60 protein-coding genes (2 of these 60 only partly in view) are annotated in these 57,671 nt (G+C 46.3%); 48 read left to right on the forward strand and 12 right to left on the reverse strand.

Annotated features, from left to right (window positions below; translation table 11 throughout):
* The 5 genes from MKY42_RS08780 to MKY42_RS08800 form a co-directional block, all read left to right on the forward strand.
* Positions 1-716 carry the final stretch of a PH domain-containing protein gene (locus tag MKY42_RS08780; RefSeq protein WP_339850465.1) on the forward strand. It extends 820 nt beyond the left edge of the window, so 716 of the gene's 1,536 nt are visible here — the last part of the coding sequence; its start codon lies beyond the left edge, outside the window; the stop codon is at positions 714-716.
* A gap of 270 nt (positions 717-986) precedes the next feature.
* Positions 987-1,766: a Cof-type HAD-IIB family hydrolase gene (locus MKY42_RS08785; RefSeq protein WP_339850467.1), complete on the forward strand. Its 780-nt coding sequence runs from the start codon at positions 987-989 to the stop codon at positions 1,764-1,766.
* Between the two features lie 103 nt (positions 1,767-1,869).
* Positions 1,870-2,040: a YHYH domain-containing protein gene (locus MKY42_RS08790; protein WP_094030628.1), complete on the forward strand. Its 171-nt coding sequence runs from the start codon at positions 1,870-1,872 to the stop codon at positions 2,038-2,040.
* Between the two features lie 288 nt (positions 2,041-2,328).
* A complete protein-coding gene (locus MKY42_RS08795) occupies positions 2,329-2,991 on the forward strand; it encodes an HAD family hydrolase (protein ID WP_339850470.1) in 663 nt (220 codons plus the stop codon).
* A gap of 65 nt (positions 2,992-3,056) precedes the next feature.
* Positions 3,057-3,575 carry an NUDIX domain-containing protein gene (locus MKY42_RS08800; protein WP_339850473.1) on the forward strand — a complete coding sequence of 173 codons (519 nt, stop codon included), beginning with the start codon at positions 3,057-3,059 and terminating at the stop codon, positions 3,573-3,575.
* Positions 3,576-3,826: 251 nt separating this feature from the next.
* Here MKY42_RS08800 and MKY42_RS08805 read toward each other — a convergent pair whose 3' ends face one another.
* A complete protein-coding gene (locus MKY42_RS08805) occupies positions 3,827-4,984 on the reverse strand; it encodes a glycosyltransferase family 1 protein (RefSeq protein ID WP_339850475.1) in 1,158 nt (385 codons plus the stop codon).
* Between the two features lie 282 nt (positions 4,985-5,266).
* Between MKY42_RS08805 and MKY42_RS08810 the strand changes: the two genes are divergently transcribed.
* The 4 genes from MKY42_RS08810 to MKY42_RS08825 are packed head-to-tail and all read left to right on the forward strand — an operon-like array spanning position 5,267 to position 6,537.
* Positions 5,267-5,836 (forward strand): DUF4375 domain-containing protein, encoded by a 570-nt coding sequence (locus MKY42_RS08810; RefSeq protein WP_339850477.1) that lies wholly within the window; start codon positions 5,267-5,269, stop codon positions 5,834-5,836.
* A 25-nt stretch (positions 5,837-5,861) separates the two neighbouring features.
* Complete coding sequence (locus tag MKY42_RS08815) at positions 5,862-6,005, forward strand: hypothetical protein (RefSeq protein WP_256221947.1); 144 nt, start codon at positions 5,862-5,864, stop codon at positions 6,003-6,005.
* 44 nt (positions 6,006-6,049) lie between these two features.
* A complete protein-coding gene (locus MKY42_RS08820; protein WP_339850480.1) occupies positions 6,050-6,196 on the forward strand; it encodes a hypothetical protein in 147 nt (48 codons plus the stop codon).
* Between the two features lie 50 nt (positions 6,197-6,246).
* On the forward strand, positions 6,247-6,537 hold the full coding sequence (locus MKY42_RS08825; protein WP_090894933.1) for a hypothetical protein: 291 nt from the start codon (positions 6,247-6,249) through the stop codon (positions 6,535-6,537).
* 101 nt (positions 6,538-6,638) lie between these two features.
* Here MKY42_RS08825 and MKY42_RS08830 read toward each other — a convergent pair whose 3' ends face one another.
* A complete protein-coding gene (locus tag MKY42_RS08830; protein ID WP_179265380.1) occupies positions 6,639-7,412 on the reverse strand; it encodes a sporulation protein in 774 nt (257 codons plus the stop codon).
* Between the two features lie 225 nt (positions 7,413-7,637).
* On the opposite strand from MKY42_RS08830, the gene MKY42_RS08835 reads away from it, so the two are divergent.
* The 20 genes from MKY42_RS08835 (at position 7,638) to MKY42_RS08930 (ending at position 25,984) form a co-directional block, all read left to right on the forward strand.
* The gene (locus MKY42_RS08835; protein WP_256222194.1) at positions 7,638-8,309 is read left to right on the forward strand and encodes a class I SAM-dependent methyltransferase; all 672 of its coding nucleotides are present in this window, start codon (positions 7,638-7,640) and stop codon (positions 8,307-8,309) included.
* A gap of 58 nt (positions 8,310-8,367) precedes the next feature.
* On the forward strand, positions 8,368-8,808 hold the full coding sequence (locus MKY42_RS08840; RefSeq protein ID WP_090894939.1) for a hypothetical protein: 441 nt from the start codon (positions 8,368-8,370) through the stop codon (positions 8,806-8,808).
* 20 nt (positions 8,809-8,828) lie between these two features.
* Positions 8,829-9,371 (forward strand): hypothetical protein, encoded by a 543-nt coding sequence (locus tag MKY42_RS08845; protein ID WP_090894941.1) that lies wholly within the window; start codon positions 8,829-8,831, stop codon positions 9,369-9,371.
* Positions 9,368-9,910 (forward strand): GNAT family N-acetyltransferase, encoded by a 543-nt coding sequence (locus MKY42_RS08850; RefSeq protein WP_090894942.1) that lies wholly within the window; start codon positions 9,368-9,370, stop codon positions 9,908-9,910. The genes MKY42_RS08845 and MKY42_RS08850 overlap by 4 nt, the downstream gene beginning before the upstream one ends.
* Before the next feature lie 47 nt (positions 9,911-9,957).
* Positions 9,958-10,482: a YfiT family bacillithiol transferase gene (locus MKY42_RS08855; RefSeq protein WP_339850484.1), complete on the forward strand. Its 525-nt coding sequence runs from the start codon at positions 9,958-9,960 to the stop codon at positions 10,480-10,482.
* Between the two features lie 28 nt (positions 10,483-10,510).
* Positions 10,511-10,984 (forward strand): NUDIX domain-containing protein, encoded by a 474-nt coding sequence (locus MKY42_RS08860; protein WP_339850486.1) that lies wholly within the window; start codon positions 10,511-10,513, stop codon positions 10,982-10,984.
* Between the two features lie 30 nt (positions 10,985-11,014).
* On the forward strand, positions 11,015-11,503 hold the full coding sequence (locus MKY42_RS08865; RefSeq protein WP_339850488.1) for a GNAT family N-acetyltransferase: 489 nt from the start codon (positions 11,015-11,017) through the stop codon (positions 11,501-11,503).
* Between the two features lie 284 nt (positions 11,504-11,787).
* A complete protein-coding gene (locus MKY42_RS08870) occupies positions 11,788-12,510 on the forward strand; it encodes a class I SAM-dependent methyltransferase (RefSeq protein ID WP_339850490.1) in 723 nt (240 codons plus the stop codon).
* Positions 12,511-12,557: 47 nt separating this feature from the next.
* On the forward strand, positions 12,558-13,298 hold the full coding sequence (locus tag MKY42_RS08875; RefSeq protein ID WP_339850492.1) for an SDR family NAD(P)-dependent oxidoreductase: 741 nt from the start codon (positions 12,558-12,560) through the stop codon (positions 13,296-13,298).
* 301 nt (positions 13,299-13,599) lie between these two features.
* Positions 13,600-14,289 carry a response regulator transcription factor gene (locus MKY42_RS08880; RefSeq protein ID WP_063564131.1) on the forward strand — a complete coding sequence of 230 codons (690 nt, stop codon included), beginning with the start codon at positions 13,600-13,602 and terminating at the stop codon, positions 14,287-14,289.
* A complete protein-coding gene (locus MKY42_RS08885) occupies positions 14,286-15,290 on the forward strand; it encodes a sensor histidine kinase (protein ID WP_339850495.1) in 1,005 nt (334 codons plus the stop codon). Before MKY42_RS08880 ends, MKY42_RS08885 begins: the two co-directional genes overlap by 4 nt.
* Before the next feature lie 100 nt (positions 15,291-15,390).
* On the forward strand, positions 15,391-16,146 hold the full coding sequence (locus MKY42_RS08890; protein WP_076289998.1) for an ABC transporter ATP-binding protein: 756 nt from the start codon (positions 15,391-15,393) through the stop codon (positions 16,144-16,146).
* Positions 16,143-18,068 (forward strand): ABC transporter permease, encoded by a 1,926-nt coding sequence (locus MKY42_RS08895; RefSeq protein ID WP_339850498.1) that lies wholly within the window; start codon positions 16,143-16,145, stop codon positions 18,066-18,068. Before MKY42_RS08890 ends, MKY42_RS08895 begins: the two co-directional genes overlap by 4 nt.
* Before the next feature lie 158 nt (positions 18,069-18,226).
* Positions 18,227-18,814: a CDP-diacylglycerol--glycerol-3-phosphate 3-phosphatidyltransferase gene (gene pgsA, locus MKY42_RS08900; RefSeq protein WP_099854958.1), complete on the forward strand. Its 588-nt coding sequence runs from the start codon at positions 18,227-18,229 to the stop codon at positions 18,812-18,814.
* A gap of 144 nt (positions 18,815-18,958) precedes the next feature.
* Positions 18,959-21,661 carry a LuxR C-terminal-related transcriptional regulator gene (locus MKY42_RS08905; RefSeq protein ID WP_339850503.1) on the forward strand — a complete coding sequence of 901 codons (2,703 nt, stop codon included), beginning with the start codon at positions 18,959-18,961 and terminating at the stop codon, positions 21,659-21,661.
* Positions 21,662-21,795: 134 nt separating this feature from the next.
* Positions 21,796-23,868: an S-layer homology domain-containing protein gene (locus MKY42_RS08910; protein WP_339850505.1), complete on the forward strand. Its 2,073-nt coding sequence runs from the start codon at positions 21,796-21,798 to the stop codon at positions 23,866-23,868.
* A 150-nt stretch (positions 23,869-24,018) separates the two neighbouring features.
* Positions 24,019-24,531 carry a GNAT family N-acetyltransferase gene (locus tag MKY42_RS08915; RefSeq protein WP_339850507.1) on the forward strand — a complete coding sequence of 171 codons (513 nt, stop codon included), beginning with the start codon at positions 24,019-24,021 and terminating at the stop codon, positions 24,529-24,531.
* Between the two features lie 21 nt (positions 24,532-24,552).
* Positions 24,553-24,978: a GNAT family N-acetyltransferase gene (locus tag MKY42_RS08920; protein WP_339852821.1), complete on the forward strand. Its 426-nt coding sequence runs from the start codon at positions 24,553-24,555 to the stop codon at positions 24,976-24,978.
* A gap of 39 nt (positions 24,979-25,017) precedes the next feature.
* On the forward strand, positions 25,018-25,455 hold the full coding sequence (locus MKY42_RS08925; protein WP_076289992.1) for a GNAT family N-acetyltransferase: 438 nt from the start codon (positions 25,018-25,020) through the stop codon (positions 25,453-25,455).
* Positions 25,456-25,561: 106 nt separating this feature from the next.
* Positions 25,562-25,984 carry a hypothetical protein gene (locus MKY42_RS08930; protein WP_256221949.1) on the forward strand — a complete coding sequence of 141 codons (423 nt, stop codon included), beginning with the start codon at positions 25,562-25,564 and terminating at the stop codon, positions 25,982-25,984.
* Positions 25,985-26,032: 48 nt separating this feature from the next.
* On the opposite strand, the gene MKY42_RS08935 is transcribed toward MKY42_RS08930, so the two are convergent.
* The 3 genes from MKY42_RS08935 to MKY42_RS08945 all read right to left on the reverse strand — a co-directional run bounded on the left by MKY42_RS08935 (position 26,033) and on the right by MKY42_RS08945 (position 28,282).
* A complete protein-coding gene (locus tag MKY42_RS08935; RefSeq protein WP_257031500.1) occupies positions 26,033-27,490 on the reverse strand; it encodes an erythromycin esterase family protein in 1,458 nt (485 codons plus the stop codon).
* A gap of 63 nt (positions 27,491-27,553) precedes the next feature.
* Entirely contained in the window at positions 27,554-27,754 is a 201-nt protein-coding gene (locus tag MKY42_RS08940; RefSeq protein ID WP_179265369.1) for a helix-turn-helix transcriptional regulator, read from the reverse strand.
* A gap of 21 nt (positions 27,755-27,775) precedes the next feature.
* Positions 27,776-28,282, reverse strand: coding sequence for a DUF6773 family protein (locus MKY42_RS08945; RefSeq protein WP_179265368.1), 507 nt, complete (start codon positions 28,280-28,282; stop codon positions 27,776-27,778).
* 297 nt (positions 28,283-28,579) lie between these two features.
* On the opposite strand from MKY42_RS08945, the gene MKY42_RS08950 reads away from it, so the two are divergent.
* Positions 28,580-29,800: an RtcB family protein gene (locus MKY42_RS08950; protein WP_090894967.1), complete on the forward strand. Its 1,221-nt coding sequence runs from the start codon at positions 28,580-28,582 to the stop codon at positions 29,798-29,800.
* 253 nt (positions 29,801-30,053) lie between these two features.
* Positions 30,054-31,232 carry a DUF4272 domain-containing protein gene (locus tag MKY42_RS08955; RefSeq protein ID WP_339850513.1) on the forward strand — a complete coding sequence of 393 codons (1,179 nt, stop codon included), beginning with the start codon at positions 30,054-30,056 and terminating at the stop codon, positions 31,230-31,232.
* Positions 31,233-31,341: 109 nt separating this feature from the next.
* Here MKY42_RS08955 and MKY42_RS08960 read toward each other — a convergent pair whose 3' ends face one another.
* Positions 31,342-32,382, reverse strand: a complete 1,041-nt coding sequence (locus MKY42_RS08960; protein ID WP_257031499.1) for a LacI family DNA-binding transcriptional regulator — start codon at positions 32,380-32,382, stop codon at positions 31,342-31,344.
* A gap of 519 nt (positions 32,383-32,901) precedes the next feature.
* On the opposite strand from MKY42_RS08960, the gene MKY42_RS08965 reads away from it, so the two are divergent.
* The 10 genes from MKY42_RS08965 (at position 32,902) to MKY42_RS09010 (ending at position 46,844) form a co-directional block, all read left to right on the forward strand.
* Complete coding sequence (locus MKY42_RS08965; RefSeq protein ID WP_339850515.1) at positions 32,902-34,278, forward strand: extracellular solute-binding protein; 1,377 nt, start codon at positions 32,902-32,904, stop codon at positions 34,276-34,278.
* Between the two features lie 113 nt (positions 34,279-34,391).
* Positions 34,392-37,319 (forward strand): extracellular solute-binding protein, encoded by a 2,928-nt coding sequence (locus MKY42_RS08970; RefSeq protein WP_339850517.1) that lies wholly within the window; start codon positions 34,392-34,394, stop codon positions 37,317-37,319.
* Between the two features lie 75 nt (positions 37,320-37,394).
* A complete protein-coding gene (locus MKY42_RS08975) occupies positions 37,395-38,306 on the forward strand; it encodes a sugar ABC transporter permease (RefSeq protein ID WP_064641001.1) in 912 nt (303 codons plus the stop codon).
* Positions 38,307-38,308: 2 nt separating this feature from the next.
* Positions 38,309-39,172: a carbohydrate ABC transporter permease gene (locus MKY42_RS08980; RefSeq protein WP_062320346.1), complete on the forward strand. Its 864-nt coding sequence runs from the start codon at positions 38,309-38,311 to the stop codon at positions 39,170-39,172.
* Positions 39,173-39,183: 11 nt separating this feature from the next.
* Positions 39,184-40,650 (forward strand): NHL repeat-containing protein, encoded by a 1,467-nt coding sequence (locus MKY42_RS08985; protein ID WP_339850522.1) that lies wholly within the window; start codon positions 39,184-39,186, stop codon positions 40,648-40,650.
* Positions 40,631-41,251 carry a YIP1 family protein gene (locus MKY42_RS08990; protein WP_339850524.1) on the forward strand — a complete coding sequence of 207 codons (621 nt, stop codon included), beginning with the start codon at positions 40,631-40,633 and terminating at the stop codon, positions 41,249-41,251. The genes MKY42_RS08985 and MKY42_RS08990 overlap by 20 nt, the downstream gene beginning before the upstream one ends.
* 14 nt (positions 41,252-41,265) lie before the next feature.
* Complete coding sequence (locus tag MKY42_RS08995) at positions 41,266-43,851, forward strand: DUF5696 domain-containing protein (RefSeq protein WP_339850526.1); 2,586 nt, start codon at positions 41,266-41,268, stop codon at positions 43,849-43,851.
* Positions 43,848-44,747, forward strand: coding sequence for a sugar ABC transporter permease (locus tag MKY42_RS09000; RefSeq protein ID WP_339850528.1), 900 nt, complete (start codon positions 43,848-43,850; stop codon positions 44,745-44,747). The genes MKY42_RS08995 and MKY42_RS09000 overlap by 4 nt, the downstream gene beginning before the upstream one ends.
* Positions 44,748-44,779: 32 nt before the next feature.
* The gene (locus MKY42_RS09005; protein WP_339850531.1) at positions 44,780-45,790 is read left to right on the forward strand and encodes a carbohydrate ABC transporter permease; all 1,011 of its coding nucleotides are present in this window, start codon (positions 44,780-44,782) and stop codon (positions 45,788-45,790) included.
* A 91-nt stretch (positions 45,791-45,881) separates the two neighbouring features.
* On the forward strand, positions 45,882-46,844 hold the full coding sequence (locus MKY42_RS09010; protein ID WP_339850533.1) for a glycosyl hydrolase: 963 nt from the start codon (positions 45,882-45,884) through the stop codon (positions 46,842-46,844).
* A gap of 426 nt (positions 46,845-47,270) precedes the next feature.
* Here MKY42_RS09010 and MKY42_RS09015 read toward each other — a convergent pair whose 3' ends face one another.
* From MKY42_RS09015 to MKY42_RS09040, 6 genes are all read right to left on the reverse strand, one after another.
* Entirely contained in the window at positions 47,271-47,540 is a 270-nt protein-coding gene (locus tag MKY42_RS09015; RefSeq protein WP_090894991.1) for a hypothetical protein, read from the reverse strand.
* Positions 47,541-48,061: 521 nt separating this feature from the next.
* Positions 48,062-48,358, reverse strand: a complete 297-nt coding sequence (locus tag MKY42_RS09020) for a spore coat protein (protein ID WP_090894993.1) — start codon at positions 48,356-48,358, stop codon at positions 48,062-48,064.
* A 10-nt stretch (positions 48,359-48,368) separates the two neighbouring features.
* Positions 48,369-48,569, reverse strand: coding sequence for a hypothetical protein (locus MKY42_RS09025; RefSeq protein ID WP_090894995.1), 201 nt, complete (start codon positions 48,567-48,569; stop codon positions 48,369-48,371).
* A gap of 31 nt (positions 48,570-48,600) precedes the next feature.
* On the reverse strand, positions 48,601-49,737 hold the full coding sequence (locus MKY42_RS09030) for a zinc-dependent alcohol dehydrogenase (RefSeq protein ID WP_090894998.1): 1,137 nt from the start codon (positions 49,735-49,737) through the stop codon (positions 48,601-48,603).
* Positions 49,734-50,120, reverse strand: a complete 387-nt coding sequence (locus MKY42_RS09035; protein WP_339850535.1) for a spore coat protein — start codon at positions 50,118-50,120, stop codon at positions 49,734-49,736. The genes MKY42_RS09030 and MKY42_RS09035 overlap by 4 nt, the downstream gene beginning before the upstream one ends.
* Positions 50,121-50,131: 11 nt before the next feature.
* Entirely contained in the window at positions 50,132-50,374 is a 243-nt protein-coding gene (locus tag MKY42_RS09040; protein ID WP_090895004.1) for a spore gernimation protein GerQ, read from the reverse strand.
* 188 nt (positions 50,375-50,562) lie between these two features.
* Between MKY42_RS09040 and MKY42_RS09045 the strand changes: the two genes are divergently transcribed.
* The 7 genes from MKY42_RS09045 to MKY42_RS09075 form a co-directional block, all read left to right on the forward strand.
* A complete protein-coding gene (locus tag MKY42_RS09045; RefSeq protein ID WP_090895006.1) occupies positions 50,563-50,844 on the forward strand; it encodes a hypothetical protein in 282 nt (93 codons plus the stop codon).
* Positions 50,845-51,064: 220 nt separating this feature from the next.
* A complete protein-coding gene (locus MKY42_RS09050; protein WP_177185650.1) occupies positions 51,065-52,177 on the forward strand; it encodes an L-dopachrome tautomerase-related protein in 1,113 nt (370 codons plus the stop codon).
* Positions 52,178-52,296: 119 nt separating this feature from the next.
* The gene (locus MKY42_RS09055; protein ID WP_090895008.1) at positions 52,297-52,833 is read left to right on the forward strand and encodes a hypothetical protein; all 537 of its coding nucleotides are present in this window, start codon (positions 52,297-52,299) and stop codon (positions 52,831-52,833) included.
* 205 nt (positions 52,834-53,038) lie between these two features.
* Entirely contained in the window at positions 53,039-54,616 is a 1,578-nt protein-coding gene (locus MKY42_RS09060) for an extracellular solute-binding protein (RefSeq protein WP_339850540.1), read from the forward strand.
* Between the two features lie 45 nt (positions 54,617-54,661).
* A complete protein-coding gene (locus tag MKY42_RS09065; RefSeq protein ID WP_090902016.1) occupies positions 54,662-55,609 on the forward strand; it encodes a sugar ABC transporter permease in 948 nt (315 codons plus the stop codon).
* A gap of 52 nt (positions 55,610-55,661) precedes the next feature.
* Complete coding sequence (locus MKY42_RS09070; RefSeq protein WP_090895012.1) at positions 55,662-56,534, forward strand: carbohydrate ABC transporter permease; 873 nt, start codon at positions 55,662-55,664, stop codon at positions 56,532-56,534.
* Between the two features lie 65 nt (positions 56,535-56,599).
* Positions 56,600-57,671, forward strand: the start of a protein-coding gene (locus MKY42_RS09075) for a helix-turn-helix domain-containing protein (RefSeq protein WP_339850543.1). It continues 1,343 nt past the right edge of the window; 1,072 of the gene's 2,415 nt are visible here — the first part of the coding sequence; the start codon lies at positions 56,600-56,602; its stop codon lies off the right edge, out of view.

Genomic DNA, 57,671 nt, shown 5'->3' on the forward strand with positions numbered 1-57,671 from the left:
TCTCCTCTGATCGCAAACGTATCTACATTACGAAGGGCATGTTGGAACAGACCGCATTTTCGATCCTGAAAGAACGAGTTCAGGCGGTGAAAATCACGCAGTCTCCGATGAAAAGACTGCTAGGATTGGCAGAAGTGGAACTAACTACAGCAGGTGGTGTGGGAGAAACCGAACAGGAAGTTAACTCGCTCTATCCTTTTCTGCCTGTGAAGCAAGCTTACGATATGATCTCGGAGATTTTGCCATCCTATCAGGTTACGCAGGAGATGCAGAAGCTTCCACGAAAATCATTATGGCTGCGCATGCTCACACCAAGCTGGGTATGGATTATTGCAACGGGATTATTGTTTTATTTCAAACCGCCGATTCTGGGACAGGATCAGGCATGGTGGATGATTTCCGCTATTCTGTTACTGTGGATTGTCATATGCAGAATAACTGATTTTCTCCATACACGATACGTGCTGAATCAGAACTTTATCCAGTTGCGAACGGGTGCATTAACCTCAACACTATACATCTCCAAGCGGGAGAAAGTCATTGAGGTACAGATTACCCGGAGTCTGCTGCAACGCTGGTTTGGAGTTGCTTCGATTCAAACCGTGAATCGTGCCAAACCTGTTCTGCATCACACGCTAAACGATATACCGGTTGAGGCCGTAGAAGCGTTTCAGTTGTGGTATATGGAGCGGAGCCAGAACGTCCAGACCCGTTAATCTAAAGGCAAGTGCAGGAAGACTACTAAGTTAACCGTGCACTTGCCTTTAATTTGTGAGGACAGAAATAACTTGAAGAAGCGGAGCTACAAGCTTTCTGTAAAGAAAGCTGTCGGAAGCATACACCTCGCTTTATTCTCGGATTTTCTCCTTTGAAAATAGTAATCAAAAAAAATCTGGGGATAACAGCGATCGGAAGGTTGTTCTGTCATCGGAGTGGCAGGTGTAAATATGCTTTAGTTCAATTGATATAACTTAGGAGGTGTTCCTTTGATTAAAATCGTATTTATGGACGTGGACGGTACGTTACTCAGTGAGAAGGATCGAAGTCTCTCTCCAAGTACAGAGGATTCCATTCGAAAATTGGTTCGTAGGGGCATACAGGTTGTTCTGGTCACTGGCAGACCGTACAGTTTATGCGAAGATTTCAGGAAATTCGGGATTGAAACCATGATTTCGGCTAACGGGGCATTGATCAAGAGTGGTGAAGAAGTGATACATAAATCGGTGCTTTCTGCACGAATGGTCAGAGAATTCAGTGAATTTGCCGAGCTGAACGGCAGCAGTATTTCTTATTTTACAGAGTCATTCGAGATGAATGGTTTATGTACAACGGATGTGCGTGTCACCGATGCATTGAGAGATACGCTCGGTCTGATGGAGTCCCCCTTGAAAATCAGTTCTTTGGAACAGGAAGTGTATTGCATTTGTTTATATGCCGATCAAGCCGAAGCGGAGAAATTCCATTCCAGATTTCCAGCATTAAAATTCGTGAGGTTTCATCCTTACGTGTCTAACGTACTGGAAGAGAACGAAGTATCCAAATCGATAGCGGCAGGAAAAGTGCTCGCCCACCTGAATATATCGAAAGAGGAAGCAATGGCCTTTGGCGATGGTGAAAATGATATTGATTTGCTAGAGTATGTGGGTCTTGGCATTGCGATGGGAAACGGAGGAGAGCGCGTCAAACAAAGTGCCGACTATGTCACACTGCGAGCAAGTGAGGATGGCATCACACATGCGTTGAGGAAGTTTAAAATCATAGAATAAGCAAATTTTGGAGCAATAAGGATATCCTAATTATGGGTTTTCATGTAGAATGATGGAGGATGAATTAAGCCCTAAAGCATAGGGTGTGATCGAAGGGTGACTTATGAAAAAGGTTGTCATTGTAATCTTGTCTTTTGTCGTACTTATTGGTGTATCTTCTTCAGCTTATGCCCATCCAGGTAGACTGGACAAAAATGGTGGACATAATTGTTCCGCGAAATCCAAACAAAAGGGCTTGTGCACAGGCTACCATTATCACAAAAAGAAGAAATGAAAATGAGTTTTACAAGGTAAACCCAGCCCTGGTCTGATCTATGGTTGGGTTTGCATGTTTATAATTCATGGTAGTCGCAGCTAACAGAATACAATAAACATTACGTTAGAGGTGAGTAGATATTATGGCGTTTATTGGGATCATTTGTGTAATTATTATGACGGTCACACTCATCAGCATAGATATTAATACGAAACGGTTAATTCGAGAGCAGGCCGAAACCAATCGGAAACTGGAGCAACTATTGAGGAAATAACGTTTTACAGACCAGACAGGAGGAGCATGACGATGGATCATATTAAAGCGATTATTTTTGATCTAGACAATACGATTCTCAACAGAACAAGTACCTTTGAAGGCTTCGGCCAGAGCTTGATCAACACTTATTTTGCCCATCTTGAAACTACGGATGATATTCTTAAACGAATTATTGAGCTGGATGAGGACGGTTACAAGGACAAGGATGTGTTGTTCAACGAGCTGCTCCATGAATTACCTTGGGCTGAGAATCCGCCTCACGCGGAGCTTATGGAGTTCTATGGTAGAGAGTATGTGAAAAGTGCTGTTCTGATGCAGCAGGCGCGAGAAGTGGTTCAGCATCTAAGAGGAAAATATAAAACAGGTTTAATTACCAATGGTAAAACTGAGATCCAGTACGGAAAAATTGATCAACTCGGCATCCGGGATGATTTTGATCATATTATCGTTTCGGAAGAGGCTGGGGTCAAAAAGCCCGATCCTCGTATTTTCAAATTGGCATTGGATCATTTCAACCTCTCTCCCGAGCAGTGTATCTACATTGGGGACCATCCTGTCAATGATGTTGAAGGAGCGGCAAAAGTAGGTATGAGCACGATCTGGATGAAGGTCAATCAGCCTTGGCAGGACAGTATTACAACCAAACCATTGCATGCTATTGAGCATCTTGGTGAATTAAAAGGCCTACTCTAGAAAAGATCGTCAGATTAGATTCAAACCACACAATATTACATAACAGAACAGTGAGGTAGGTGCACATGGAGATCAGACAAATGGCTACGGCATTTTTGAGTAATGGCAACGACATGTTGATGATGAAGAAGGCAGGCAGCAGGCTGTTCGATTTTGAGTTCTGGGGTGGTATTGGCGGGCATTTGGAGCACGGCGAGCTTAATACACCAATGACCGCCAGTTACCGGGAGATTGAAGAAGAGACGGGGTTCAAGCAAGCGGAAATTGAAAATTTCCGTCTTCGATATGTTTTGATGCAGTATAGCGACGGTGAAGTTCGGCAGCAGTTTGTATATTTTGGTGAGACGACGCATCGGGCCTTTATTCCATCAGATGAAGGGGAGTTATTTTGGGTTCCTTTGGATGAGCTGCTGGATTTACATACATCTATTCTGATTAAAGCTGCGATCCGGCACTTTTTGCAGAATCAGGAGACCGACGAGATATGGATCGGGAATGTCCTGAATGGAGAAGGGATAGCGGCAAAACCGAGGGTAGAATGGAGTATTATGCAAGACACGATATCCTTTGAACCCATTGTGTAATGTTAGACGTCTTGACCTGGAAAGGGACCTAGTTTTGATTAAATAAGCCATTCAAAACGTTTAACCGTCTGTAGGCGATTGTTATAAAGAGCGAGGATATTAACCATCCCCGCTCTTTTTTAATACCTCGTATTGCATATAAATTTCCTCATTGGAAGGAGGAAGGATATAAATATCCAAACTTCAACAGGTGGCTGTTGGAGCGGCAGTGATTTTCTGTTATTCAATTCAATTCGGTTAATTAATGAAAATCAAGCTGTAATGATTCGATCTTTCGTGCGTCTTCTCCGATTCTCAATGGCTTCCTCATAATCTCCGACCAACCTGTCAAAAATATGATCCCACGAACGCTGCTCAGCAAGTTTTCGGCCTTCAAGGCCCATATTCCTCAGTTGATCCAGATGATCTCCCCAGAGGCATATCTCCCGAATCAATGCATCCGCATTACCCGGCTCGAACAGAACACCGCTTCGATGATGTGTGACCAAGTCTTTTACACCGCCACCATTCGCAGCGAGCACCGGCAATCCAGAAGCCATCGCTTCCAGAACCACATTGCCAAATGTTTCTGTTGAGGAAGGAAACACAAAGAGATCTGCCGAAGCATACATAGCAGCAAGCTCTTCCCCATGCAGATACCCCGTAAAGGTGACATTGGGTGGGGATTGCATACGCATTTTGGGAAGTAATGGCCCATCGCCTACAATGATCCAGTGTACACGGGATTGCATAGGTCCTGGCAACTGCTGCATGGCAAGGGTGAGGGTAGCGATATCTTTTTCCGGGGCAATACGTCCAACGTAGAGTAAAATTAGAGGAGCCGTTATGTTGTAGCGAGTACGGATATCGGTGCTTCGTTTATCAGGAGAATACAGGCTGCAATTGATTCCTCGGGACCATAACTTCAGACGTTGAATACCTTTTAATTGCAATGAGTGTAAGGTCTCCTGAGACGGTGTTAGTGTTGCATCACAGGCCCGGTGGAACCATTGGATGTACTTCCAGTAAAGGGGAATGACGCTTTTCAACCTGTAGTATTCGAGGTACCGATCGAAGTGAGTGTGGTAGGAGATAACATGTGGAAGCTGATGCTTGAGCGCATACCTGAGACCGAAAAGACCCATATTGAATGGAGTGGCGATATGCAGCAGATCTGGTTGAAAGGACTGTAGCTCCCGATGAATGGCTGCTCGATTAGGTAAGGCAATACGACATTCCGGATAGAGGAAAAAGGGGATGTTAGTCACCGAACGGACCGGAGCGGCATCGTTGCCTTCAATAACAGACTGCGGTGTGAATAGCAGATGCTCAATGCCTTTGCAGTTCAAGTGATTACTCAAGCGGTGCAGCGTACCGGCAACACCATTGGTTTCCGGAACATAGGTGTCGGTGAACAAGGCCAGGCGCATCTTAACCCCTCCCAAGACTCTTGATGACAAGATCATAACAGCGGATCATGTTCCAAAGGTCAAGTGCAGGTTAACTTTATCCATATTCCGTGTAAAGTGTGCGTGGAAGTGAATAGATGCAAACTTTCATCAGATAAACTTATATAATATATTCTGCTATGATGTATGGGCGTCAAAAAAATTTGGGGATAACAGTGATCGGAAGGTTGCTCTGTCAACGGAGTGATCGTGTAAATATTCATTAGTTGAACTTATAGATAGAGAGATACAGGAGGCAGAGAGATGAACAAATTACAGAAAGAATTGCAGCAATTATTACCCTTGGATCAGTTTGACAGCATGTCGGGTGAGGAAGTGGTGGGGAGTGTTGCCATGGATCTGTATCGCGCGGAATTTGCGACCATTCGGGAGTGTGGACCTGAACTTCCACAGGTATTGCGAGATACCATCCTGATCATAGATCTGGATACAGAGCTATCCATGAGTGGAATGACTGGTTTTCTTGAAAATGCGAGTGGGCAGTTTCTGGGTGAAACGATGGAAGCAATGCAGCGCATAGGCAATGATGCAGATGCAGAGATTCTGAAGAACATCCAGCATATGTTATTCGAAAGTGGTGTAACACCTGAGCAATTAAGAGAGAATGTGAATGCACTCTCTGAACAGGATGTAACGACGACCCTGAATACGCATGGACAACAGATCCATGAAGTTTTGCAACGGGTGGAGCTGGAAGCGGGTAATTTAAGCATGCAATCGGATAATGAAGAGGTGTTTGAACTCCTTTATCAATATGTGGATACGAACAAAGATCGACTGAAACAGGAGTTGCAGCACCTCTTGTCTAATTGAATCTGACACGCAGGAGAGCGTCACTATGATTGTGACGATTAATGGGGCATTTGGCCCGGGTAAAACCTCTGCTGCAACCAAGCTGCAGCCGCTAATTCCGAACAGCATGATCTACGATCCTGAAGAGATTGGTTACATGAGCAGTTCAGTTACATCCATCGGGGTCTGAAAGAGCTAGATACTGACCTTTTTCATTTTACCCTGATGACATCTATGGAAACATTACATGAGATATTGTTGGAGCAAGGGGATAAGCCTGATGGACTTTTAAACAAGCGGTTAAGTGTGTCGAAGCATTCCATGGAGCACGCTTTGAAGAGTACATTCAAACGGATGACCAAACAACAGATGATGTGGTGAATGTTATAACTTCCAAAGTGTTATCAAACCGTAATTGAGGAGGCAAAATCATGAGGATCAACAAACGATTAGGTGTGGAATCCCTGCTGGTAACTTTGCTATTCACACTGGGTTTTATGGCTTGGAATGTCGTTCAAGGCATGTTAATGACGCTGAATCATACACCTGAAATGATGAACACCGATTCATCCGTCACATTGTTGCAGTCCAAGGTTGCTTTTGGCACCATTGCCCGTTGGGATACTACTTCGATTCTGATCGCTGCCGTTGGATTTCTTTTGCTTGCTGCTGCATATTATGGACTTCGATCGGGGATACAGCGCTGGACAAAGCGTTCCTGAGGTTGGACTTGTTTATTAATAAAAGAAAAACATAGCCAAAAAACAGTTCTACACCAATGAAAGTTGGTAGGAGAACTGTTTTTTTGGCTATTTTTAATAGATTATAAATGCTTGGAAATGACTTCTTCCAGACCTTGGGCAACTGACTGCGCACCCCGTGCAAGGTGTCTCTCGTAGAGATGCAGTCGGACAAAGCTCTCATCCGTCCCCATCGCCTCCGAGAAAATGCCACCAAGTCCACGTGCGCGGCGGTCGATCTGAAGCAACAGTTCCAGTGAATCTCCCATCGGGTAGAATAGTACTTCCAGCTCATCCAAATAACCACGGAATTTGCTCGTTGGCACGAATTCAAATTCCTGTACAAATGGAAGATTACCACCAAGCTTTGGAGCATAGTCGTTGGTCACTTCACGCAGCTTGAAACCGAGGAGATCAATCGCATCAAGCACAGTGTTCATATCTTTTGTAGGAACGACATGGAGTCTGTCCCGGTCTGAGGGGTCCATGGCGCTTGATATATCGAGGCCAGTTTCAACCCACACCTCTGCACGATGCAGTGTAATTGGAAGATTTTCTGGTAGATCAAATGAGAAGGATTTCTCCAGTTTGGCGCCAGCCTGTAATATAAAACCTTCGGTAAGCAAGTATTTGGCTACAACGGCAGTTTCATTTACTTTTCGATCATTGTACTCCCGTATGTAGTGGGTTTTGATCGTAAGGTAGATTCGGTCTACATTCTGTTCCACGTCTCCACCCTCGATGTACACGATCCCAGAGATGACGCCTCCAGGCGTAACCTGAGGTGTATGTAATTCTGTATTTACTTTGGCTGCTCCAACACCTACACTGGCTAACATTTTCTTAAAAAAAGACATTCATTTAACCTCCACATCTTATTGGTTTATCCAAGTTGAAAAATACGACTTCGAGCTTAATACGGCGCCTACGAGAGAAGCGTTTCAAATTTTAACAAGCACAAGATGTGAATAGATTGAACTTTTTTAGTGAGAAAAAAGTTAACTTATGTACAGGGAAATCGACTTGTCTGTGTCGAATGTTGTTTAATATGGGATTTTCTTCTGGGGGGATATCTATTGGGCATGGAATGGTATGACATGATTGCACGGCGTAACGGAGGATACACGGGTAGGTCTGTATTTACCTGGGAGGGCAATTCAGCAGAAGATGTATTTGAAGCGCGTTTGATGCAGTTGCTGCCTCAGCATAAATCCGTGCTCGATGCGGGTTGTGGTCATGGTGAATTCACATTAAAAATGTCGGCCTATACCGATCATATTACGGGTTTTGACAATTCGAAGGAGCTGCTGCGTATCGCTCAAGCTGGGCTTGAGGCCAGTGACGTTGGAAATATTGAATTTGTCTACGCTACAACCAAAACAGAATTGCCTTTCGAAGACGAACAGTTCGACCTGATCTATGACCGCAGAGGACCTACGTCCATTATTGAACATGGGCGATTGCTGCGAAAGGGTGGCGTGATCTTTGGCATTCATACCGATGTAAGCAAGGTACAAGAAAGGCTGCACATGAATCAGTATGAAAACATTGAGATTGAGGAATTCAACGAGGCTTTAATGGTTTTCCCTGATGAAAAAGAGTTCGCTATCTTTCTTTCCGATATCCCTGGCAACCCGGATTACACACGGCTTGAGTACCATGAACAGCTTCAAGTTAAGCTGAAGGAAAATCTGATTGATGGGAGACTTGCTGTGCGTGAGCACAAATATATCTGGAAGGCCGTAAGGCGTTAAAGGAAGATTATAGAGTTTGAATGCTACCTTCGTATTTCAGATCAGGAGGTGTAATGGTTTGGATAGAGAAACTTTAGAACGAAATCTAGGGCCGGACAACGTGATTACCACCTTCGAGCAGATGGCTAATGGGGAACGGAAATACAAAATGGTTTCAGAGGATGGCAGTTATTATTGTAGAACGGTAGCTTCATCTCAGGGAGCATGGCAAAATAGCCATTTTCATAACCATATAACCGAATTCTATGTTGTGCAGTCCGGTTGGATCGCTTATGCAAAATTTACGAATGATCAAATGCTTGAAATCAGAGTTATGTGCGAAGGAGATCACATCATTGTGGAACCGGGAGTACACCATAATTTATATATGTCAGCCAATAGCGTTATCCATACGATTAAATATGGTTTGAATACACATAGTGATTGGTCTGCTTCTCCGGAACTGGACAGCGTTACACATATACTAATGGAGAGCGAGTTACTTCAGACTTACGGTTAATCAGCTTGGGGGTTAAATACATGCGTAGAAGTACGATATTTTGGATAACGGGTATTGCAATTATTATTGTAGCAGCTTTCATTGTATATAATAATTTGGCTCCAAGCGTTACAGCGCAGGATGTTAACATGAAGGGCACGATTCGGCAGACAGCTGCGGATGAATACGAGGTGCAATTAACCATTATACGCACAAAAGAAGACAAGGGTCAGCACACCGTCTATCCCCTTGTACCTGGCTGGGGTTCAATATCTTTTGATGACAAAAAGGACAACCGATTTATTCGACCTACCTCCGTCGGCAGCACAGGTGCAATGGAAGAAATTTTTCGTCAAGCGTTACAGGGGCAGTCATCAACAGCGATAACTGAATTTGCAGGGTTCTCCATACCTGATGCGGTGGGCACGTACAAGATGCGTTTTACTATTCATCCTTTGGGTGAGGAGGCAGAACTGATTCGGCAACCGATGATCTATTATGTTCATCAGGAAAAATTATTGGGGAAGGACCTGAGCTGGGTCTCAGGAGAGCCTCTGGAGATCATTAAGGAGTATTTGGAATGAAGCTAATCTATCAATGGAATGAGATTACGGTGCGTTTACTGGATGAAAAGGATGAACAGCTCCTTGTTCAATGGTTGTCTGACCCAGTAGTACTTCAATATTATGAAGGCCGTGATCAGCCGCATGATCTGAATTTGGTCAGAGAGCACTTTTATAGTCAAGAGGATACGGCACATCGTTGTATGGTTGAACACGAAGGTAAACCGATCGGCTATATCCAGTTCTATGAACTGGAGGAGGAAGAACGGAATGAGTATGGTTATGGTGACATAGATGAAATCATCTATGGAACAGATCAGTTTATTGGAGAGGTGGATTACTGGAACCGTGGTATTGGCACACAACTAGTACAATCCATGTTGGCTTATCTGGTCAACGAGAGGCAGGCCAGGAAAGTGGTCATGGACCCGCAAACGTGGAACGATCGTGCCATAGCTTGTTACGAGAAGTGTGGTTTCAGGAAGGTCAGACTTCTACCAGAACATGAGCTGCACGAAGGACAGATGAGAGACTGCTGGCTGATGGAGTATGCCCCATAGGAGGGCAATGTGTATATATAAACCATTTAAACAAGGAGGAATGATCGATGGATTTGAGATACCCGATTGGATCATTTGAACATACAGGCGAGGTCACACCAGAGCAGCGGAAGCAGTGGATTCAGGATATTGCGGAGTTGCCGGAGCGTGCCCGTGAAGCGGTTAAAGGACTGAGTGAAGATCAATTGAGGCTGCCCTACCGGGAAGGTGGCTGGATGCTCAAGCAGGTCATACACCATATGGCAGATAGCCATATGAATTGCATGGTTCGTTTCAAGCTGGCACTGACGGAGGATAACCCTACGATAAGACCCTATTACGAGGAAAGATGGGCTGAACTGAGTGATTCGCGGGAACTGGATGTCGAGTTTTCTCTGCAAATCCTGGATGCGCTGCACCGTCGTTGGGTAGCGCTACTGAACACATTAACAGATGTAGACTATGCCAAAACCTTTTATCATCCCGCATCCAAAGAAACGACCAGACTGGACTACAATTTGGGCGTATATGCATGGCATGGCAGACACCACGTTGCCCATATTACCTCGCTTAGAAGCAGGTTGGAAATCTAGGGGTGAAATATGTGAGGTGTAATTACTGATGATAGGGCAACAGTGGCTGGAACTAAGTGAATTTCATGAATTGGAACAAGAGATTCAGTTTGTCATCATGGTTACTCAGTTTCAGGAGAAATACGTCATTATTCATAACCTTAAACGCCAAGGCTGGGAATTCCCAGGAGGTAATCGTGAAGCTGGCGAGTCTGTTCTTACAGCTGCTGGAAGAGAACTGTATGAAGAGACAGGGGCAATGAAGTTCATGCTTGAACCCTTCGGAATCTATGAAATGAACGGAAAATTCGGCTTGGTCTATTATGCGAATATTATGGAATTCCGTGCTGTATCGATGGAACCTAATTCGGAAATTGATGCGATAAAAATGGTGGATATATTGCCAGAGGGTATGAGTTTTGGGGACATGTTTTATACTTTTTTGCAGCAGTGGAGGATGTATTCTGCCAAAGGGACACACGAACACTTCGTGGATCTGACTTTTTGTGAAAATAACATTTAAATATCTAATAATATTAAGGAGATTACATCGATGAATATACATATCAGACTTTTGGATGAGAGCGATCCGGTCGTAATTTCGCAGGCTTTTCAGGAACAGGGTTGGGCGAAATCGGCAGAGCAGTATATTCAATATCTTGCAGAACAGCAGAATGGTGAGCGGGTGACTCTGGTAGCGGAGCTTGCTGGTGCTTTTGCCGGTTACGTAAATGTATTGTGGAATTCATATTACCCGTCGTTCAAGGAACAGGGTATTCCGGAAATTAATGATTTCAATGTACTGATTAAGTATCAGCGTCAGGGAATTGGATCACGTTTGATGGACCGGGCAGAAGAAGTTATTCAGGAGAGAACCGATACTGCGGGGATTGGTGTCGGGGTGTTTTCCGATTATGGCAAAGCTCAAATTCTGTATGCCCGTCGTGGATATATACCGGATGGTCTTGGTATTCACAAGCATGATCGTTATCTAAAGTGGGGCGATGAAACGATTATCGATGACGATGTGGTGCTCATCTAACGAAGAAGTTAAGCTGATCGAATCCTGAACAAAAAGGATTAAAACGATGTTGAGAAGACAGGGAGGTACTTTCTTCTAAACGTCGTTTTTTACATGTAAATAGACCATTTTTGGCTCGGAATCATACAAGAAAAATAGAGTTGGATTGGTTGGAAATGTTATAATAGAGGGTAGTTGATTTAGCGTAGAAACCGTGATAAATCGGGTGATTTAAAGGGAAAGAGATCGATTCATAAGAGGGAATGTACAGGATATTTTGTATGAATTCGAGGAGGAATGTGGCTATGGAGAAGACGATTAAAAATGTCCAGGATCTATATGACATGCTTGACGCAGAATTCAGATCAGCGAAGCAATTTTGGGAACCGTTCTATGAAGATCGGGACCGACCGATTCCCTTTTTTCCAAACAAGCCGGATGAAAATCTGGTAGCACATGTGAACTCAGGGATATTACCTGGGCGTAAAGCATTGGAGCTAGGTTGTGGCCCGGGAAGAAATGCAATATATCTAACACGTCAGGGTTATAAGGTAGATGCTTATGATCTCTCGGAGGCAGCCATTGCCTGGGCCAAGGAAAGAGCAGCGGAAGAAAAGCTTGAGGTGAATTTCGAATGCAAATCAGCATTTGAACTCACGCCACAGGAAGAGTACGATCTGGTCTATGATTCGGGATGTCTTCACCACCTGCTGCCACATCAGCGAATTCCCTACATACAGATGATTCAGAAAGCACTTAAACCTGGAGGGTATTTTGGAATGACCTGCTTTGCTCCAGGATTTGGCGGTCAGGGTGGACCGGAGAGCGTTATGGACGATTGGGAGGTATACCGTGAGAAGTCGATGAAAGGTGGTCTGGCTTTTACGGAGGAAAAGCTTCGCTATTTGCTTGAAGATCCATTTGAATGCGTGGAGTTGGGACCGATGAAGGAGATGGATCAGGATGAAGATTGTTTTGGCTTGCCCATTCTATGGGTGACGTTGTGGAGAAAACCAATCCATACATAATAAGATGTTTCTAACCAAAATGCGTAACAGAAAGGGTGTTAAAGTACATGGGAAACAGGCACTTTATCATTACAGGTACGTCCAAGGGGATCGGTAAGCAACTCGCAGAATTGTTAGTGGAAAAAGGAGATTACGTCTACGGCATTGCACGCGGAACAGCTGACATGAAGGAAGCGACTGATCGTTATAAGCATTTTCAGTACGATCTTGGTGACCTTAGTGGTATCGAAGAGCTTGTCTCACACATTTTGAAACAGATATCTTTGCAAGAAGTTGAATTCATTGGGCTCATAAACAATGCAGCGATGCTGGAACCGTTGAAATCGATAGATCGGTGCAGTGCAGAGGAGATCAGTCTTAATCTGAACATCAGTTTGGCAGCGCCTATGATTCTGACTTCATCTTTTATACAACATACCAACCACCTGACCACACGCAGAAAAATAGTCAATGTATCGTCCGGGTCAGGCAGTTATCCGGCACCTTCAATGGCATCTTACTGTGCCTCCAAAGCTGGAATAAACATGTTCACCCAGTGCGTAGCGATGGAACAATCCGGGCAACCCAATCCCGTTGAAGTGATTGCATTCGATCCAGGGATGGTAGATACTGAGCTACAGGCTGTGGCAAGAGGCAAAAGTGCAGAGGAATTTGCACTGTCTGAGGTATTCGGTCAGGTCTATGAAGCAGGCCAATTAAGATCGCCACACGATGTCGCAAAGCAATTAATCGAACGGATGGAAGAAATCAGTGATCCAAGCAAGGTCCTCCATACTATGGAGGGATAATAGATTAACAGTTATAAACGTTTAGATTCATCTAAATTGGTTAGAGATTATGGATTTACTTTGCCTCGAAATTTGTATTGATCTATTAATAGCGGCAGGAGTGGAAGAGACGGAATCGATTCTGAAGAAGCGGTAGCGTTCGCCTTTGTCACCTAATTTCTACATTTAATAAATTTAATAAAGGAAATTTAGGGACAACTGCGATCGGAAGAACGATCCGTATCTGGAACGGTCCCTCGTAGATTGTCAAACAATATGCTTCGGGCATTGCCCAAGAAGAACAGAAACGTGGTGAAGATATATGTTTAAAATTATGCTGATTGAAGACGATGAATCGTTATTCAGTGAAATCAAAGAACGGTTATCCCAGTGGTCGTATGACGTGTATGGCGTGCAGGATTTTGGCAAAGTGATGCAGGAATACAGTGCCATTCAGCCACAGTTGGTCATTATTGATATCCAGCTTCCTCAGTATGACGGATTTCATTGGTGTCGCATGATCCGAGCCCATTCCAATGTGCCGATTATCTTTTTGTCCTCACGTGATCATCCTACGGATATGGTCATGTCGATGCATCTGGGCGCAGATGATTTTATCCAGAAGCCCTTCCATTTCGATGTGCTGATTGCCAAGATCCAGGCGATCCTGCGTAGGGTATATAACTACAATACAGAGCGGATTGAGCTGCGCACATGGCGTGGGGCTACCATTGAATATGTGAAAAATACACTTACCTATAACAATGAATCTGTCCTTTTGACCAAAAATGAAATGTTCATTCTCAAAGTGCTAGTGGAGCACAAAAATCAGATTGTGACCCGGGAAGACCTGATTCGCAGTCTGTGGGATCATGAACATTTTGTGAGTGACAACACACTCACGGTCAACGTGAATCGCCTTCGCAAGAAGTTGGAGCCGCTAAATCTGGATGGCTATATCGAAACGAAAGTTGGTCAGGGCTACATGGCAACAGAAGAGGCGGAAACATGATTGGTAAGTACATACGGGAAAAGCTAAGCTGGTTAGTGTTGCTTATAAGCATGCAGCTCATCTTTTTATTTGTAGCCTATATCGACACATCCATTCCATTCCGATCCGTATCATATATCGTCGTGCTGAATGTGGTGGTATGCATCGTTTTTATCTGGGCGAGATATCCAAGAGAGACTCGTTTCTACAAAAGATTAACTGCCTGGGATCATACCTATGATCCAGGGGATTTGGATATCGCTGAAAGTCCTTATGAACGGATTGTGCACGATGCCGTGACTTCCCAGACCGAACGTTATCGGAAGGAGTCCTCATCTCATTTTATTTTGCTGGAGCAAGAAAAGGATGAGATACTGTCCTGGATTCATGAGGTGAAGACGCCCTTAACCGCGCTGCAATTAATGATTGAGCGAATGCATGATGACAAGCTGCAGGGTCAGATGACGTATGAATGGCTGCGAATTCACCAACTGCTCGATCAGCAGCTTCACCAGAAGCGTATTCCATTTATGCATAATGATTTGTTTGTGGAAGAGACAGAGCTTGAACCGATTTTGAACGGCGAGATTAGAGCTTTGAAGTCATGGTGTATATCCAAACGGATTGGCTTCGACGTGTCATTAGATGTGACAAAGGTGCTGACCGACAGCAAATGGTTAGGTTTTATCATACGGCAGCTGCTTAGCAATGCGGTGAAATATAGTCATTCCTCTGACATTGTCATTGAAAGCAAGGAACAGGATGGGCACATTATATTGACCATTCAGGATTATGGACGAGGGATCGAAGCGCAGGATTTACCACGTATCTTTGATAAAGGCTTCACTTCAACTCAGGGTAGACTGGAAGGAACGGCAACGGGAATGGGCTTGTATTTGACCCGACAGGTGGCACAAGCACTTCGTATAGACGTTAAAGTACAGTCTGCTCCCGGAGAGGGCACTAGTGTCAAGCTAACCTTCCCGAGAAAAAATGACATGATCCACCTAGCAGGCGTGTGACAACATTGTCACATGCTTTTTAGTTTTGTTCGGTGAATCGCACGATTAATTGGAGCATCCAGCCTATGATAAAGATATACCAAAGAGGAGTGAGTGGGATATGTTGATACTGGAAGCCAAAAAAATTCATAAAGTCTATGGCAACAAATTAAATAAACAGGAAGTCCTCAAGGGGATTGATCTCGGGGTAAGTAAAGGCGAATTTGTTGGGATTATGGGGCCCTCGGGTTCGGGGAAAACGACGCTGCTGAATGTTCTTTCTTCGATCGATCGGGTGAGTCAGGGCACAATTGAAATCGAAGGCCAGGAGTTTACCGGTATGAAGGAGAAACGGCTGGCTGAGTTCCGCAAAGACTATCTCGGTTTTATTTTTCAGGAATATAATTTGCTGGATACCCTCACGGTGAAGGAAAATGTATTGCTGCCGCTCTCGATTACGAGTATTCCGAAGCATGAGGCACACCTGAAGTTCGAACAAATCGCCCGTGAGCTGGGCATATATGAGCTGAAAGACAAATATCCATCCGAAATCTCGGGTGGACAGAAACAGCGAACTTCAGCCGCCCGTGCGTTTGTGCATGATCCGAGCATTATTTTCGCTGACGAGCCGACGGGTGCACTCGATTCCAAATCGGCTTCGGACCTGCTTGGCAAAATGAGTGATATGAACAGGAAGCATCAGGCTACGATTATTATGGTTACACATGATCCGTTTGCCGCAAGTTATTGCAGCAGGGTGATTTTCATCCGGGACGGTCAGATCTACACCCAATTAAATAAAGGAGACGAGTCCCGACAAACTTTCTTCAACGATATTATCAAAACTCAGGGCGTGTTGGGTGGTGTGCAGCCATGAGCCTGAACTACATCATCTTTCGCAATCTGAGGAAAAACCTGAAAAATTATTATCTTTATGTCTTTGCCCTGATTTTTAGTGTGGCCCTGTATTTTTCCTTTGTGACCTTACAGTATGATCCCTCCATGGATGAGGTTGCTGAATCAACGAAAGGAGCGGCTGCGATCGGCGCATCCTCCGTGTTACTGATTGTTATTGTGGGCATTTTTCTGCTCTATGCCAATACGATCTTTATCAAGCGACGCGGTAAGGAGATCGGTTTGTTTCAGCTAATCGGACTGACGAAGGGGAGAATATTTGGCATCTTGAGTGCGGAAAATTGCATTCTCTACTTTGGTTCTATGGTAATCGGTATTCTAATTGGGTTTCTGGGTTCCAAGCTGATATTGATGATTTTGTTCAAAATTATTGGCGTTGATGCGATCACGAAGCTATACTTCTCACCGATGGCGCTAGTGCAAACGCTGATTGTCTTTGCTGTCATGTATCTGCTTATCATGTTGATGAATTACACGTTTATCCGAGCCCAGAGTATTCTATCACTCTTTCGGGTGTCTTCTACAACAGAGCAGCAGGTAAAGAAGTTATCTGTGGGGCAGATTCTGATGGGCATCTTGGGTATTGCTCTGATCGTGTTCGGTTACATCCTGTCTGCACGGCTGTTCAGCGTCGAGAAATTGGATATGCAGCAGTTAATGTACACCATGATTTTGATTTTGTTCTCGGTCATTCTGGGGACATATCTATTCTATAAAGGTTCCGTCAGTTTTATTTTTAATATGATTCGCAAAAGCAAAAAAGGTTACCTCTCCATTAACGAGGTATTGTCGTTATCCTCCATCATGTTTCGCATGAAGTCGAATGCCTTGCTGCTGACCATTATTACTACTGTATCGGCACTCGCCATAGGTATGTTGTCGCTCAGTTACATTTCCTATTATTCGGCAGAGGCTCAGGCCAAGGAAAGTCTGCCAGAAGATTTTTCATTTGCCCAGGTTGATGTGAAAAATCGTTTTGTAGCTGAGTTGGATAACAAACAGATTCCATATGAAGAGAAACACAGACAACCTCTGTATATTGAAATTGACGCACACAAGGTGATGAATGACTCCACAATGGAAGAGCTGTTGTTCAGCAGTGTAGTAAGTGACAGTATGGTAGATAACATTGATCTGAAACCAGGAGAAGTCGTTTTCATGGGATACGGCAATGTGATTCAGCAGTTCTTTTCCATTCGGGAGGAAGGTCCCATTGTTCTGCACGGGTTGAAGAAAACGATTGACCAGCAATTGATTGGAACCTCCAAACAGGGCGTGCTTCCCGTATATTACAACAAAGGTACGCCAGTAGCGGTTGTGGATGAATCGGTTTATGCGGAGCTTGCGCAGGATCTTGATCCGAAAATTCAGGAGGTGGAAAGGACAGATTATTACGGTGTGCAAATTACAGATTCAAGTCAAGACGAGAATGCGTATGCCATTTTTGCAGATCTGAAATTGGAAGCTCCAAGCTTCTCCCAGATTGAATTCAGAAATAATCAACGTACCAGTATGGGCCTAATCATGTTCATTGTTGGTTTCCTGGGACTGACTTTCTTGATTACATCCGGGTGTATCCTCTATTTCAAACAAATGAATGAGAGCGAAGAAGAGAAATCAAACTATACCATTCTGCGCAAACTTGGATTTACGCAAGGCAATTTGTTACGCGGAATTCAGTACAAGCAGTTGTTTAATTTCGGCATTCCACTTGTCGTGGGACTAAGCCATAGTTATTTTGCCGTGAAATCAGGCTGGTTCTTCTTTGGCACCGAACTTGTCACACCTACTGTAATCGTCATGATTGTGTATACGTTGTTGTATTCCATCTTCGGCCTGTTGTCCATATGGTATTACAAGCGAGTGATAAAAGAATCATTATAGATCAGAGGATGAGCAACAAAGGAATACAGTAAAGAATTCAGAAGAAGGGGTAACTGTATGATATACAGTCTGCCCTTTCTTTTTTTGTGAAAAAAAGGAGGATGGCTCAACGGTGGAGAAATCACAACATACTGGAGTGAAGTAGAGGGAGGTTTTCCATGAACCTGGCTAACAAAATTACCCTGGCGAGAATGGCATTGATTCCTTTGTTTATGTTGTGCTTCATCCCGTTGCCGTCATGGATACAGGAGTCGAGTGAACTTATTCGTTTTCTGGATCAGCATGGGCTGGTGATTGGTGTTATTATTTTTGCACTGGCTGCGGGTACGGATAAATTGGATGGGTATGTGGCGCGAAAATATAATCAGATCACCAATCTGGGGAAATTGCTTGATCCACTGGCAGATAAACTATTGATTTCGGTTGCGCTGATTATGATGGTTCAGGAGAATCTGATCGGTTCATGGATTGCTGTGATCATCATTGGACGTGAAATTGTCATTACGGCGCTGCGCATGATTGCGAGTGAACAGGGGATCGCACTTGCGGCCGACCGGTATGGCAAGCTCAAAATGGTGCTGCAGGTGGCAGCCATCATTGCTGTGTTATTGAATAATGTTCCGTTCAGTTTGTTGACCGATGTGCGAGTTGATGTGATTTTATTGTGGCTTGCGGCAGGAGTTACGCTGTTATCGGGATTGAACTATATTGTAGTGAACTATAAGTTGCTTCAGACAGGAAAATAGAAGAGTCAATCCGATAATGGTTCGATCATCCAAATGTTACCCTGCACTCAATGTGCAGGGTTTGTTTGTCATTGCTTCCGTTCAAAAATGTGTGGGGCATGGCCGTGGTTCCTTGTATACTTAGGGTATCTGAATGTACATACAATGAATCGGAAAACGGGCACCATGGTGCTGATTCAGGAGGATCTCATGCAACAGGAACATACCGCTGGTCTCCACAGGGACTGGCTTCAATTTATGATTTTAACAACCAAACTGGAACTGCCACCCTTGCCGGCGGACACAATGGACCGTCCACGGCTCAGTTTGCAGCGCAAAGAATTGTTCCAATCCAAAGTCACTTTGTTAACTGCCCCGGCCGGTTCAGGGAAATCCACACTTCTAGGCAGCTGGGTGAGAAATGAAGCAATACATGCGGCCAGTGTCTGCCTGGATGATAAAGATCAGAACCCACTTCAGTTTTGGCTATACGTTATTCATGCACTGGATCGAGTGAGAGAGGGGCTCTGCGGAGATGTCCTGCCACACTTTTTGCAACGGTATCCGATAGATCCTAGGTCGGCATTAATATTATTGTTGAACCGTGTTGCCCTCGCCAATCAGCATGCACTGCTTATTCTGGATGACTATCATGCAGTAACCCAGTCTGAGATTCATGAGCAGATGCAATACTTTATCGAAAATCTTCCCCTGTCCATTCATCTGGTACTGTCAAGTCGTACCTATCCTCCATTCAAGCTTGAGAAGCTACGTCTGAGAGGTGAATTGAAGCACTTCACGCTTCAGGAACTGGCGTTTACGGAAGAGGAGGGCATTGAATTTTGCCAGGAGATCATGCAATTGGATATTGCCGGGGAGGATGCGCGTGGTTGGGTACAGCAGACGGAGGGATGGGCTGCCGGATTGAAGCTGCTGGCTTTATCTCACACATGGGGTGCAGACTCTTTAATCAGTCCATCGACTTCTCTGTCTCGTGAAGATCACGGGCAGCCTGGGGAGAGGACAATTTCGGATTACCTGCTTGAAGAAGTGTTCCAGCGTCAGTCACCCGAGATGCAGCAATTTCTGCTCCGGACAGCGATCACGAGAAGAATGAACAGCAGTTTGTGTCAGGTATTAAGTGATATGCAAGAAGCTCCGCACTTGTTAAGGCAGCTGGAGAAGGAACATCTCTTCCTTGTTCCACTGGATCGGGAAAGGCACTGGTATCGTTATCATCATTTGTTCTCTGCATTTCTAAGGCGTGAGCTGGCTCGTTATGGCACAGAACAGGTGAATGAATTACATGCCCATGCTGCACATTGGTATGAGCAGCATGGATATCCCGCTGAAGCACTGGATCATTATATTCTCGGACAGCACATGCAGGATGCAGCCAGACTGCTGGAAGAGCTGTTTGCCCACTTTATTATGGGAGAGTGGTGGACGCTCCGGCGATACTTCGATGTTTTGCCACTGGAGATCGTGAAAGCACGTCCGAAATTATATATGTCCTACCTGTTCCTTGTCGCGCGCGAAATGCCTTATGGACAGATGGTGAAGCAGCTTGATGAACTGGATCACGTCATCCGGGTGCATCTTCAAGGGCAGCTTGAACCTGAGATTATCGGGTATTTGCTGCAAGTCATTTGTGTGATGCGAGCCTACATGGCTTATCTGAACAGAGATTTGGATGGGCTCGCTCATTATTTGGTGTCCTATATCGATCAGGGATATCCCGATGATATTGCCTTTCAGTATATGGATTATGATCGGAGAGAGAGCATGCGCCTACGGAGCTTTCATGGCGTTAATGGCTATTTACGGCGTGGGCAAGCTTGCTTTGGGGCGATTACGGAACGTTGGTTAGCTGAACATGCCTATGTAACGTCCTACTATGGTGTCGGATATGGTGAAATTTTAATGGAACAAGATCGGTTATCAGAAGCGGTAAGTTATGCGGATCGAGCACTTGAAGTGGCTTTGCAGATCAAGGTGGCTGCGCTGCTCGTTCCTGCGTATGTACTAAAGGCCAGACTTGAACTTACATTGGGTCGACCTGAGGAAGGCATGAAGCTGCTTCAACAGGTCACAGGTTTGTTATCTGTGAAGGATATGGACTACTGGCAGCCAGCACTGGAAGCACATCAACAGCGAATTTTACTTGAAGTGAGTCCCGTGGAATCGGCCCAAACCATTCTGCTTAAACCAGCAGGCGAAGGCAGTAAGGCCACTGAGACCAGCTGTGATCAGATCTTCCATTCCATGGTTCGCATACGTGCGATGATTGTCCTTAAGCAGTATGATTTTGCACAAGAGGAACTGAGACGAATCCGTAACCAGGCTGAAGAACGGGATTGGTTGACTGAACAGGTAGAGTGTGCTCTGCTAGAATCCATCATGCTGCAAAAGCAAGGATTCACAGATGCCAGTGTTGCAGCGTTATCCCGTGCCTTGGTGTTGGGGGGACCGGAAGGATATATACGTTCATTCGTTGCAGAAGGTGAGCAGATTAGGCGGTTGTTGCAGGACTACCTGTATTTGCGCCGTACGAAGGCGATACAGGATGATGGTGTGAAAATGGCTTATGTGAAGCAGTTATTATCGGCATTCGCAAGAGACAAACGGTCAAGGGGCTTCTCCTCTGTAGGGGAGGCAAACCTGGATACGAAGGAAGTGGGACTCAGCCCAATGGAGCAAAAAATATTCGGTTATATCGCTGAGGGCCTGACCAGCAGACAGATTGCTGCCGAGTTTGGTATCTCACCCGGCACTGTTAATACACACATTCGCCGAGTGTTCGCGAAGCTGGGTGCGAGTAGTCGCACTCATGCTGTACAAATTGCTGAGCAGCGGGGATTGTTATGATGAGCTGAAACGCTGTCTACTCTTTTGTAGACTGTTTTCCAACTATAGTCTCTCCTACAATGAAGATAATCAAGTAACGCAACGAGTCTTTGCTGACTCCAGGGTTATGTTCATGTAGGAGGTAACGTTAAGAGATGACAACACGTATATCCAAACAAAAATTTTGTTCTAAAAATAAGAACCGTAGGGTCTCGCCTTATTTGGCGGCCCTTCTGTCTTTATCCGTCATTACTGTTCCCGGAACAGTGAGTGCAGCGGCCGATGCAGTAAGCATTCGTGACTTGCAGCAGGCAGCACCGTGGGCAAGACAAGCCATTGAAAGAGCTGCTGACCAACAGATGATTCTGGCGGACGAAGCAGGGAATTTCAACCCGAGCGCAACGTTGACAAGAGGGGACCTTGCGTACACACTGGCACAACTGTTGGAAATGAACGTGCTGTCGTCAGCTCAGCTTCCAGATCTGTTATTTAAAGATCTGGATCGTAACGCTGAGAATGGATCCTATATTCATGCTCTCCAATTGGCCGGAATCATGAATGGTTATCCGGATGGTACGTTTCGTCCTGCCGGTCTGGTAACAAGGGAAGAGCTGGCAACGACGATTATCCGTGCTCTGAAGGCTAAGGGATATGATGAAACATTAAATTTGACCAAAGAGTTGTCATTTAAGGATACTTCCGACATTAGTGCCTGGGCTTTGCCAAGTGTACAACAGGCTGTTGAGTTGGGAATCTTGAAAGGGGACAATGGAAACTTTGCGCCGAAGCGTTCTACTTCCAGACAGGAAATGGCCGTGATCGCATTACGCGCAACTGAAGTAATTCAAGCGCTTGATGAAGCTGCGAGTCAAGGGGGCACCAATTCGGAATCCAATCCTGATGAGCCAGGAAAGGTAACTGAGGTGCAGGGTACAACTTCAGGCGGCAATAACGCAGGGAATGGTACAGGAAACACAAACGGTAATTCCGTGGCGACGCCAGGGAATGGAAATGGAAGTTCGGGTGGAGGAGGTGGATCTGCACCAACGACACCGACGAATCCTTCCACTCCGTCCAATCCAGGTACGGGGAACAGGGCGCCACTGGTTATTATTGGCGGTTTGCCTGATCAGGAACTTACACTAGATCATGCTGCATTGGATTGGAACGTCTCCACGTATTTTAGTGATCCAGATGGTGATGAATTGCAATTCAGTGTCATACCAGGAGATGCAACCATTGTTTCCTCTACTGTGGTAGAAAAAGTGATTCGACTTGTTCCACAGGCTGCTGGAGAAACAACGCTGACGATCAAAGCAGTCGACGTCCAAGGCGCAAGTGTTACGGCACAACTTAAGGTTAAGGTACAGGCCAATACGATAAGTCGCCAATTTCCTGATCCACATTTGGCTGGAGCTATTGCTTATTGGTTGCAAAAGGATGTGGATGATCCGCTGACCAAAGATGAATTGGCAGAAGCTCTCGTTCAGACGAACGGGGGATTGTATGCGAGGAATGCAGGCATTTCCGATCTGACAGGAGTCGAGATATTCAAGGGGTTGAATATAACTGAAATAGATCTGTCCGGAAACGAAATAAGCAAGGCGGATGCCACTGGATTCGATCGCTTGAATTCGCTGGATTTATCCGGTAACCAACTGACGGAAATCAATGTTACGGGACTGGATCATCTGGAATCTCTGAATCTCGCGAATAATCGACTTGCTTTAGTGGATGTGGGCGGACTACATTCCTTACAGAAACTTGATGTGAACAGTAATGAGCTTGTTCATTTACCCATTGGAATTGCTGAACTGTCTGATCTGCAATACGTGGATGTGAATAACAACTCCATATCCCTGAGAGAAGAGCCTGATTTTACACTGCATCACACGTTGTTGCAACGTGTGTACATGTATGATTTTGATGATGCTCCTCCTGGGCTGGTGGAGGCACCTGCGGGTAATACCGCCTATGTTAACGGAGATGAGATTGAGATCGATCTGTCCTTTATGTTTGAGGATGAAGATGACGCTAGATCAACCCTCAACCTTATGGCAGACTCGCCTGATCCACAATTGGCAAATGTCAGAATGGTTGGACAGAAATTATATGTTAGAGCACTGGGGACGAGTATTGAGCCTATTCGGGTTGAGGTGAAGGCTACGGATCCCCTGGGCAGAATTGCCATTGGCCACGTGTACGTTGATCTGAGAGAAATAGAGTAGAGCATTTTTCATTAAGTATAAGTGAACTATAGAAAGTTACATCAACGTGCCTTCCTGTATGGAAGGTGCGTTGTTTTTATTTTTGTAGGGGATAACTTTATGTTAAAATATGCAAGAAATAAATGAGGCTGCGAGTGACAGCGTCAAACGATGATCAACTGGAAAGAAGGAAATAATCTCATGCTATCGATTCATCAAGCGGAGTACCAACATAAATCAACTTTGCGCAATCTGATGGAATTGTACAAATACGATTTTAGTGAATATGACCCGGAAGACGTCAACGAAAACGGGTTATATGAGTATGTGTATCTGGACCATTATTGGACAGAAGCGGGCAGACATCCTTTTTTGTTTCGGGTAGAAGGACAATTGGCGGGATTCGCACTGATTCGTGAAATTGAGAGTGAACAGGGAACAAGTATATATCAAATGGCCGAATTTTTTGTAATGAAAAAATACAGAAAGCTGGGAGTGGGCGCACAAGCCGCCATTCATGTGTTCAATCTTTTTCCCGGAACATGGAAAGTAGCGGAGATGGAGACGAATGAGCCTGCTCAAATTTTCTGGCGGAAGGTCATTGCACGCTATACCGATGATAAATACCAGGAGGTTAGAGAGCCTGACTGGGAAGGTCCTATTCAGATATTTACCACGAAGTAAGAACGAGAAGGGGAGAAGATGATGACCCAAATTAATATCAATCCAAGTACTTCAGAGGATTCAGAATATGTTCGTCAGCAACTTATCGCATTTAATGCTGCGCATGTGAGCGAGGAATTAAGGCATCGTTACGAAGAATTGAATTTCAATATCAAAAATGAGTCGGGCGAGATTGTTGCAGGTGTGCTTAGTACACTGTGCTGGAACTGGCTGGAGATTGATATCCTTTGGGTGGATTCTGAACAACGGCATCAGGGGTATGGTTCCCAATTGTTGCGTGAGGTTGAACGTATTGCGCGCGAGAAATCCTGTGACTTCATCCAGTTGAACACATTCTCCTATCAAGCACCGGAGTTTTACAAGAAGCATGGCTACCAATTGATCACAACAATCGAGAATGCACCGACCGGACACAGTCATTATTATTTTAAAAAGGACCTCACTTAAGACAACATATGCGAAATAGGAAAAATCAGGAGGCATATTATGGTTACCATTAAAGCAATCGAACTTGAGGATTTACCGGCGCTAAGCCAATTATACAACGAATTGATGGGTACACCGACTAATGAACAGCAGATGCAGAAGATGTTTCACTATATCCAGCAAAATGGACACTACCATGTACTCGGTGCATTTTACAACGGTGAACTTGCCGGATCAGTTATGGGTATTGAATGTATGGATCTGGCAGGTCAGTGCAATCCCTTCATGGTTGTGGAGAATGTGATTGTATCCGATCAGGTACGCAGACAGGGAATTGGTCAGAAGCTTATGCTTCAGATTGAGCACATTGCGAGAGATCTTGGATGTGAATACATGATTCTGGTATCTGGCGATCAGCGTAAAGAGGCTCATATTTTTTATGAAAAGCTGGGCTTTAAAGATGAGAAAGTTCAGGGTTATCGGAAGCATTTTAATTAATCAATATATCACGGAAAATGTCTAATAAGTAGAAGGACTACTTAAGGAGCAGGGCGAATAAGGCATAGTCTTGAAATAAATGAACTGATATGAGGGAGGCACTCTCGTGTTCAAAAAATGGGCTAATGTCTTGATGATTCTGAGTTTGGTATTCGCTGTATGTTCCCCAACATCCTATGCCGCTGCCAAAACGGTTAAAGTGACCGTGACGCTTGTCAGTGCAGAACTGGTGGAGAACAATTCCGTTGGTAATGAATGGGCCATAGGGGCAAGTGTGAACGGCAAGAGTCTGGAGGAGGGCTCGTCGGTCACGTTGAATCTGAAACCTACTGATACGCTGAAATTACAAGCGAATGCCGAAGAGCAGGACAAAATCCCTGATCTGGGAAGCAAAAGTATGAATGTTAAGGTTTCCTCCATTTCCAAATCAATCAACAAGACTCTATCGGTTGTTGTGACGGAGAACAGGGGCCGCTATTCGGGTAACACGGCGACGTGGGAGTTCAAATTTAAGATCACTAAGAAGTGAAAAGATGGTTATAAAGAGTAAAAAAAAGAGAAGAAGGCTCTCTTTTTTTTACTCTTTCGTTTGTTCTTTGGAACCGGAAGAGGAGGATCTAATATATTGTGGTGGATGAACATCGTCAATCATGAGAATGCCATCATACTGATTGCGTGGGACAAAGCTCTCAGGGTATATGCCCCAGCTATATGCAAATCGTGGTTCGAACATCCAGGAGTTCCCTGTTTCTCTGCTCTGATACCGCATATCCAAGAAGCTGTACTTTGCATTAGTCGCTGACATAATTCCTTCAATGGAGCCGGGTTCCGCTGGCTCAACGACATGAAGTTCGCGGGCATTATCAGCCGTTTGACCGCTGGATGCATACAATCCAATCACATAACTTGATTGTTTCATTTCCTTCGAAAGTTTTTCTCCCATCAGAGCTATTGGATAGGGGGACCCCATTACTTCGCTTTGCGCTTTACGGATGTGATCATTATGTCCCCATACGATGAACTTTTCGTTTGGATATACTTCGGTAGCGAGCCACATGAGATTGTCATGCATCGCCTGATCGCGCCACTCCATTGAATCAATAAACGACTCCAGTTTGCCTTCATTCATTTCCGCCATTGAACGGATCGAAAGATCGACATATTCCCTCGCGACACGAATTCGGTCATTGAGGCTTCGCTCCAGCAGCATGGCAAGTTTCGGTTGGTTCGGGTATTCTTTTTGCAGATGAGTCTGGTTCGCTTCGGTTTTCAGGGATTGAAGGACATCTTTGTATACCTGGATGATTTCATTTTTCTCAGCGCGGTAGGCTTTCAGATCCGTTCCTGCGGAGAATTCGGACAGTTTTTGTTCCGTTTGTACGAGACGCTTGGCGAGCTTTTGATCCTTCAGCCAGTTACCGTCCAACAACGGGAATTGCAGCTGCATGTCGAAACCGGTCAGGATCAGAGGCTGTTCGGTTTGTGCGTTAGCTTTGAGATAATCGAACAAAGGCGTGATTTCCTTAGACCACCAGACACCAAAGATGGAGTTTTTCATTGTATGCTCCGGACTTTGCTGTGTTATCGTGGCATTAGCCAGCGATGTGTTGGAGAGACCGCTCTCAAAGGCAAGAACATTGTATCCCATTTCCTGATGCAAAAACTGGATTAGCCGGGTCTTCGCCAGATTAAATTCGGCAACCCCATGGGAGCTTTCGCCCAGAAATACAATTCGCTTGTCATACAGCAAAGGCTTCAGCATATTCAGATCCGAAAAGGAATCTGGCTCTTGACCTGTCTTCACAGGCTGGATGCTGTCCAGTCGATACGCATGATCTTTGGCCCATTCGTTCCATTCTGAAATTTTCTCATCCGATGTTTTGGCGGATTGCACTTGGGTGACCTGACCCTGTATGATTTCCATGGTAGGTCCTGCTGCCGCACCTACATGCCCTGTTGGATAGAGCGAACTCGCAAGTATCGCTGTAGTCAGTGCAAATACAGCACCCGTTTTTCTTTTCCTGAAATAAGTCAAAATAATACCTCCTTCATCATGTATGTGATCCTAAATGATTCAGTATTGGAACCATCCGGCTTATTACTGCCCCTCATCCCAGAACAAGTCATTCAGGGTTCTTGAGAGCGCCTTGCATATGGCAATACATAAGCTGAGGGACGGGTTATACTTTCCCAGTTCGATGAGACCAATGGTTTGTCTCGATACACCAACGATCCGTGCCAGGTCGTCCTGTGACAGATCCTTTTCTACCCGGGCGACTTTTAATCGTATATTTTTCATGTCACTCACCCTTGTACCTTTCTATGAATCCCACTGATCTTTACGCGCTGCTTTTTGACTCGCCTTGTTTGCAAAGTGATGAACGATGACATTGAATCCCGCAAAGAACGGAATGTAAAGCAGCAGTGCAGTAATAAAAACGAGGAAGAAAAACCACCACTTCTCAGATGTCGTTTCCGCAAACAAAACGGAACTTCTTATGCCCATGAACAAAGCAATCGAAAGGCCGATAATTAAACCCGTGATTACACTGCGCAGGTTATATGAGATCTTGCTCGTCTGATCATGGACTTCAACTTCATCCGAATAAATGCCCAGCATGACGGAACGAACCCCGGAATAGATACTTCCTGAGAGAAGCACAATCAATTCCGTCAGCATGGAGGAAGTTTCCCAATTGAGAAAGCTTTTGATTATGAGGGAGATGCCACAGATACACATGATTAACATGTAAGCTTCCTTGTACACCTTGTCTTTTAGATGGACGATACGCTCATCCTGATTGCCGCTTTTTTTGAACCATTTCATGCTGGACCTCTCCTTTATAAAGATTTCTGTACATGTGGGAAATATTCCCTATGGACTTCATAATAATACTATTTGAGTCTTTTTGCAATATATATATGTCATTTTGTTTAGTATAAAATACAATATAATAAAATTAAACAATCTCAGATTACATGATAATGTTTAGCGAGAGGTAGAGGGGATGCAATTGGAGGGGGCAATGTGTATCCTCCAGCAGGAAGTGATTTACTGCCCATATGGCATATTTTTTGGTAATATATACAAAGTGTTTGTATAAGACAGGAGGTTAACTGGATCATGCGTATCGTAGATAACATTAAAGTCTGGGGGGAGCCGCTGGAGAATGCGGTAAGTCAGGCGGTGACTTGCTCGCAGTATGGAGATGTATTGGGCGTGGCTCTAATGGCGGACCATCACAAAGGATATTCACAACCCATCGGGGGCGTCGTTGCCTACCGGAACATGATCAGTCCGTCAGGGGTTGGATATGATATTGCCTGCGGCAACAAGGCTGTACGCACCAATCTGATGTGGGACGATATCCGGGACCAGATTGCTGTTATTATGGATGACATTAACTCAACCATATCCTTCGGTGTAGGACGGAACAACCCAACACCTGTGGAGCACGAACTGTTTGAGGATGCCAGCTGGAAGCTGTTTGATTCCATTGAGCCTGGACTACAGCACAAGTTGAAGACACTCGCGCGCAATCAGCTGGGAACAGTGGGTAGCGGCAATCATTTTGTCGACATTTTTGTGGAAGAGGCGACGGGTAAAGTATGGATTGCAAACCACTTTGGCAGTCGCGGCTTTGGCCATAAGGTCGCCAGTGGTTTTCTGAATCTGGCTGCCGGACGTACATTCAGTAGCAAAGCGCCGGGAGAATCGATGGACCAGCCACCAACACTGTTTGACCTCAAGAGTGAAATGGGTGATATGTATTGGGACGGAATGACTCTCGCTGGCCGGTATGCGTATGCAGGGCGTGATTATGTGATTGAACAGGTTCTCGGCATTCTCGGGGCGAGCGCAGAGTATTCGGTTCATAACCACCATAACTTTGCCTGGAAAGAACAGCATATGGGCGAAGAGGTCGTGGTGGTCCGCAAAGGAGCAACACCGCTGGCACCGGGACAGCTCGGTTTTGTGGGCGGAAGCATGGGAGATATCTCGGTAATCGTGGAAGGAATCCACAGCGAAGAGAATACCGAGTCTTTCCGCAGCACTGTTCATGGTGCAGGTCGGATTATGAGCCGAACCCAGGCGGCTGGCAAAATGAATTACAAGCTGCGCACACGCATGGGCGGCGAGATCAGCGAAGAACAGATGCAAGCGGCGATTCGTGCCTATGGTGTGGAGCTTCGGGGTGCAGGAACGGATGAAAGTCCATTTGTGTACAAGAAGCTGCAGGACGTGCTGAATGCGCATGCGCATACCTTGAAAATCAACCATATCCTGCGTCCCGTAGGTGTCGCAATGGCCGGAGGCAATGAATTCGACCCGTATAAGGACTAGTTATATATGTTCAACTCAACATTTACACAACAACGGAGAGGACAGAAATAACCTGAAGAAGCGAAGCTAAAAGCTTTCTGAAAGAAAGCTGCATCGGAAGCATAGACCTCGCCTTTATCCCCGGATTTTTCCCTTTGGAGAAGGGAATCAACAAAATCTGGGGATAACAGCGATCGGAAGGTTGTTCTGTCATCGGAGTGCCAGTGTAAATATTTATTAGTTGAACTTATATAGAAAGAAGAAGGTGAACCTCATGAGAAATTGTGCGATATACAGCTCGCAGTTTGACCTCGATCAGCTGTTTGAAATGATTCAATCCATATACCCTCAGGATACAATTGAGCGTAAGGAAGACAAAACCCATATTCAAGTTACACGCAAGAAGTTATTTAGTAAGAAAACAAAGGGCTTTAATATCATGACGAGCCAGACACACCCTGAAGACTTTACCGCTATGATTCAGGGGATGCTGGGGTTTCTGAGTCAGATTGAGGGGAAGAATGCTTCACTGCAAGAAAAGGTATTGATTAAATGTTCTACACTGAATATGGTTGTTGGGATCGAGACGGAAGAGGACATTTCCGAAGAATTCTTTAATGAATTATTGCATCTAGCCGATGCCCTGGATGCAATCATCTTCTGGGGAGGTGGCTCCTTGCTGAACGCGCAAGGTCAGCTGCTGTTGGATGTCAACGGAGAATCCGAAGTGGAGGATTACCAAGTTACAGCGCACACCAGTTTTCTGGATGATGTCAGACCCCCGTCGGAATCTGCAATGCTGCGCAAAGAGCGCTTGGAGCAGCTTCTAAACGAGCAAGGAATCCCATTCAATGTTCATTTGCCTGCAAGAGCGGGGGATGAGCATACTACGATCCGTAGTGTGGAACAAGTTGCAGAGCGCGCGGTAGCCCTTTGTATTGCAGCTCTCAAAGGTGAATGCCTGGGAGCGGGGGAGAGCGCAGAAGATACAGCAGCGCTGGTCCAGGAAGTGATCGACAAGTATGATGCGACTTCATTCTTTTCACCTGTGGAGAGAAGATTTGTGGAGCAGCATGGGGCAGAGCATCAGGAGGTTATCTCCTTTTCATGGGGATATGAGGCTTATCATTTGATGTTATGGGCGCTTGGCTACGTCAAAGAACTTGGAGCACCGGTAAATCTTTGTAACGTAGGACAAGATGTAGGATATTTGCAGCAATGTGACGATGTTGAAGCTTTTGTAGCAGGGGCAAAGTTCCGCTCCAAAAGCGAGATTTTGGATGCAGCGGATCTAATCTACCGGTACAACTGGGTGTGTGTAGACAGTCGTGTGAAGGAGCAAACACCTCCCGCAGGTCTGAATGGTGGAGTGGCCTACGAACGCCACCGTGCGCTGAACTGGCTGATCTGTTATATGGATCAGGATTGGGATGATGTCCGGACAGATACGTAGAATGAACTTTTAACATCAACTATTTTTGGATGGCATCCAAATTCAAATACCCCCAAGCCAGCCTAACACTGGTTATGGGGGTGTTTTGATGTCTATCGGTACCTTACTTTTATCCGCTATGTCTTCCGTACTGTTCCCGAATCATCACATCAGCAAGAATCAGCTTTTTCTCTACATTACTCTCCGGGTTTACAATTCGCCATAACATCTGGTCGACCGCACGCGCACCAAGCAGCTCCTTGTTTACATTAACCGTAGCAAGTACAGGGATATTGTCGTACACATTATCGAAACCGGTGACTACGCACTGATCGGGTACACTAATCCCCATGCTCTCCAGAGCCTCGATGGTGTATAGCGCATAGAAGTCATTGGCACAGACAAAAACCTCAGGCAAATTCCCCTCATGAATGACGGAAGTAAACGTCTTGCGAAAATCATCCATATCCGGGCTGTTTAGTTCGGGGATCTGATTCATCTCCAATCCATGACCCATTAATACCGAAGTATAGGCGACCCATCGTTCATAGAAGCTGTGGGCGTCACTTGTATTTCCAACAAACTGAAACCGTTTGAATCCCTTGCGCAGCAAATAGAGCATAATATCACGCATGGAAGCAAAATTGTCTGTGAAAATACTGTCACTATGAAAGACGGGGTCCAGATGATCCACCATGACGACGGGAATGCCCAGACGCTTGATTTCAAGCAAAATAGGTGTCGAGATGGAACCCACCGTAATAATGCCACGAATGGCATCCGGATTCAGCAACGTGAATAGTTGATCCGCAGAAGGCTCGGTCAGAGTAAGAATATTGATGCCTTTCTGGTTCAGTCTGGAGGATATCCCGTTAAAGACAGGCCCCCAATATACGGATTCCTGATTCTGATAACGAACATTAGGAAACAAAATCAAAATGGTGCCACTCCACCGCGTGTTCTGCGGGTCCTGAAGTTCATTGCTGCTATACATATCACCAGACAACATGCTGTTATCTTTGAAATATCCAAGTTTGCCAGCGGCCTTAAGAATAACGTCCCGTGTCTGCTCACTGACACCTGATTTTCCGGACAGAGCTCGTGAGACCGCAAATTTCGACAGACCTGTAAAATGTGCAATTTCCTGAATTGTTACCTTCGTCTTCATCATACCATCCTTACACTCGTAGTTCTGCCGTATTCCTTACATTGCGAAATAAATCTGCTTCTAGTATATCATGATGTATTTCTCTTAATCTAATAACGGCTGTAGAAGTGAAAATGTTAGTGTCTCATACATATAACGACGGAAATTGACCTTGGTGATGGACACGTTGCGGTAGAAAAAGGCGGCTTTTGAACGATTTATTATCTTTTTGTTATTTTATAAAATAACAAAATATTTGAATTTGTTTTTGTTTTGAATAGGATGGTACTCAGAAAGGTATATGGATAATATGCTGTAATATAAGGATTTAAAGCGGTATAACAGCATTTTATCAGAATAAATAGAAAATGTTAACAATAAAAATGTTGACGCTTACATTTTGCTATGTTAAATTTTGTTTGTCAAAACCAAACGTTAAAATAACAAATGGTGGTGGTAATCTAATTTCATTAGGGGAAATGGGAGTCAGGGAGTTATGCCGGATCATGATTTGTATACACATTCGGGGAGGTTGTTAAAATCGTGACTAGAAAATGGAACGTTTTGCCGCTCGTGTTATTGGCCGTAATGCTTTTTGTATCCGCTTGCAGTGGTGGGGGAACGGCCCAGCCGCCTGCTGATGCACCAACGAATTCGGGTAATAGCACGGGAACCGTCGAGACAGACAAAGAAGGCGGAACAGAAGAAGTGGCAGTCGATGCACCTGATTTGGGTGGACGTGTCATCAAGGTTGCGGCCTGGTGGGATCTGAAGCCAGCGGGGGAGACCGCATCGGATAAGGCGAGACTGGATAAAATCGCTGAAGTTGAGAAGAAATACAACGTAAAAATCGAGTTCGTGAATGTACCATTCGAAGAATACATGAACAAATTTACAACGACAGCGCTGGCTGGCGAACCGTTCGCAGACATCGTTCAGATGGAGTACAAATCCGCATTACCCGCCATCCTCAAAGGGCAACTGCTTCCGATCTCCGAATTCACCACAGCTGAGAATAACATCAACCAAGAGGCAAACCTGATCGCGAAATACCCTGCCATCGCAGGCAACTACTACGCATTTGATTCTCCAACCAGCATCGGTCTGGGACTTCACTATAACCGTGACTTGTTCAAGAAGCTTTCGTTACCTGATCCTCAGGAGCTTTATAACAAAGGCGAATGGAATTGGGATAAATTCATGGAGCTGGCGAAACAGGCGACCAAAGATACGGATAACGACGGAAAAATTGACGTATACGGGTTCTCCGGCTGGGCGATTGACGTGCTTCGTCACTTTACTGCGGCCAATGGCGGCACAATTGTAGATGACGAACATTCAAAAGAAGGATTGTCCGATCCGAAAACGATTGAAGCTGCCGAATTCGTCAAACGCCTGTATAACGTGGAGAATGTCGTGAAAGTCAAAACAGGCGACAAAACGAACTGGGAGGAAAGCAACACATTCAAGGATGGAGATGTGGCCTTGTTCACTGCTGCAGAATGGCAGTTGGGCGATATCACCTTTGCTGCTGGAGTCGTACCCATTCCGAACGGCCCTCAGGGCAACAAGGATGTAACATACGCCAACAACGCTGCCTCAGCAAAATTCATTCCCAAAGGGGTGGAAGATCCCAAAATCGTATACCAAATCTATGAAGAAACCTTCGACATTCCGCAAATCGAAGAGTATCCAGGTCAGGATTACCTGGAAAGCCGCTATACCGACGAGAAGGATATCGCCATGATTCGCGAGCATATCGCGGGAACGGGCCGCATCCTGCTGGATGACGCCTACGCGGGTTATCCAATCGGTGACTATGTGAACGACATTATCAAAAACAATGCTTCCGTTACAGCAACGGCTGAGAAGTATAAAGCGCAGGCACAAGCGGCAGTCGACAAACTTGGCAAACCATAATACCAGCTTGATTCAGGCAGGGGTGCCTCGTGTCCGGGCTCGCGCACGGGTACCTCTTTCCTGTATCCAATTAAGTATTGCTGGCATCAGCCTTGATGAGGAGGGCTCGTAGGATGGCTGGAATTCTTCAACGAAAGAAATGGGTTCTGCCCATAGTCATTGCAGCGGCGGCAGCCTGCGTCATACTTTTGCTTACTTCCGGTGCAGGTGTAAAGAGTGCAGTTATGCCTTCTGGCAGTTTGCCTGCCATCGAGGTGGATGCTATCTTGCAGCAGACGAGGCAGAAGAACGGATATGAACAATATCTGTCCCAGGCAGGCGAGGCCTCAAGACCGGATGTGGATATGACCATCGAAGCAGGAGACTACATACGGGCAGAGGGTGAAGAGGTACGCAAGCTGAAGGATTATGAGGGCAGGCCGGGTGTATCCCTTTATACCGGGGAGACAGGTGAGATCGACTGGGTAGTTGACGTACCGGAAACCGGACTGTACAACCTCTCTGCTGTCTATTTTCCCGTAGAAGGCAAGAGTTCGGCCATTGAGCGTGCATTGTACATTGACGGTGAACTTCCGTTTGCGGAAGCCGCCTATTTGCAGTTTGACCGGGTATGGGGCAATGAGAAACAAGCTGTTGAACAGGATAATCAGGGTAATGATCTTCGCCCAAAACAAGTGGAGAAGCCGCGTTGGATGGAAGAAACATTTCAGGACTCGGACGGGTACGAACAGGCTCCATTCAAGTTCTATCTGGAAAAGGGGAAGCACATGTTAACGCTAAAATCCTCTCGCGAACCCATGGTCATTCGATCTCTACGGCTATTCAATGAGAAGCCAGCCGTTCCTTATGCAGAAACCGCAGGGGCCAAGCAGACGGATTCTTCCAGTCAGCCTAAGGATGTGCTCATCCGAATTGAAGGGGAAGCGGCTGTTGCCAAATCTTCACCTACGTTATATCCAACCAGTGAAAGATCAAGTTCAGCTGTATCTCCGTACAGCGCTTCCCAGGTGCGTATAAATACGATTGGTGGCTTTAACTGGCGTTTGCCAGGACAGTGGATCGAATGGGAAGTGGATGTGCCGGAAAGTGGACTTTATCATATCGGTTTTACCGCTCAGCAAAATTTTGTCAAAGGCATCTATTCCACACGCAAGCTGACCATCGATGGCGAGATTCCGTTTGCGGAGATGACAAAGGCTCCGTTCCGTTACCAAAGCGACTATCGCATTGATGTGCTGGGCGGTGAGGAAGCTTACAAGTTTCAGCTGGATCAAGGCAAACATGTCATTCGGCTGGAGAACAGCCTGGGCGATTTCGCCCCACTTATTCGCAATGTGGAGGACAGCCTGTACAACCTGAACTCCATGTACCGGAGAATTCTAATGATTACAGGCACCAAGCCGGATGAATTCCGGGATTATCGGGTGGAGAAGCAGATCCCGAATCTGTTGGAGGTGTTTAGCGGAGAAAGCAAACGTCTGAAGGAAGTTGCAGGACAACTTCGTCTTCTGTCAGGCCAGTTCAGCGATCAGGAAGCGTTGATCAAAACGATGGCCCAACAGCTGGATGAGATGATCGACAAGCCGGATACCATTCCAAGAAGACTTGCTGCATACAAAACGAACACAGGCGGGCTGGGAACTTGGGTACAGCAGGCTCGCGAGCAACCGCTTGAAATTGATGCACTCTATGTTGCTTCATTAGACAGCAGTATTCCCGGAACGGGTATGGGGCCGCTGGCGAAGCTTGGTCATGAAGCGAAGACATTCTATCATTCGTTCTTCATTGATTATAACCAGATCGGGAACGTAGCCACATCGAAGGATCAGCGCACGGTTACGGTCTGGATCGGCAGTGGTCGTGATCAGGCGAACACAATGAAAGCGATGATTGATGAGACATTCACACCGGAGAGTGGCATCAACGTCAATTTGAAGCTGGTTAACATGGGTACGCTGCTGCCAGCCACTTTATCGGGTGAAGGACCGGATGTAGCGATGCAGATCGGCAATGATCTGCCGGTGAACTTTGCGATGCGGAACTCGGCGGTCGATCTCACCCAGTTTAGTGACTATACCACGGTGGAACAGGAGTTTAGAGACAGTGCCATCGTACCGTACGCCTATGATTCAGGCGTGTACGCCCTGCCGGAGACACAGACCTTTAATATGTTGTTTTATCGAAAAGATGTGCTTGCAGAGCTGGGGCTTGAGGTTCCTCAAACGTGGGATGATGTCGAGAGCCTGCTGGCGATTCTGAGTAAAAATCATATGGAATTTGGCATGCCGGTGGTGGCCCAGGCCAACATGCAGGGGGTCAATATCCCGCCTAACTCGCAGTATGCCACGATGCTGCTCCAGAACGGAGGCTCCTTCTATCGGAATGACGGCAAGGAATCGGATCTGGATTCGCGCATCGGCATTGAGACCTTTAAGAAGTGGACAGAGTTTTATACCGATTACAAGCTGGAGCGGGAGTATGACTTTGCCAACCGTTTCCGGACCGGACAGATGCCGATTGGTCTGACGGATTACACGATGTATAACCAGCTGTCCGTATTTGCACCGGAGATCCGTGGACTATGGGGATTTGTTCCGGTTCCGGGGACGGTGCAGCCGGATGGAACAGTGAATCGCGACGTTCCGGGTGGCGGCAGCGCGGTCATGATGCTGGAGAGCACCAAGGATCAGGAGGCCGCGTGGGAGTTCATGAAATGGTGGACCAGTACACCGGTGCAGGCTGAATTTGGCCGCGAGATGGAAGGGTTAATGGGTGCGGCTGCGCGTTATCCGACGGCTAACATCAAGGCACTTGATTCACTTCCGTGGCCAGCTGAGGATTATGCGAATTTGAAAGCACAATTCGAGACGGTAAAGGGAATTCCCGAAGTGCCTGGTGGTTATTTTACCGGACGCCATCTGTTCAATGCATTTTACAAGACGGTTGTTGGCCAAGTGGAAGCCAGGGAATCCATCATGGATTACACCCAGTATATTCAGGACGAGATTCGAGTCAAGCGTAATGAATTTGGTCTTCCGTAAGCAGAGGGAGGGTTAACAGTGTCACAAATATCACTCCGAGACGGACAAAACAGTCCTCCTGAGAAAACACCAGGCATGGGCATGAAATCTTGGTGGTCCTGGAAGCTCAAGGAAATGAAGGCCAGCAAACATTCCTATGTACTGCTAGCTCCTTATATGATCCTGTTCATCATGTTCACTGTGATTCCGGTGGTCATCTCCATCATACTCAGCTTCACCTATTTCAACATGCTGGAGTTTCCGCGTTTTATTGGCTGGCAGAACTATACCCGTTTGTTTCTGGAGGATGACGTATTTCTGATTGCCATCAAAAATACGTTGCTGTTTGCCATTATTACCGGACCCATAAGTTATATTGCCTGTTTCGTATTTGCGTGGATCATTAATGAATTAACGCCCAAATGGAGAGCGTTCATGACGCTGATTTTCTATGCGCCATCCATTTCGGGGAATGTCTATTTCATCTGGCTGATGATTTTCTCGGGGGATCGCTACGGTATAGCCAATGGATTGCTGATCAAATGGGGATTTCTGCTGGAGCCAATCCAGTGGTTGAAAACGGAAGCCTACATTATGCCAATCCTCATACTGGTGCAATTGTGGCTCAGTCTTGGCACAGGCTTTCTGGCGTTTATCGCCGGTTTGCAGACCGTAGACCGTACGTTATATGAAGCTGGGGCGGTAGACGGGATCAAAAATCGCTGGCAGGAGCTCTGGTATATTACCCTGCCTTCGATGCGTCCGCAATTGATGTTCGGTGCGGTCATTCAACTTACGACCTCATTCGCCGTGGCCGATGTATCTATTGCGCTGGCGGGGTTCCCAAGCGTGAACTATGCGGCGGAGACGGTGGTGACCCATTTGATCGACTTTGGTACAACGCGGTTTGAGATGGGATACGCCTCGGCAATTGCAACCGTATTGTTCATGATTATGGTGGGCACCAACCTGCTGGTACAGAAACTGCTTCGAAGGGTGGGAGAATAGCTATGGCTGCAATTGCGACAGGCAAAAAGCGGGTGAACCGCTCCTTATCGGGAAGCATCTCCCTGTTTGCCCTTCTACTCGTATTTGGTGCTTTCATGGTGCTGCCGCTGATCTATGCGATTAATAATGCGTTCAAACCGCTGGATGAGATTTTTACATTTCCACCAACGCTATTTGTCAAAAATCCAACGTTCAGCAATTTCACGGATCTGCTGAATCTGCTGAGTGATTCGTGGGTTCCGTTCTCACGATATATATTCAACACGGTATTTATTACAGGCATTGGCATCGTGGGCCATGTGCTGCTCGCATCGGCAGCGGCGTACCCACTCGCCAAGCACAAATTTCCGGGCAAAGTGTTCATGTTCCAGGTTGTTGTGCTTTCCCTGATGTTCACGCCTGCCGTGACGGCCATCCCCAATTATATGATCATGTCATGGCTGGGCTGGATTGATACGTATTGGGCCGTCATTATTCCTGCATTTGCTTATTCATTGGGTTTGTATCTGATGAAGCAGTTCATGGAGCAGATCCCGGATGCGTTGCTGGAAGCGGCCAAAATGGACGGTGCCAGTGAATACCGGATTTTCTGGTCCATTGTCATGCCCAATGTAAAGCCAGCTTGGCTCACATTGATCATTCTGCTGTTCCAGATGCTGTGGGGCAGTGATGGCAATGGATACATTTACAGTGAACAGCTCAAGACCTTGCACTATGCGGCGGGTCAGATCATTCAGGGCGGGATATCCCGGGCTGGGGCAGGTGCTGCGGTAGCACTTATTTTGATGAGTGTGCCCATTACGCTATTCATTTTCTCCCAGAGCCGCATCATTGAGACGATGGCGAGTTCGGGCATGAAGGAATAAGGGGGAACGATATGGCACGCACAGTGAAAAGATGGCTTGTTCTCCTGGCGGCAGTATCGCTGCTGCTGGTGAATGCCGTACCTGCGGCGGCCTCCCCGGCGCCGTATGAGAGTTATAACTACAACTACTGGAAAGAGGCCGTTCCGTCACCGGATGCCTATCTGCCCAAGCAAACCATTTCGGGCAGCGACCTGGGCATTGGCGAATTCAAAGACCCCGGTGATGTAAACGTCTCTCCCTCCGGGCAGATTTATATTTTGGACAGTGGCAACAGCCGAATTGTTGTCCTTGACGCGCAGTATAAGCTGTTGCGGGTAATCGAAGGATTTATGAGAGACGGCAGCAAGGAGAGTTTTAATACGCCAGGTGGATTATTCGTGGATGAAGAGGATCGAGTATACATCGCAGATACGGGGAACAGCCGCGTAGTTGTCCTGGATGCGGAAGGTCAGCTGGTCCATACCATTACGAAGCCGGAGTCTGATATCCTCGCGACCCATTTTCAGTTCCAACCGCTGAAATTGACTGTGGATCGGGTAGGTCGGGTGTATGTGGTGGCTCAGGGTGTCTATGAAGGCATTATGCAATTTGACGAGCACGGTCAATTCATCGGATACGTCGGTACGAACAAGGTGGAACGCGACTACGGCGAATACATTTGGCGGATGCTCTCAACCAAAGCCCAGCGGGCGCAGATGGTTTTGTTTGTACCAACCGAGTTTTCCAATGTCGATATTGACTCCAAAGGGTTCGTATATGCGACCAATATCGACCCGGGTTCCAGCGAACCGATTAAACGTCTCAATCCATCCGGCGAGGATGTGCTGAAGAGATTTGGTTATTTTGAAGTCAAAGGAGATATCAGATTCCGCAATAACCCGGGTCCGTCCAAGCTGATTGATGTGAAGGTGCTGGGCAACGGTATGTACAGTGTGCTGGATGCGACGCAGAACCGGGTGTTTACTTACGATGATGAAGGTCATCTGCTCTACGTATATGGAGGCAAAGGAAATCAGGTGGGAACGCTCAAAACACCAGTCGCCATGGAACAATCCGGGGATCATCAATTGGTACTGGATCGGGGGAAAAGCAATCTGGTTATCTATGAGCCAACACGGTTTGGAGCCAGCGTGAATGAGGCGGTTGCCCTTCATTATCAGGGTGAGGATACGGAGGCGGTTCATATCTGGAAAGAAGTGCTGAAGCTGAACGCCAACTATGATATCGCCTATATCGGTATCGGCAAGTCCTTGCTGATGGAGAAGAAAAACGAGGAAGCTCTGGGTTACTTCGAGCTGGGAATGGATCGCAAAAGTTATTCTGTCGCGTTCAAAAGATATCGGCGAGAGATGATGAAGGAACATTTCGGCACCTTTCTGACACTTGCCATCGCACTGATTTTCATGCTGATCCTGGTCCGAGTGGCGGTTAAATGGAGACGGAGGAGGCAGATTGACCGTGAAGCAGGATTACATTAAGATTCCGCTGCATCTCATTTTTCACCCCATTGATGCATTCTGGGATCTCAAGTCGGATCAGCGGGGCAGGTTGACCGTTGCTTTTGGAGCACTGGCGCTTACCATTATCATGATGATTTTGCAAAAACAATACGCGGGGTTTCTTGTGAATTACATCGATCCTCGCACAATCAACAGCATAGGGGAGATCGCAACGGTTGCAGTACCGTTCTTTCTTTGGTGCATAGCCAATTGGGCGGTAACCACCCTGATGGAAGGTGAAGGAAAGTTCAGGGAGATTTTTCTGGCAACAGGATACTCGCTTATTCCGATTATTTTGATCTATGTCCCGATGATTATCATCAGCCGGTTTATGGTACAGGAAGAGACGGCTTTTTATTATTTGTTTAATAGCATCGCGTTCTTCTGGTTCGTGCTGCTGCTCTTCATTGGCACGATGACGGTACACCAGTACACCGTGATCAAAACGATCCTGACGATGCTGCTGACGGTAATTGTCATGGGCATCATCGTGTTCCTCGGCGCATTGGTGTTCAGCATGTTGCAGCAGTTATATGAATTCGGTTACAACATCTACAGCGAGTTGATTTTTCGGACCTAAAGGAGGCGGCATCCGTGAACAAAAGGCAACGAATATATACGGTGCTGGCCAGTAGTGCTGCTGTGATCCTGATCGCGGCTGGACTGCTGTATATCAATAACAGGGGAGTACCTGCCGTGGAGGTAACGGCTTATCTTGAAGCAGCATCAGAGGGTGTGCCAACCGAGACGGAATCATTGCAATTCCTTACCGATTCTTCAGAGGGGGTGCCGGGTATGCGACTGGTCGTCGAAGACCAGGGACTGGCGCTGTATTACAACGAGGAAACGACGGAAATTGCCGTTCGTGATGGATCGAGTGGACAGATCTGGTACAGCAATCCGAACGAACGTAATCAGGATGGCCTGGCTTCTGCTTATGAAAAGGAAGTGCTGTCCTCCCAGCTGAACGTGTCATTCCGGGATGCGATCGGTACGCTGGAGAACTTTCCGAACTTTAGCTCCAGTATCAGCAACAAACAGTTTGCAGCTGCCAATGTGGATCAGGGCATTCGCGTTACATATACGCTTGGGGATACCTCGCTCGGCATTGATGCCCTGCCTAAACTGATCAGCAAACAGCGTCTGGAGGAGAAGGTTCTTTCGAAACTGGATGCCACAGTCGCAAGATATACATCTGCCCGCTACTATCCAACCAAGAGCAATCCGGATGTGCTGGAACGGTTGGATGGACAGATATCCAAGCAGCTTGTGCTGAACAAGATGCTGGATGCCTTTGAGACGGCGGGGTACACCGCTGACGATCTTGCTTTTGACAATGCGGAGAATGGAGTCGAAGGCGGGGGCACATCGGATAAACCAAGCTTCGTCATTCCGGTGGAATATCGGCTGGATCAAGGTTCGCTGGTGGTAACCGTGCCGCTAAGTCAGGTGAAAGAGAGCGGTCCATACCGCATTCGTAATATCGATCTGCTCGCTTATTTTGGTGCCGCGGATACGAAAGGTGAAGGTTATATGTTTGTCCCTGACGGTTCAGGCAGTCTGATCCATCTGAATAATGGAAAGGTCAAAGAGGAGCAGTACGTACAGCGTGTGTACGGTGCAGATCCGAATGACAATTCCCTTAGTCGCCCGCAGGTCAGTGAATCTGTGCATATGCCTGTCTTTGGTTTGAAGAACGGTGAACATGCCTGGTTTGCTGTGATTGAAAAAGGGGATGGCATGGCCAGTATCTCAGCGGATATTGGAGGCAGGCAAAATAGCTACAACCACGTCTACGGCACGTTCTCCCTGCGGGGTGAGGATGAGCTGGAGATGTATACCTCGCAAAAGATGCAGGAGATTCAGCTATTAAGCGAGGAACCATTCCGCGGGGATATTCAGGTGCGATACCATTTCCTTAATGGTAAGGATGCCAGCTATTCCGGGATGGCCCGCTTGTATCAGCAGCAATTGGTGGAGCAGAATGTACTGAAACCGCTGGAAGACGAGTCGGTCTTACCTTTTTACGTGGATGTGTTGGGTGCAGTGGACAAAAAAGCTTCATTCCTGGGTGTACCTTATCGGACCACATTGGCTATGACGACATATGAACAAGCGGCTGAGATGGCCTCCAAGTTACAGCAGGAAGGTGTGAACCGCGTGCAGATGCGGTATCAGGGATGGTTTGGCGGGGGTTTCAGTCACCATACACCTACCCAGGTCAAGCTGGACAGTGAAGTGGGCAGTCGTTCCGAGTTGCATGATCTGTCTGAACAACTGAAGCAGTCCGGTGGAGCGTTATTCCCTGATGTGGCGTTCCAGCGAGTTTACCACGACGATTGGAACTTTGCTCCCTCCTCCGATGCAGCGCGTTTTGTCACCAAGGAGACAGCTGAACTGTATCCATACAGTCCTGCCCTCAACCGGATGGATCAGAGCAAAGACAGTTATTATCTGTTGTCGGCCGCCAAGCTGCCGTATGTGGTGAGCGAGTTTGCCGGGAAAATCAACAAACTGGAACTCAGCGCATTATCGCTGCGTGATCTCGGGCAGGTATTGAGCTCGGATTATCGGGATCGTCGTGTCATCCACCGAGAAACCGCGAAGAACATCGTGAAGGAACAGCTGGGCAAGCTGCAGCAGGAATATCCGAACATGATGTTGTCATCCGCTAATGCTTATGCGTGGGGATATACGCAGCATATTGTTAATGCTCCCTCAGGCTCCAGCCGGTTCAACATTACCGATGAGGAAGTTCCTTTTTATGAAATGGTCATTCATGGATATATGGACTACGCTGCTTCCGCAATGAATACGTCGGGGGATCAGGATCTGCGCAAACAGCTGCTTCGCAGTCTGGAGTTGGGCTCCGCTCCGCAATTTCAATGGACATATGAACCATCGTCCAAGCTGAAGCTGACCAATTATGATTCGGCTTATGCCACTGAATTTGCCTATTGGGTAGATGAGGCGGCTGCATTATACAAGGAAGCGAATGACGTATTAGGTCATTTGCGGAACCAGCCAATAACCGAGCATGAACGAGTTCAGGATGGCGTGGTACGTGTCACATATAGAGGCGGTGCAACGATTTTGGTGAATTACACGGCTGATCCGGTAACAATTGATGGCATTACCGTTGGCGGGGCGGACTATGCAGTGGAAGGAGTGAACCGATGAGGACCCTTCGTTTATCGCTGAAATCACGGAGAGCGCTGCTTGGACTTGCATTTATTTCCCCATGGCTGATGGGTTTCATCTTCCTGTTCGCTACGCCGCTGCTGCAATCGATCCGGTTCAGTTTGAGCAATCTGTCGGTTGCCCCAGGAGGATATGTACTGGATTTTGTCGGGCTGAAAAATTTCAAGGATGCCCTTCTGGTCGATGCCACATTTAACCGGATTCTGGTGGATTCGGTCGGAGCGATGCTGCTGAATGTGCCGATGATTCTGTTCTTCAGTTTATTTACGGCGACACTGCTTAACCAGAAATTCAAGGGCAGAACGATGGCACGTGCGATTTTCTTCCTGCCGGTCATTCTGGCCTCCAGTGCGGTGGCAGCGGCTGAGTCCGCAGGTCTGATCAACCTGATGGGGGACGCCAGTGCGATTGAATCGTCTACCGAGGGGGGAGCTTCGTTCAACGTCGTTTCAATCGTGCGAATGCTGAATGATGTAGGGCTGCCCATGGCATATGTCGATTACATCGTTGAAGCCATCATGCGCATCTACGATATTGTCAGCAACTCTGGCGTACAGATTCTGATCTTCCTCGCTGCGCTGCAATCGGTACCCGGCTCCATGTATGAAGTGGCCAAAATTGAAGGCGCAACGGCTTATGAATCCTTCTGGAAAATTACGTTTCCGATGGTGAGTCCATTGATCCTGACGAATGTCATCTATACGATCATTGATTCCTTTGCAGGCAGCCCGGTGACGGAGGCCATTTACCAGACGGCGTTTAAAACCCAGAACTTCGGTCTGAGCTCGGCCATGTCCTGGCTGTACACGCTGGTCATCGGCCTGGTATTGGTTGTTGTCGGATGGGTACTTTCACGACGGGTTCATTACAACTGAAAGCTAACGAACGTTGAAGGAGGCATGAGACTATGGCTGTGTCGGGAACGGATCGCATGGTGGTGGTTCCGAAAGAGAACTACCGCATGCAGAGGGTACGAAACAAGACATCGGACCTCCTGTATTCCATCTTCAGATATGCATTGATTATTGGTATTTCATTTATTATTTTGTATCCGTTGTTTCTTAAAATCTCGGTTGCGTTCAAGGATAAACAGGATATCTATAATCCGACCATCTATATGATTCCCCAGCATTTTACGCTGGATAATATCAAGCTTGCGGCGCAGGTGATGGATTATTTGCCTTTGCTGGCAAATACGCTGTTATTCGTCACGATTACAACGCTGCTCACAGCGATATCCTGTGCATTAGCCGGGTACGGCTTCGCCCGTTTTTCTTTTCCCGGCAGCAATGTGCTGTTTGTATTGGTCATCCTCACTATTTTGGTGCCAACAAGCACCCTGATGGTGCCGATGTATCTGCATTTCCGCAACTTTGACTTCCTCGGAATGGTTCATCTGTTCACGGGACGAGAGGGGATCAACCTGCTGAATACATACTGGCCGTCCATGATTACTGCAGCTACGGCTGGTGGGCTGAAGGCAGGGCTGTTCATTTATATTTTCCGCCAGTTCTTCAAGGGTATGCCCAAGGAAATTGAAGAAGCTGCACTGATTGATGGAGCAGGCGGATTTCGGACATTTGCCCGAATTATGCTGCCCAACGCCATTTCACCGCTGATCACGGTTATTCTGTTCTCGTTTGTCTGGCAGTACAACGATACGTTCTATTCCGCGCTATTCATGAGTGAAAGCCCGCTTATCTCGCTGAAGGTAGCTTCATTGCCTGCCCAGGCGAACCAGTTAATTCCCCAATTGATGGGTTTTGGCTCGAACTCGGGCATGAAGGCAGACCCGAATTATGTTGCCATGATCGTGGATACAGGCATTCTGCTGGCGATTGCACCGCTCATTATTTTGTATTTGTTTGTACAGCGCTATTTCGTGGAGAGTATCGAACGTTCAGGTGTAGTTGGTTAACCGGGCTTGGCGTAGTCGTATAAGATGCGTAATTCGGGTGTTTTTGATATTGGGGTCTCTATGTACCCTGCCTTGGAATGGGGGATTTTCAATGATGGAGCAAAAGACAAGCGGTAATTTAGTGAATAAAGATTCGACTTCCGAGGCTAGAGAACTGATGACGTACTTGGCGGAGCGTTATGGAAAAGGGGTACTGTCAGGTCAGCAGGATTACGGCAATCTGAACTGGATTAATGAGAATACAGGCCGCAAGCCGGCGGTGATCGGATTCGATCTCATGGATTATTCTCCATCAAGGACAGAACGCGGCGCGATCTCCCAGGAGATTCGGGATGCGATTGCATGGCACCAGCAAGGCGGAATTGTGACTCTGTGTTGGCATTGGAATGCACCTACTCATCTGGTGGATGAACCAGGCAAGGAATGGTGGCGCGGTTTCTATACGGATGCAACCACCTATGATCTCGCTTCAGCATTGGCTCATTCTGAATCGCAAGAGTATACCTTATTGATCCGGGATATCGATGCCATTGCATTACAGCTGCAAGAACTTAAGGATGCTGGGGTGCCTGTGTTATTCCGGCCGCTTCATGAAGCAGAGGGAGGCTGGTTCTGGTGGGGAGCCCAGGGACCTGAACCTGCCAAACAGTTATATCGCCTGCTGTATGATCAATTGGTCAACAAGTATGAGCTGGGTAATCTGATCTGGGTGTGGAACTCGGAAAAGCCGGAGTGGTATCCGGGTGACGATGTGGTGGATATTGTGAGTGTGGATGTGTATCCAGAAGCAGGCGATCACAGCCCATTAGCTAAACGTTATGAGAATCTGCGTGAACTGGTGAATGACAGCAAAATCATAGCCTTAGCCGAGAACGGCTCCATTCCTGATCCAAAGCAAATGAAAGAGCAAGGTGTATATTGGAGCTGGTTCTGTACCTGGACAGGAGAATTCCTAAAGGGTGGCAATCATAATACCGTGGCGTATTTGAAGGAAGTATATAATAGCGAAGAAATCATTACGCTGGATCAATTACCGAAGTGGAGTTGGAGATAGGGAGGGCTATTGTCTGAACTTCTACTGACGTGAAAAAAAGGGGGCTGTTCCATAAGTCATGAACCATGACGGTGGACGCCTCTTGTTCGCGTTGATTTGGCCTAACGAACCTGACAGACGTTATTTGCTCTCATTTGCACCGTTCTAAGATGTAACGAATCCCAGAGACGTTATTTTATGTATTGCGTCGCTTTTTAGGCTTTGACGCTGTGTTTGTACCGAAATAACGTCACTGAAGTTCGTTAAAATTGGCATGCCTTGAGAATCGGACGTTTAAGGTGCGCTAGATTCGTTAGCACGTTGCAAGTTTGACGAATTTCGCTCACCAGCCGTGCGGCCACGGTTACCGATATGCGAAGCCCTATGGAGATAGCACCTTTTATATGAGACGTCTTTCTTGTGGAGGAATGAGGTCTGAATAAAGAGCTAACCTGCATTATTGGAAAGCATGGCACTGATTTTTGGAAATAAAGCCTCATTGGAAGTAAACAAGATGTAGGATTGATTGGTTGTTCGCATTAGGATTGTTTCGGAAGCGCCATACGCTGCGCCGATTCGAACGGCTGAAGGCTCACTTCCACCATATGTATCATCAAGGGTAACTGCTTTAATATCTGAGATGGGAATTTCTATTTTGGAAAGCTGCCAACGGATGATGAGTTGATTCTCTACTTGCTGTACTTTGATGCCTAACATAATAAAGCCCTCCTTTAATATCTCAGCTAACCATGTAATTCTTCCTCTTCACACTTACAGTGTGTTTTTCAAAAATCATAAATGGTAATACATGGATTAATTATACTCGATGCTTACTTAATACGAAATACAAGAAGGGCAATAGGCTAAATAGGCCAATCCAAGCAGTTAAAATATACAACCGTCAGAATTCGTGAAACATGACATTAGTTGGATTGTCTATAGAAAAAACAACAGCAGTCATGGGCGAAAAAGACTAGACTAATTAATCTTGTCTTTACGTTAAGTCGACGGGGATTTTAGCGCAAAGGTATGATTGAATGAATTTTGGCTTTATTTAAAATCTAAGGAATAAATGTGAGTTCGTAACGCAACTGAAATAAGAGCGGAGTTGTATCCGCCCTTATTTCTTTGTTGGATTATTTGACACAAAAATATTTTGTTCTCTGAAGTCTTCGGCTAAAATCAAAAACAATCCTGAACCATTATGTTTTTAAGCATGTTGCCGGGGCAAGAACGCGTCAGGACGGAAGGTTCATAGCGGTCTGAATGTTTTTCAGATCGAGCTGGATTTGCTCTGGAATATGGTGCGGATGGTATAAGCCATGCTGCATCATGTAAGTGGATATCTTTTCATAAGAGTCTATGGCCTCATCGAGCTGTTTCATCAAAATTTGCTTGATTTCAGGTGTGGCACATTCGGTCACGGCCATGGCGTAGTTTCTGACTCCGCTCTTGGCATTCATCAAAAAATCCATTGCGATGACGTCATCAGTCAGCATATGAAGCCCTGTCATGTGTTCTAATATTGGGTTCATTTTTTATCTCCTATAAAGTCGCTTTAGTCAGCACTCCACCAAGCTCCTGAAGCTGCTGTTGTGATAATTTCACTTCTTGTTGCAAAATTTGCAAAAGCTCCGGGTCGGTTACCAGTGATTGCATGGTCTTTGATTTCGTCATGCAAACCGTCTTGAACGCAGCCATTTCATGAACCTCAAGCATCTCATGCAAAGCGTAATTGGAATTCATTCGGATTGTCCTCCCATGTATTTATCCATATTCAAGGCTTTAAGATGACTTTAATGCAATCGTCCGTTTTCGTATCGAACACCTCGTAGCCCCGTTTGGCCTCGCTGAGGGGAATGACGTGTGTAACGATGTCGCCAGGGTCCACTTTGCCAGACGTAACCAACTCGTACATATATGGCATATAGTGAATGACCGGAGCTTGTCCGGAACGGATATTCACGTTTCGCTGCATGATGTCGCCGAGCGGGAATCCGTTATAACGTCCGCCGTATACCCCAGTGACTTGGATGGTGCCGCCTTTGCGGACCGCCTGAGATGCAATGATAAATGCGCTCATGGTTCCGCCTTGCAGTTTCAAACCGCTTGCTAAATATTCAAGATCGCTCATCTTGCCGTCCATTCCTACTGCATCAATGACAACATCGGCGCCGCCTTTGGTCATTTCCTTGAGAGTGTTCCCAATATTCTTATCCTGTTCGAAGTTTACGGTTTCCACATGGTTCGTTCGCTTCGCATGCTGCAAGCGGTAATCGACATAGTCGACGGCTATAACACGCTTAGCTCCTTTCAGCCAGCAGAATTTCTGGGCCAGGAGTCCGACCGGGCCGCATCCGAGCACGATGACCGTATCTCCATTTTTTACGCCGGCATTATCTACGCTCCAGAATGCCGTGGTCATGGCATCAGCGATCAAGCTTAGCTTTTCGTCCGGTTGTTCGCAGTTTTCAGGAATCTTAAAGTGGGTAAAATTAGCAAACGGGACCCGTAAATACTCGGCTTGCCCGCCAGGATATCCGCCGGTCGTTCCGGAGTAGCCGAAATATGCGCCCATATCCCCGTGTTCGTTTGAATTGTCACATTGGCTTTCCAGCTGATTTTTGCAAAAAAAGCATTCTCCGCATGCGATGTTAAACGGAATGATCACACGGTCGCCTTTTTTTACCTTTGTCACGCCAGGACCTACTTCTTCTACGATCCCCATCGGCTCATGTCCGATGACATAGTTCTCCTGAAGGTTAGGGATCATCCCGTGAATAAGGTGTAGGTCAGAACCGCAAATGGCGGTACTGGTGATCTTTACGATCATATCGTCCGGTTTCACAATCTTCGCATCAGGCACCTCTTTGACCACGACATTTTTAATCCCTTGATACGTTACCGCCTTCATGCTTTATGTCCTCCAATATGCTCATCTGGGGTCCGATCAAACATCCCTTTACGCGACGTATCATCCGGGAACAGATTCATCTGCCCGATCATCACCGTATTTTTCGCCGAAAGCTGATCGAGTTGGTACTGTTCGTTCAGCTCATAAGGATGAAACCATTTTTTGCGAATCATGAGCTCCGTGATTTCTTGGTGCATTGCAATCCCCTGCTTAAGTTGAGTATGCAGCAAGGCTCTTACATCCGGTGAAGCCGTTTCCGTCAGGGCGATGGACAAATTACGTACACCCTCCTTGGCACGAAGAAGGAAGTCCATGGCAAAAGTCATATCTGCCATTTCCGGCATATTCAATGAATTAATCGGGTCTAAATAATCGGTATTCATCTGAGTTCCCCTTAATGTGTTATAGGTGTCGGACTATTCGGAACAGGCGCTTGAAAAGGAGCTCTTGCGTAGATTGCTTGCAGCTCGGCGATCTGTTGTATGGATTGAATTACGTCTTTCTGCATTAAGGCTTTTAGCTCTTGGTCAAAGACCAGGCCTTGCATAAGTTTCGACTTAGCGAGGCAGAGCGTTTTGAAGTTTAACGCTTCATGCAGTTCCATCGATTCGTGCGGCGCTAGCGTTGGATTAGTCATTAAGAAATGATCACCTCCTTTTTCAACAACGTTAGATTTTCCAATGCATCGGATCTTATACTAATATGGATCGCCGGAGAGGTAAGATCCGAATATTCCCATACCGTCGCAGGGATATAAACAAAATCTCAATCCCATACTTATTTCTGTTTAAATGAATGATCTTACTCATGGAAGGAGGACTTACGGTGCCCAATAAAAACAAAATTGATCTAGCCACCGAAAATGCAAGAAAACCGGCAGAAGGTGCACTTAACTCGAGTGGTAATACGCTGGAGCAGCATGCATCTAACGCGGTTTCTGAGGTGCAGACGGCTTTAAATCAGGCAATAAGCTCCATAAGTGAATCTAATGCGGCAACCAATTCACAAGCGTTGGAGAAGGCCCGGCAGCAATTGACCCGAGCAGAAGAGTTTTTAGATCAAGCGATAACTTCAGCCAATGCATTACATCTGCCGGACCAACAATAAACAGTTTGTTTGGCAGAGATTGGCTTTCTTTTTCGGATATGACCTGTGTTGACGCTTGTAAGAACATATTTGCCATAGACACGGAGACTCACCGTTAGAAGCTTCGGTTAGCGCCGAAGCTTCTTTGTTTTTTTTTGAGATATTTCGGATAGAAAAAGAATGATTAAGAGCCAGGTATTAGAAGATGTCTTGAACATATTATAGGTATATCTATTCAAATATGTTTGGGGAGGATATCATAAAACCTATGTTGCCAATGGAAGAATATTTCGGTAAGTTAGAACTCGTTTATTCATTTTATGGGGCTATGCCTACAGGTGTTAGTGTGTCAGAAACCGGGCGCATCTTCATTTGCTTTCCGAAATGGGGAGATGACGTAAGATTTACGGTAGCGGAAATTGTTGAGGGTCGGGTGCAGCCTTATCCAAATTTAGAAACGAATTTGATAAACCCTTTGAATATCACTATGTCCTTCATCAGTGTCCAAAGTGTAGTTGCAGATGGGAGGGGAACCCTGTGGGTATTGGATACGGCTGCACCAAACTTTTCTGAGCCTGTGAAAGGAGGGGCAAAATTAGTTGCTGTAGATTTAAAAACAAATACAATAAGAAATGTATATACATTTGGAGAAGATGTAGTCTTGCCGACAACGTATCTGAATGATGTCCGATTTGATTTTCGTGTAGGTAAAGCGGGTTATGCATATATAACCGATTCTTCTTCCAATGGTCCAGGCGCTATTATCGTCGTGAATTTAGAAAACGGAAATGCATACAGACGGTTAGATGGAGCAGATTCAACTTCACCCGATCCATATTTTTTACCGAAAGTGGAAGGTAAAATTTTGATGAATCGAAACACGGATGGATCGACATCTCCCTTTCGATTGGCCTCTGATGGTATAGCCATTTCCCCTGATGGAAAAGTGTTATTCTATTGTCCATTAACCAGTCGTCATCTATACTCGATCTCAACAGAAGCCTTAAGAGACAGAACGATACCGGATTTCAATTTACGTGATCTTGTGCAGTATTGGGGAGAAAAAGGTGCGTCTGATGGAATGATAACGGATGCACAAGGAAACGTTTATGCTGGAGATTATGAAAACGATAGTATTCGAAAAATATTGCCGAATGGAATCATGGAAACCATCGCTCATGATCCGAGAATTTTATGGCCGGATACTTTTTCTATTGGTCCGGATCAATACTTATATGTAATTGTGAACCAATTACATAGGCAGGCGAGATTTCATTATGGAAGAGACCTGCGACAAAAACCGTATAGTTTACTTCGTATAAAAATTGATGAATTACCTGCTCCTACCTTTTGATATAAATCCCACTTTACAAAACAGGGGGCAGTCTGAAGGTTGCAGGCTGCTCCTTTTTTCATTCAGCTATCAGGCAGAAATGTAAGCTTAATTCAACATGAAAAAGAGGCGAGCTTCGAATGACAGACCTGAACGCGTATCATTATTTTGAAAAAAGTGTGGGACCATTCCGCAATCTCTCTAGTCTGTCCGAGCAGGATGCAGAAGCCGTTGCGCAGCATATCCGGCAGGAAGGCCGGAATTTTGCCAGTCAGCGATCAGCTGATTACATAATGATTCGCAGAGAACTTGAGCGGAAAGCGTACGAGCAGTTTATCGCCAAAGGTGGGAAACCGACCAACCGTTTTCCTCACTATATGACCCTGAGTGCATGTACGTGGTTGGAATCATGGTATACCGAACCGGATTGGGTCACGATCTCATGGGAGAATCTGCCTGATGATTCCGTAAGTTTTACCTACGGCGATTTGTTTCCAACGATGCGTTATTTGGACGATAAACCCTACCGTAAGCAGGTCTTCACGAAAAATGAAATACTGGACATTATTCAAACCTATGGCTGGCCTCAGGAATGGAATCAACAGGGTGATCTCGGACCGGAGCGTTATATCGAAGTACAGGTGTGGAGCGAGAGAATTATCAGACCATATCGCTGAGACGAAAGGGTTTAGGGGCTATTTATGCCGATTTTAACAGGTGCAAAAAAGTGCAATTGCAGGAAATACGGGTGTTCGATATAGTGAGTGAAAGCTTTGACCAGTGCCGAAGAATATTCTTCATTGGCCTGTAGAAGCCCCTTTTTTTAAGTGTTAATCCGATTAATACGATAGGTTTAAGAGACTAAGGAGGATGGGAAAGCTCATGCAAAAAGTGGGGAAACGAAACACCCGTAGTTTAGCCTGGATCATATCGATTGTGTTGGTTGTATCTGTTGTACTCAGTGCATGCGGAAATAAAGAAGAAGAACAGGCGAACGGAAGTAATGGTAATGCGGATGATCCATTGGAAGTCAGTATCATGACGATTACGCCAAGTCCGGTTCCTGCGGCGGATGATAATGTCATCAAGCGTGCAATCGAAAAGGCGACGAATTCCAAAATGAACATCCAGTGGGTTTCCAACAATATTTATGGTGACAAGCTGAATCTGACACTCGCTTCCGGGGATATTCCGGATTTGATTATGATTAATGACCCGTTCGGAAGCACGTTTACCAAGATGGTCAAGCAGGGGGCTTTCTGGGATGTCACGCCTTATATCAAGGATTATCCCAATCTGAGCAATGGCATTCCCGACATTGCCTGGGAAACAACCAAGGCAGCGGATGGCAACAATTATGGTATTCCCCGCCCCCGCCCGGTAACCGGAGACTCCTTTTTCATCATCCGCAAGGATTGGCTTGACAAATTGAATTTGCAGGTGCCGGAGACCACGGATGAGCTGTTCGAAGTGATGAAGGCTTTTGTGGAGCAGGACCCGGATGGGAATGGAGCCCAAGATACGACGGGACTTGCCGCTTATATCAGTCCGGATGATCTTGGTTGGGGTGGCAACCTCGGCCCTGTACTGGGCGCCATTGAAAGTTCATTTATTGGAATCAACAGCAGTTGGAAATGGGATGAATCGCAAGGGGAGCTGATCTACAGGGAGTTACTGCCTGAGGTCAGAGAATCCCTTCAATATCTGACCAAAGCTTACAGCAGCGGCATGATGCCGGAAGATCTGCTTTCGCTCAAGCTGACGCAGGCAAGGGAGTTGTTCAAGCGTAATCAGGCAGGCATTATTGTGGACAAGACAGGAACGATGCGCAAAATCTATGCGGATGACTTGAAGAAGGTTGATCCTTCTTTCAAATATACCGACTTTTACCCTCTGACCAATCTGAATGGATACAACCCAAAGGGGGCTGGATACAACGGAATTCTGGCGATCCCTGCGAGTGTTCCGGAAGAGAAGATGAAACGTATTCTGAAGCTGGTGGATAGCTGGATGAACCCCGAAGTATTTGAAATTCAGCAGTTCGGGATTGAAGGCACACATTATGAAGTGGTGGATGGCAAAAAGGTAGCGAATAACGAAAAATTGACTGCGGACAACGCCTCGGATTTCAATCATATCGTCAACGTTATTGATCTGCCGTGGGATACGACAGGCGAAACGGATGAAGAAACACAGGCGAATGAGCTGTTCAAGAAAGTGGAGGCCGAACGGGACAAAACTAGTGTAGCTGATCTATCTGCTGGCCTTCAATCGGAGACCGGACAGAAGGTTCTGCCTGAACTCAACAAGAAGATTCAGGACTTGAAAGCGAAGATTATATTAGGCCGAGAGCCGATTGAAGCTTGGGATACCTTTGTGGAGTCGCTGCGAAATGACCCGAATGTTCAAGCGATGAGTGATGAGATGACAGAGGCTTATAAGAAACGAAACGGACATTGAATCTGAGGGAAGGAGCTGCAAACCATGAGCAGCCATGGACAACGAATGAACACGGTAAAGGGGAAGCAGACTTCAGCTAGGAGCAAATGGTTAAACTTGCTGTCCTCGCTCCGGCGTGACCAGTCGTTATACTTGCTGGCATTGCCAGGTATCCTGTTCTTTCTTGTTTTCAAATATATCCCGATGTGGGGCATCATCATTGCTTTTCAGGATTATTCCCCTTTTCGTGGCATTCAGGGCAGTGAGTGGGTCGGGCTGCTGCACTTTACTGAACTCTTTGCCAATCCGGATTTTGCTTTGCTGTTCCGAAACACACTGGCGATTAGTCTGTTGAATCTGATTCTGTTCTTTCCTTTTCCGATTCTGATCTCTTTGGGACTTAACGAACTGAAAAGTGTGGCGTACAAGAGACTAATTCAAACGATTATCTACATGCCACATTTTCTGTCCTGGGTCATCATCGCGGGGCTGACACTGCTCTTGTTCGCCAAAGGAACGGGACTGATTAACGAACTGTTCACCTTATGGGGCTGGCAGCGGGTAGATATATTGACGAACCCGGACAGCTTCTGGGTGATGGTGACCTTGCAAGCGATGTGGAAGGAAGCTGGATGGGGAACGATTGTGTTTCTGGCAGCCATGGCGAGTGTGGACACCCAACTATATGAGGCGGCTCGAATGGATGGGGCAGGGCGGCTGCGTCAGATCTGGCACATTACACTGCCTGCCATCCGTAGTGTCATCATCGTGCTCCTGATTTTAAGATTGGGAGACATCATGGAGGTTGGATTTGAGCAAATATTCCTTATGTACAACGGTGCTGTATCCGAAGTGGCTGAAGTATTCGACACCTATGTATACCGAACAGGGATCGAGCAGGGAGATTTCAGCTATAGTACAGCGGTTGGACTGTTCAAATCGGTGATCGGACTGGTACTGGTTGTGGTTGCAAACCGTCTGGTAAAACGCATGGGACAGGAAGGTGTTTACTAGTTTCGGTACCCGTTTTCGGGTCAGACAATGTTTCAGGGGAAGGAGGTTTCGAATGCATCGTTTGAAATGGAGTGAGAGAGTTGGGCAGTCCCTGAATGCTGTTGTTCTTGGATTGTTGGCAGTAGTCATGTTCTTCCCGCTGTATTATGTTTTTGTCGTTTCGTTCACCGATCCAGGAGAGTATTTGCAAAAGAAAATCGTACTCTTCCCCGAACACTGGTCTGTCGAAGCGTATACGTATTTGTTATCGACGCCTGCCTTTGCACGCTCGCTGGGAAACAGTGCATTTCTGGCAACCGTGGGCACGGTGTGCAGCCTGGCTGTATCGTCTTCTCTGGCTTATGCGCTGTCCCAGAAGCGGTTTCAATTCAGAACAATATTGATGTTCCTGATTGTACTAACCATCTTGTTTAGCCCGGGCATCATTCCGAATTATTTGCTGGTACGGGAGCTGGGGCTAATCAATAACATCTGGGCGCTGATTTTGCCTGCGCTCGCCAATGGCTGGACGGTATTGTTGATGAAAAATTTCTTCGACAGCCTGCCGGCAGAGATCAGCGAAGCGGCGTCCATTGACGGCTGTAGTGCCATCCGAACCTGGTACACGATTGTACTGCCGCTGTCTATGCCGGCATTGGCTGCATTTGGTTTATTTTTCGCAGTAGGCTACTGGAATCAATTCTTCGCGGCGTTGTTGTACCTGAACGATTCTGCCAAATGGCCTATTCAAGTACTGCTGCAGAACATGCTGCTGAATGCTTCCAATATCGATCTGGTTGCACCTGGACAGCAGGTGGAGACCCCGCCGACAGAAATGCTGAAGATGGCCGCGATCATTGTAGCCATTCTGCCTGTACTAGTTGTGTATCCGTTTATTCAAAAACACTTTGCCAAAGGAGCCTTGATCGGCTCGGTTAAAGGATAAATCTGTGTTCAGGATTCAGGCTGCAATTAATTCGGCTTATATTCCCGGGAAGGAGGCACAGACAGATGTTATTCAAGCGCACAGCAGTCAACTTGCCAAGAGGGCGCTATTTCAGACGCAGTCTGATGATGATTCTGTTTATCGCCTGCATTCCGGGTGTGATTACAGGTGTGTTGTTGTATGGCTGGGTTACCGTCAAAATGGAGAACATTTTGCAGCAATCCCATCTGCGACAATTCGAGCAGCGGACCGCATGGGTTAGTGAGCAATTGGATGCGCTTGAATTGATCTTTTCCCAGTGGGCGTTCGATCCGGTATTTGATAACCGCCTGAAAGAGCTTGATTTTGTATACAAATATAAGCAGGTACATGAACTGTATCGTTTGCTGCTCATGATTCAGAATTCCAATACACTTATCGGCAAAGTTCAGCTGTATCTGGATGAACCCAGAGCCGTGAAGATGGATTCGGAACGATATGATTTTATAAGTGACCCCAGTGAGATCACAAAGATGGAACGGTTGACCGAACAGCCGCAGGCGACGTATTGGTCCCGCTCCCTGGAGGGCAGTTCCATGATGATGGTGAATCGACTTCCGGGTGGAAGTGAGGATGCACTCGGTGCGTTGACCGTCACCCTGGATAACCAGCAGCTTGGAAGCATGCTGCAGACCTTGTCCCCGTATAACGGCGGAACAACCTTTTTGCTGGACGAGCAGGGGAAGCCCATGCTGCCACAGGACAAAGAGCTGGGAGGATTACAGCAAGCAGTTCGGGAGCATGTGTTAAATTTTGAAACCAATCCGTCTTCCTTCCTGATGGAGTATGGCGACTTAACCTATTCCGTTCAATCAGGGACCTTCCGCAGACTGGGGACGGATTGGACTTATATCTCCGCGGCTCCCCTGAATGAAATTGTCGCTCCAATCGTGTCCGTACCCCGTATCGTGCTGCTTGTGAACGGAGCAGGATTGTTGCTGGCACTAATCCTGTCCTGGGTCGGTTCACTTCAACTCTATAAACCTTTTACCAAATTGTTGCGGATATTTACCCTGACCGAGGCACCGATAGAAGCTAAGGAAACGGAAATGTCTTCGTTATTCCAAGTGTTCTCATCGGCACCGGTCCGCTCGAATG

This window comes from Paenibacillus sp. FSL W7-1088 (assembly GCF_037969855.1).
Classification (GTDB): Bacteria; Bacillota; Bacilli; order Paenibacillales; family Paenibacillaceae; genus Paenibacillus.

Bases quoted from the DNA above. Each gene is read 5' to 3' on its own strand.
- MKY42_RS08955 (WP_339850513.1), top strand. From the start codon at position 30,054: ATGAGAAATTGTGCGATATACAGCTCGCAGTTTGACCTCGATCAGCTG.
- MKY42_RS08825 (WP_090894933.1), top strand. From the start codon at position 6,247: ATGAGGATCAACAAACGATTAGGTGTGGAATCCCTGCTGGTAACTTTG.
- MKY42_RS08885 (WP_339850495.1), top strand. From the start codon at position 14,286: ATGATTGGTAAGTACATACGGGAAAAGCTAAGCTGGTTAGTGTTGCTT.
- MKY42_RS09025 (WP_090894995.1), bottom strand. From the start codon at position 48,569: ATGAATTCCAATTACGCTTTGCATGAGATGCTTGAGGTTCATGAAATG.
- MKY42_RS08830 (WP_179265380.1), bottom strand. From the start codon at position 7,412: ATGTCTTTTTTTAAGAAAATGTTAGCCAGTGTAGGTGTTGGAGCAGCC.
- MKY42_RS09040 (WP_090895004.1), bottom strand. From the start codon at position 50,374: ATGACTAATCCAACGCTAGCGCCGCACGAATCGATGGAACTGCATGAA.
- MKY42_RS08950 (WP_090894967.1), top strand. From the start codon at position 28,580: ATGCGTATCGTAGATAACATTAAAGTCTGGGGGGAGCCGCTGGAGAAT.
- MKY42_RS08815 (WP_256221947.1), top strand. From the start codon at position 5,862: ATGATTGTGACGATTAATGGGGCATTTGGCCCGGGTAAAACCTCTGCT.
- MKY42_RS08810 (WP_339850477.1), top strand. From the start codon at position 5,267: ATGAACAAATTACAGAAAGAATTGCAGCAATTATTACCCTTGGATCAG.
- MKY42_RS08890 (WP_076289998.1), top strand. From the start codon at position 15,391: ATGTTGATACTGGAAGCCAAAAAAATTCATAAAGTCTATGGCAACAAA.
- MKY42_RS09060 (WP_339850540.1), top strand. From the start codon at position 53,039: ATGCAAAAAGTGGGGAAACGAAACACCCGTAGTTTAGCCTGGATCATA.
- MKY42_RS08875 (WP_339850492.1), top strand. From the start codon at position 12,558: ATGGGAAACAGGCACTTTATCATTACAGGTACGTCCAAGGGGATCGGT.
- MKY42_RS09035 (WP_339850535.1), bottom strand. From the start codon at position 50,120: ATGAATACCGATTATTTAGACCCGATTAATTCATTGAATATGCCGGAA.
- MKY42_RS08845 (WP_090894941.1), top strand. From the start codon at position 8,829: ATGCGTAGAAGTACGATATTTTGGATAACGGGTATTGCAATTATTATT.
- MKY42_RS09015 (WP_090894991.1), bottom strand. From the start codon at position 47,540: ATGTTAGGCATCAAAGTACAGCAAGTAGAGAATCAACTCATCATCCGT.
- MKY42_RS08985 (WP_339850522.1), top strand. From the start codon at position 39,184: ATGGCACGCACAGTGAAAAGATGGCTTGTTCTCCTGGCGGCAGTATCG.
- MKY42_RS08960 (WP_257031499.1), bottom strand. From the start codon at position 32,382: ATGATGAAGACGAAGGTAACAATTCAGGAAATTGCACATTTTACAGGT.
- MKY42_RS09010 (WP_339850533.1), top strand. From the start codon at position 45,882: ATGATGGAGCAAAAGACAAGCGGTAATTTAGTGAATAAAGATTCGACT.
- MKY42_RS08980 (WP_062320346.1), top strand. From the start codon at position 38,309: ATGGCTGCAATTGCGACAGGCAAAAAGCGGGTGAACCGCTCCTTATCG.
- MKY42_RS08865 (WP_339850488.1), top strand. From the start codon at position 11,015: ATGAATATACATATCAGACTTTTGGATGAGAGCGATCCGGTCGTAATT.
- MKY42_RS08835 (WP_256222194.1), top strand. From the start codon at position 7,638: ATGGAATGGTATGACATGATTGCACGGCGTAACGGAGGATACACGGGT.
- MKY42_RS08880 (WP_063564131.1), top strand. From the start codon at position 13,600: ATGTTTAAAATTATGCTGATTGAAGACGATGAATCGTTATTCAGTGAA.
- MKY42_RS08820 (WP_339850480.1), top strand. From the start codon at position 6,050: ATGGAAACATTACATGAGATATTGTTGGAGCAAGGGGATAAGCCTGAT.
- MKY42_RS09005 (WP_339850531.1), top strand. From the start codon at position 44,780: ATGGCTGTGTCGGGAACGGATCGCATGGTGGTGGTTCCGAAAGAGAAC.
- MKY42_RS08975 (WP_064641001.1), top strand. From the start codon at position 37,395: ATGGGCATGAAATCTTGGTGGTCCTGGAAGCTCAAGGAAATGAAGGCC.
- MKY42_RS09030 (WP_090894998.1), bottom strand. From the start codon at position 49,737: ATGAAGGCGGTAACGTATCAAGGGATTAAAAATGTCGTGGTCAAAGAG.
- pgsA (WP_099854958.1), top strand. From the start codon at position 18,227: ATGAACCTGGCTAACAAAATTACCCTGGCGAGAATGGCATTGATTCCT.
- MKY42_RS09070 (WP_090895012.1), top strand. From the start codon at position 55,662: ATGCATCGTTTGAAATGGAGTGAGAGAGTTGGGCAGTCCCTGAATGCT.
- MKY42_RS08800 (WP_339850473.1), top strand. From the start codon at position 3,057: ATGGAGATCAGACAAATGGCTACGGCATTTTTGAGTAATGGCAACGAC.
- MKY42_RS08940 (WP_179265369.1), bottom strand. From the start codon at position 27,754: ATGAAAAATATACGATTAAAAGTCGCCCGGGTAGAAAAGGATCTGTCA.
- MKY42_RS08920 (WP_339852821.1), top strand. From the start codon at position 24,553: ATGACCCAAATTAATATCAATCCAAGTACTTCAGAGGATTCAGAATAT.
- MKY42_RS08925 (WP_076289992.1), top strand. From the start codon at position 25,018: ATGGTTACCATTAAAGCAATCGAACTTGAGGATTTACCGGCGCTAAGC.
- MKY42_RS08805 (WP_339850475.1), bottom strand. From the start codon at position 4,984: ATGCGCCTGGCCTTGTTCACCGACACCTATGTTCCGGAAACCAATGGT.
- MKY42_RS08860 (WP_339850486.1), top strand. From the start codon at position 10,511: ATGATAGGGCAACAGTGGCTGGAACTAAGTGAATTTCATGAATTGGAA.
- MKY42_RS09065 (WP_090902016.1), top strand. From the start codon at position 54,662: ATGAACACGGTAAAGGGGAAGCAGACTTCAGCTAGGAGCAAATGGTTA.
- MKY42_RS08970 (WP_339850517.1), top strand. From the start codon at position 34,392: ATGGCTGGAATTCTTCAACGAAAGAAATGGGTTCTGCCCATAGTCATT.
- MKY42_RS08795 (WP_339850470.1), top strand. From the start codon at position 2,329: ATGGATCATATTAAAGCGATTATTTTTGATCTAGACAATACGATTCTC.
- MKY42_RS09000 (WP_339850528.1), top strand. From the start codon at position 43,848: ATGAGGACCCTTCGTTTATCGCTGAAATCACGGAGAGCGCTGCTTGGA.
- MKY42_RS08895 (WP_339850498.1), top strand. From the start codon at position 16,143: ATGAGCCTGAACTACATCATCTTTCGCAATCTGAGGAAAAACCTGAAA.
- MKY42_RS08915 (WP_339850507.1), top strand. From the start codon at position 24,019: ATGATCAACTGGAAAGAAGGAAATAATCTCATGCTATCGATTCATCAA.
- MKY42_RS08945 (WP_179265368.1), bottom strand. From the start codon at position 28,282: ATGAAATGGTTCAAAAAAAGCGGCAATCAGGATGAGCGTATCGTCCAT.
- MKY42_RS08790 (WP_094030628.1), top strand. From the start codon at position 1,870: ATGAAAAAGGTTGTCATTGTAATCTTGTCTTTTGTCGTACTTATTGGT.
- MKY42_RS09050 (WP_177185650.1), top strand. From the start codon at position 51,065: ATGTTTGGGGAGGATATCATAAAACCTATGTTGCCAATGGAAGAATAT.
- MKY42_RS09020 (WP_090894993.1), bottom strand. From the start codon at position 48,358: ATGAACCCAATATTAGAACACATGACAGGGCTTCATATGCTGACTGAT.
- MKY42_RS08855 (WP_339850484.1), top strand. From the start codon at position 9,958: ATGGATTTGAGATACCCGATTGGATCATTTGAACATACAGGCGAGGTC.
- MKY42_RS08905 (WP_339850503.1), top strand. From the start codon at position 18,959: ATGAATCGGAAAACGGGCACCATGGTGCTGATTCAGGAGGATCTCATG.
- MKY42_RS09055 (WP_090895008.1), top strand. From the start codon at position 52,297: ATGACAGACCTGAACGCGTATCATTATTTTGAAAAAAGTGTGGGACCA.
- MKY42_RS08910 (WP_339850505.1), top strand. From the start codon at position 21,796: ATGACAACACGTATATCCAAACAAAAATTTTGTTCTAAAAATAAGAAC.
- MKY42_RS08850 (WP_090894942.1), top strand. From the start codon at position 9,368: ATGAAGCTAATCTATCAATGGAATGAGATTACGGTGCGTTTACTGGAT.
- MKY42_RS08870 (WP_339850490.1), top strand. From the start codon at position 11,788: ATGGAGAAGACGATTAAAAATGTCCAGGATCTATATGACATGCTTGAC.